The sequence below is a fragment of the Kitasatospora sp. NPDC004615 genome (assembly GCF_042873545.1).
In the GTDB taxonomy this organism is placed as follows: domain Bacteria; phylum Actinomycetota; class Actinomycetes; order Streptomycetales; family Streptomycetaceae; genus Kitasatospora.
The window spans coordinates 770,805-827,578 of sequence record NZ_JBIALQ010000002.1 but is presented as its reverse complement, the minus strand read 5'-3'; the positions used below and the strand labels follow the sequence as shown (position 1 = coordinate 827,578).

Annotated in this window: 47 protein-coding genes (2 of these 47 cut by a window edge); 27 read left to right on the top strand and 20 right to left on the bottom strand. The window is 73.1% G+C overall.

The annotated features are described in order from the left end of the window. Positions 1-720: the 5' portion of an ABC transporter substrate-binding protein gene (locus tag ACFYS8_RS10570; RefSeq protein WP_387638598.1), read on the bottom strand. The gene continues 276 nt to the left of window position 1, outside the view; the window shows 720 of its 996 coding nt (coding positions 1-720); the start codon lies at positions 718-720; its stop codon lies off the left edge, out of view. A 96-nt stretch (positions 721-816) separates the two neighbouring features. On the opposite strand from ACFYS8_RS10570, the gene ACFYS8_RS10565 reads away from it, so the two are divergent. Next, the gene (locus ACFYS8_RS10565; protein WP_387638595.1) at positions 817-1,422 is read left to right on the top strand and encodes an HAD family hydrolase; all 606 of its coding nucleotides are present in this window, start codon (positions 817-819) and stop codon (positions 1,420-1,422) included. A gap of 8 nt (positions 1,423-1,430) precedes the next feature. Here ACFYS8_RS10565 and ACFYS8_RS10560 read toward each other — a convergent pair whose 3' ends face one another. Beyond that, positions 1,431-1,685 (bottom strand): hypothetical protein, encoded by a 255-nt coding sequence (locus ACFYS8_RS10560; RefSeq protein WP_387638592.1) that lies wholly within the window; start codon positions 1,683-1,685, stop codon positions 1,431-1,433. 190 nt (positions 1,686-1,875) lie between these two features. On the opposite strand from ACFYS8_RS10560, the gene ACFYS8_RS10555 reads away from it, so the two are divergent. Then, the gene (locus tag ACFYS8_RS10555; RefSeq protein WP_387638590.1) at positions 1,876-2,988 is read left to right on the top strand and encodes an alpha/beta hydrolase; all 1,113 of its coding nucleotides are present in this window, start codon (positions 1,876-1,878) and stop codon (positions 2,986-2,988) included. A gap of 325 nt (positions 2,989-3,313) precedes the next feature. Further along, on the top strand, positions 3,314-3,697 hold the full coding sequence (locus ACFYS8_RS10550) for a cold-shock protein (protein WP_387638587.1): 384 nt from the start codon (positions 3,314-3,316) through the stop codon (positions 3,695-3,697). A 7-nt stretch (positions 3,698-3,704) separates the two neighbouring features. On the opposite strand, the gene ACFYS8_RS10545 is transcribed toward ACFYS8_RS10550, so the two are convergent. From ACFYS8_RS10545 to ACFYS8_RS10530, 4 genes are all read right to left on the bottom strand, one after another. Beyond that, positions 3,705-4,556 carry a 1,4-dihydroxy-6-naphthoate synthase gene (locus tag ACFYS8_RS10545; protein WP_387638584.1) on the bottom strand — a complete coding sequence of 284 codons (852 nt, stop codon included), beginning with the start codon at positions 4,554-4,556 and terminating at the stop codon, positions 3,705-3,707. A gap of 4 nt (positions 4,557-4,560) precedes the next feature. Next, positions 4,561-5,238: a futalosine hydrolase gene (locus ACFYS8_RS10540; protein WP_387638581.1), complete on the bottom strand. Its 678-nt coding sequence runs from the start codon at positions 5,236-5,238 to the stop codon at positions 4,561-4,563. 11 nt (positions 5,239-5,249) lie between these two features. After that, positions 5,250-5,768 carry a hypothetical protein gene (locus tag ACFYS8_RS10535; protein WP_387638578.1) on the bottom strand — a complete coding sequence of 173 codons (519 nt, stop codon included), beginning with the start codon at positions 5,766-5,768 and terminating at the stop codon, positions 5,250-5,252. A 61-nt stretch (positions 5,769-5,829) separates the two neighbouring features. Continuing rightward, positions 5,830-7,170: an MFS transporter gene (locus tag ACFYS8_RS10530; RefSeq protein ID WP_387638903.1), complete on the bottom strand. Its 1,341-nt coding sequence runs from the start codon at positions 7,168-7,170 to the stop codon at positions 5,830-5,832. A gap of 500 nt (positions 7,171-7,670) precedes the next feature. On the opposite strand from ACFYS8_RS10530, the gene ACFYS8_RS10525 reads away from it, so the two are divergent. Together ACFYS8_RS10525 and ACFYS8_RS10520 are read left to right on the top strand one after the other, a co-directional pair. After that, complete coding sequence (locus ACFYS8_RS10525; protein ID WP_387638576.1) at positions 7,671-8,552, top strand: DUF3027 domain-containing protein; 882 nt, start codon at positions 7,671-7,673, stop codon at positions 8,550-8,552. A 243-nt stretch (positions 8,553-8,795) separates the two neighbouring features. Further along, the gene (locus ACFYS8_RS10520; protein WP_387638573.1) at positions 8,796-12,083 is read left to right on the top strand and encodes a sacsin N-terminal ATP-binding-like domain-containing protein; all 3,288 of its coding nucleotides are present in this window, start codon (positions 8,796-8,798) and stop codon (positions 12,081-12,083) included. Positions 12,084-12,099: 16 nt separating this feature from the next. Here the strand turns inward: ACFYS8_RS10520 and ACFYS8_RS10515 are convergent, their stop codons facing one another. Together ACFYS8_RS10515 and ACFYS8_RS10510 are read right to left on the bottom strand one after the other, a co-directional pair. Beyond that, a complete protein-coding gene (locus ACFYS8_RS10515; protein WP_387638570.1) occupies positions 12,100-14,532 on the bottom strand; it encodes an HAD-IC family P-type ATPase in 2,433 nt (810 codons plus the stop codon). Positions 14,533-14,604: 72 nt separating this feature from the next. Then, entirely contained in the window at positions 14,605-14,880 is a 276-nt protein-coding gene (locus ACFYS8_RS10510) for a DUF2530 domain-containing protein (protein ID WP_387638567.1), read from the bottom strand. Positions 14,881-15,084: 204 nt separating this feature from the next. Between ACFYS8_RS10510 and ACFYS8_RS10505 the strand changes: the two genes are divergently transcribed. Both ACFYS8_RS10505 and ACFYS8_RS10500 read left to right on the top strand, forming a co-directional pair. Next, positions 15,085-16,545 carry an NCS2 family permease gene (locus ACFYS8_RS10505; RefSeq protein ID WP_387638565.1) on the top strand — a complete coding sequence of 487 codons (1,461 nt, stop codon included), beginning with the start codon at positions 15,085-15,087 and terminating at the stop codon, positions 16,543-16,545. Positions 16,546-16,667: 122 nt separating this feature from the next. Then, on the top strand, positions 16,668-16,967 hold the full coding sequence (locus tag ACFYS8_RS10500; protein WP_387638562.1) for a type II toxin-antitoxin system VapB family antitoxin: 300 nt from the start codon (positions 16,668-16,670) through the stop codon (positions 16,965-16,967). Here ACFYS8_RS10500 and ACFYS8_RS10495 read toward each other — a convergent pair. Together ACFYS8_RS10495 and ACFYS8_RS10490 are read right to left on the bottom strand one after the other, a co-directional pair. Next, positions 16,851-18,161, bottom strand: a complete 1,311-nt coding sequence (locus ACFYS8_RS10495; RefSeq protein ID WP_387638560.1) for a diaminopimelate decarboxylase — start codon at positions 18,159-18,161, stop codon at positions 16,851-16,853. The genes ACFYS8_RS10500 and ACFYS8_RS10495 overlap by 117 nt on opposite strands. A gap of 280 nt (positions 18,162-18,441) precedes the next feature. Next, complete coding sequence (locus tag ACFYS8_RS10490) at positions 18,442-20,073, bottom strand: helix-turn-helix domain-containing protein (protein WP_387638557.1); 1,632 nt, start codon at positions 20,071-20,073, stop codon at positions 18,442-18,444. Between the two features lie 218 nt (positions 20,074-20,291). Here ACFYS8_RS10490 and aspS point away from each other — a divergent pair, with 218 nt between their 5' ends. Further along, on the top strand, positions 20,292-21,608 hold the full coding sequence (gene aspS / locus ACFYS8_RS10485; RefSeq protein ID WP_387638556.1) for an aspartate--tRNA(Asn) ligase: 1,317 nt from the start codon (positions 20,292-20,294) through the stop codon (positions 21,606-21,608). A 6-nt stretch (positions 21,609-21,614) separates the two neighbouring features. On the opposite strand, the gene ACFYS8_RS10480 is transcribed toward aspS, so the two are convergent. Beyond that, entirely contained in the window at positions 21,615-22,100 is a 486-nt protein-coding gene (locus ACFYS8_RS10480; RefSeq protein ID WP_387638554.1) for a hypothetical protein, read from the bottom strand. A 183-nt stretch (positions 22,101-22,283) separates the two neighbouring features. On the opposite strand from ACFYS8_RS10480, the gene ACFYS8_RS10475 reads away from it, so the two are divergent. The 3 genes from ACFYS8_RS10475 to ACFYS8_RS10465 all read left to right on the top strand — a co-directional run bounded on the left by ACFYS8_RS10475 (position 22,284) and on the right by ACFYS8_RS10465 (position 25,030). Beyond that, positions 22,284-22,829, top strand: coding sequence for an FHA domain-containing protein (locus ACFYS8_RS10475; protein ID WP_387638551.1), 546 nt, complete (start codon positions 22,284-22,286; stop codon positions 22,827-22,829). Positions 22,830-22,902: 73 nt separating this feature from the next. Beyond that, positions 22,903-23,337: a MarR family winged helix-turn-helix transcriptional regulator gene (locus tag ACFYS8_RS10470; protein WP_387638549.1), complete on the top strand. Its 435-nt coding sequence runs from the start codon at positions 22,903-22,905 to the stop codon at positions 23,335-23,337. A 418-nt stretch (positions 23,338-23,755) separates the two neighbouring features. Continuing rightward, the gene (locus tag ACFYS8_RS10465) at positions 23,756-25,030 is read left to right on the top strand and encodes an MFS transporter (protein WP_387638900.1); all 1,275 of its coding nucleotides are present in this window, start codon (positions 23,756-23,758) and stop codon (positions 25,028-25,030) included. On the opposite strand, the gene ACFYS8_RS10460 is transcribed toward ACFYS8_RS10465, so the two are convergent. Then, positions 25,027-25,557: a GNAT family N-acetyltransferase gene (locus ACFYS8_RS10460; protein ID WP_387638547.1), complete on the bottom strand. Its 531-nt coding sequence runs from the start codon at positions 25,555-25,557 to the stop codon at positions 25,027-25,029. The genes ACFYS8_RS10465 and ACFYS8_RS10460 overlap by 4 nt on opposite strands. A gap of 52 nt (positions 25,558-25,609) precedes the next feature. On the opposite strand from ACFYS8_RS10460, the gene thpR reads away from it, so the two are divergent. Continuing rightward, positions 25,610-26,146, top strand: coding sequence for an RNA 2',3'-cyclic phosphodiesterase (gene thpR / locus ACFYS8_RS10455; protein ID WP_387638544.1), 537 nt, complete (start codon positions 25,610-25,612; stop codon positions 26,144-26,146). A 206-nt stretch (positions 26,147-26,352) separates the two neighbouring features. Here thpR and ACFYS8_RS10450 read toward each other — a convergent pair whose 3' ends face one another. Continuing rightward, a complete protein-coding gene (locus tag ACFYS8_RS10450; protein WP_387638541.1) occupies positions 26,353-28,119 on the bottom strand; it encodes a glycoside hydrolase family 35 protein in 1,767 nt (588 codons plus the stop codon). Positions 28,120-28,214: 95 nt separating this feature from the next. Here ACFYS8_RS10450 and ACFYS8_RS10445 point away from each other — a divergent pair, with 95 nt between their 5' ends. Then, positions 28,215-29,060 carry an AraC family transcriptional regulator gene (locus tag ACFYS8_RS10445; RefSeq protein ID WP_387638538.1) on the top strand — a complete coding sequence of 282 codons (846 nt, stop codon included), beginning with the start codon at positions 28,215-28,217 and terminating at the stop codon, positions 29,058-29,060. 278 nt (positions 29,061-29,338) lie between these two features. Next, entirely contained in the window at positions 29,339-29,689 is a 351-nt protein-coding gene (locus ACFYS8_RS10440; RefSeq protein ID WP_387638535.1) for a hypothetical protein, read from the top strand. Here the strand turns inward: ACFYS8_RS10440 and serC are convergent. Beyond that, positions 29,646-30,770, bottom strand: a complete 1,125-nt coding sequence (gene serC, locus ACFYS8_RS10435; RefSeq protein WP_387638532.1) for a phosphoserine transaminase — start codon at positions 30,768-30,770, stop codon at positions 29,646-29,648. The two genes, ACFYS8_RS10440 and serC, sit on opposite strands and share 44 nt — an antisense overlap. A 181-nt stretch (positions 30,771-30,951) precedes the next feature. Beyond that, positions 30,952-32,052: a citrate synthase 2 gene (locus ACFYS8_RS10430; RefSeq protein WP_387638529.1), complete on the bottom strand. Its 1,101-nt coding sequence runs from the start codon at positions 32,050-32,052 to the stop codon at positions 30,952-30,954. Between the two features lie 392 nt (positions 32,053-32,444). On the opposite strand from ACFYS8_RS10430, the gene pdxH reads away from it, so the two are divergent. The 10 genes from pdxH to fxsT all read left to right on the top strand — a co-directional run bounded on the left by pdxH (position 32,445) and on the right by fxsT (position 48,472). Beyond that, entirely contained in the window at positions 32,445-33,086 is a 642-nt protein-coding gene (gene pdxH, locus ACFYS8_RS10425) for a pyridoxamine 5'-phosphate oxidase (protein WP_387638898.1), read from the top strand. Positions 33,087-33,271: 185 nt separating this feature from the next. After that, positions 33,272-33,439 carry a hypothetical protein gene (locus tag ACFYS8_RS10420; protein ID WP_387638526.1) on the top strand — a complete coding sequence of 56 codons (168 nt, stop codon included), beginning with the start codon at positions 33,272-33,274 and terminating at the stop codon, positions 33,437-33,439. An 86-nt stretch (positions 33,440-33,525) separates the two neighbouring features. Beyond that, on the top strand, positions 33,526-35,886 hold the full coding sequence (locus ACFYS8_RS10415; protein WP_387638895.1) for an FxsB family cyclophane-forming radical SAM/SPASM peptide maturase: 2,361 nt from the start codon (positions 33,526-33,528) through the stop codon (positions 35,884-35,886). A 91-nt stretch (positions 35,887-35,977) separates the two neighbouring features. Beyond that, positions 35,978-36,406 (top strand): CU044_2847 family protein, encoded by a 429-nt coding sequence (locus ACFYS8_RS10410; RefSeq protein ID WP_387638522.1) that lies wholly within the window; start codon positions 35,978-35,980, stop codon positions 36,404-36,406. Between the two features lie 22 nt (positions 36,407-36,428). Next, positions 36,429-38,486 (top strand): trypsin-like peptidase domain-containing protein, encoded by a 2,058-nt coding sequence (locus ACFYS8_RS10405; RefSeq protein ID WP_387638519.1) that lies wholly within the window; start codon positions 36,429-36,431, stop codon positions 38,484-38,486. Positions 38,487-38,592: 106 nt separating this feature from the next. Beyond that, a complete protein-coding gene (locus ACFYS8_RS10400) occupies positions 38,593-39,489 on the top strand; it encodes an AAA family ATPase (protein ID WP_387638892.1) in 897 nt (298 codons plus the stop codon). Then, complete coding sequence (locus tag ACFYS8_RS10395) at positions 39,486-42,122, top strand: SAV_2336 N-terminal domain-related protein (protein WP_387638517.1); 2,637 nt, start codon at positions 39,486-39,488, stop codon at positions 42,120-42,122. The genes ACFYS8_RS10400 and ACFYS8_RS10395 overlap by 4 nt, the downstream gene beginning before the upstream one ends. Positions 42,123-42,196: 74 nt before the next feature. Next, entirely contained in the window at positions 42,197-43,012 is an 816-nt protein-coding gene (locus tag ACFYS8_RS10390; RefSeq protein ID WP_387638514.1) for an aminoglycoside N(3)-acetyltransferase, read from the top strand. A 102-nt stretch (positions 43,013-43,114) separates the two neighbouring features. Then, positions 43,115-44,365, top strand: a complete 1,251-nt coding sequence (locus ACFYS8_RS10385) for a TIR-like protein FxsC (protein WP_387638511.1) — start codon at positions 43,115-43,117, stop codon at positions 44,363-44,365. 105 nt (positions 44,366-44,470) lie between these two features. Beyond that, complete coding sequence (gene fxsT, locus ACFYS8_RS10380) at positions 44,471-48,472, top strand: FxSxx-COOH system tetratricopeptide repeat protein (RefSeq protein ID WP_387638508.1); 4,002 nt, start codon at positions 44,471-44,473, stop codon at positions 48,470-48,472. Positions 48,473-48,532: 60 nt separating this feature from the next. Here fxsT and ACFYS8_RS10375 read toward each other — a convergent pair whose 3' ends face one another. The 3 genes from ACFYS8_RS10375 to ACFYS8_RS10365 form a co-directional block, all read right to left on the bottom strand. Further along, a complete protein-coding gene (locus tag ACFYS8_RS10375) occupies positions 48,533-49,357 on the bottom strand; it encodes an alpha/beta fold hydrolase (RefSeq protein ID WP_387638889.1) in 825 nt (274 codons plus the stop codon). Between the two features lie 65 nt (positions 49,358-49,422). Next, positions 49,423-50,385, bottom strand: coding sequence for a DUF4231 domain-containing protein (locus tag ACFYS8_RS10370; RefSeq protein WP_387638505.1), 963 nt, complete (start codon positions 50,383-50,385; stop codon positions 49,423-49,425). A 151-nt stretch (positions 50,386-50,536) separates the two neighbouring features. Next, a complete protein-coding gene (locus ACFYS8_RS10365) occupies positions 50,537-51,286 on the bottom strand; it encodes a sugar isomerase domain-containing protein (protein ID WP_387638503.1) in 750 nt (249 codons plus the stop codon). A 206-nt stretch (positions 51,287-51,492) separates the two neighbouring features. Here ACFYS8_RS10365 and ACFYS8_RS10360 point away from each other — a divergent pair, with 206 nt between their 5' ends. Next, positions 51,493-52,182: a metal-dependent transcriptional regulator gene (locus tag ACFYS8_RS10360; protein ID WP_387638500.1), complete on the top strand. Its 690-nt coding sequence runs from the start codon at positions 51,493-51,495 to the stop codon at positions 52,180-52,182. Between the two features lie 428 nt (positions 52,183-52,610). Here the strand turns inward: ACFYS8_RS10360 and ACFYS8_RS10355 are convergent, their stop codons facing one another. Beyond that, entirely contained in the window at positions 52,611-53,318 is a 708-nt protein-coding gene (locus ACFYS8_RS10355; RefSeq protein ID WP_387638497.1) for a bifunctional DNA primase/polymerase, read from the bottom strand. Positions 53,319-53,573: 255 nt separating this feature from the next. On the opposite strand from ACFYS8_RS10355, the gene ACFYS8_RS10350 reads away from it, so the two are divergent. Beyond that, positions 53,574-54,950 (top strand): transcriptional regulator, encoded by a 1,377-nt coding sequence (locus ACFYS8_RS10350; protein WP_387638495.1) that lies wholly within the window; start codon positions 53,574-53,576, stop codon positions 54,948-54,950. A gap of 217 nt (positions 54,951-55,167) precedes the next feature. Further along, positions 55,168-56,343, top strand: a complete 1,176-nt coding sequence (locus ACFYS8_RS10345) for a hypothetical protein (RefSeq protein ID WP_387638492.1) — start codon at positions 55,168-55,170, stop codon at positions 56,341-56,343. A 223-nt stretch (positions 56,344-56,566) separates the two neighbouring features. Here the strand turns inward: ACFYS8_RS10345 and ACFYS8_RS10340 are convergent, their stop codons facing one another. Beyond that, positions 56,567-56,774, bottom strand: the final stretch of a protein-coding gene (locus ACFYS8_RS10340; RefSeq protein ID WP_387638490.1) for an ABC transporter substrate-binding protein. It continues 1,067 nt past the right edge of the window; 208 of the gene's 1,275 nt are visible here — the last part of the coding sequence; its start codon lies off the right edge, out of view; the stop codon is at positions 56,567-56,569.

Below are 56,774 nucleotides of genomic sequence, written 5' to 3'. Positions count from 1 at the left end.
GGGCAGTCCGAGGTCGGTGAGGACGCTGCCGGGGAAGTTCTGCCGGGCGTACAGGCGGACGGTGGGGGAGTCCTCGACGAATCGGACCAGGCTGACGCGCTGCCCGGTGAGGCCGGCGGAGGCGAGCGCCCGGGTGGCCTGGTCGAGGTGGCGGGCGTAGGCGGCGACCACGGCGGCGGCCTGTTCGTGGCGGTAGAGGGCGGCGGCGTGCAGCTGGAAGTTCTCCTTCCAGGGCGCGCCGGTGGTCTGCGTGAGCACGGTCGGGGCGAGGCCGCGCAGGGTGTCGAGGTGGGCGGCGTTGCGGGTGCGGTTGGAGAGGATCAGCTGCGGGCGCAGCTGGGCAATGGCCGCCGGGACGGGCGGGTCTCCGATGTCGCCGACCACGGCGATCCGGGCCAGCCAGGAGGGCGGCCAGTAGTCGGGCAGGCCGGGGTCGAGCGGGGCCTTGGCGGCGCCGACGGGCGGGATGCCGAGGGTGATCGCGGAGTCCAGTTCGGCGGTGTCGAGGGCGATCACCCGGGTCGCCCCGCCGGGGACGGCGACCGCCCCGTCCGCGCCGTTGACGGTGACACTGGGCGTCGGGCTGGGCGTGGGCGAGGGCGGCGCGGAGCCGGTGGCGGTCTGCGGCGGCGGCCCGGCGGGCAGGGCGTGCGGGCCGCAGCCGGTGAGCAGGGCGGCGCCGAGCCCGGCGAGGGCGGCGCGGCGGGAGAGGGGCGGCACCAGGGGCCTCCGGTGGGGAGCTCGGCAGTATGTCCGCAATGTAGCTGTACATCCGGTATTTCCGGCCGGAAACGGCGGCTGGTTACGCTGGAGCGCATGGCTCTCACCGTCGGCTTCGACCTCGACATGACACTCCTCGACACCCGCCCGGGTATCAAGGACACCTACGACGTGCTCTCTGCCGAGACCGGCACCTTCATCGACTCCCAGCTGGCGGCGAGCCGGCTGGGTCCGCCGCTGGCGCAGGAGCTGGCGCACTGGTTCCCGGCGGAGCAGCTGGACGCGATGGTCGCCCGCTACCGGGAGCTGTACGTGGAGCACGCGGTGCCCGTGGCGCTGGAGCTGCCCGGCGCGCTGGCGGCGGTCGCGGCGGTGCGGGCGGTCGGCGGCCGGGTGCTGGTGATCACCGGCAAGTGGGAGCCGAACGCGCGCCGGCACCTGGACGGCATGGGGCTGGAGGTGGACGTGCTGCTCGGCGACCTGTGGGCGGAGGGCAAGGGCGAGGCGCTGCGCGCGCACGGCGCGAACGTCTACGTCGGCGACCACCTGGGCGACATCCGGGGCGCCCGGGCCGCCGAGGCCGTCGCGGTGGGCGTGGCCACCGGCCCGTACAGCGCCGCCGAACTGGCCGCGGCGGGCGCGGACGTGGTGCTGGGCGACCTCACCGAGTTCCCCGGCTGGCTGTCCGCGCACCTGGCCTGACGGGCCGGTCAGCGCGCGGCGGCGGCCTCCCGGGCGGCGCGCCGGCGGCGGGACTCGGTGCGGGCGGTGACGAACAGCCCGACCAGCGTCACCAGCAGCCCGAACGGCATCATCATGGACAGGCCCCAGGCGATGGACGGCAGGCGCGGCAGGTCCAGGACGTACGGCACGAAGGTGGCGATGACGGCGAGCGCGCCGAGGACGAACACCACTCCGCCGACGCGGACCAGGGTGTCGCCGGCGTCGCGGGACTGACGGGTCACTTCTGCACTCCTTCGTGCGGTCTTTTGTGCCAGTTTCCCACGTACGCCCCCGCCGATCGGCGGGGGCGTGACGGTTCGCGCTCCACCTGAACGCTCAGGGTTCCCAGGAAACTCTCAGGCATTCTGATCCTCCGGGGGAAAACGGCGGGGAGCGAGGTCGCGCGCGGTTATGGGTCTTACCAGTCACAAGGTGCTTGCGCTGTCGGCACTTTTCTCCGCACTGATGATCGCGGGCACCGTCTGGTTGTGGCCCCGACTGGCCAAAAAGAGCTGGCAGGCGGTGCTGGGCCGGCTGGGCACCATCATCGGCACCCAGCTTGCCGTGATGTGCACCCTGGGTCTGGTGGCCAACAACTACTTCGCCTTCTACAGCAGCTGGGCCGACCTGCTGGGCACCAACGAAGACGGCCCGGTGACCATCCAGAACCAGATGCTGGGCCGCACCAAGGGTGTGGAGAAGATCAGCTCGGAGAACGTCCGCGACACCGGCGCGATGGGCCGCGACCCGGCGCAGGTCGGCCGGCTGGAGAAGGTCCGGCTGCCCGGCGCGGCCACCGGCCTGTCCACCGAGGGCTACGTGTACCTGCCGCCGCAGTACTTCCAGCCCGCCTTCCGGGACAAGCACTTCCCGGCGGCGATCGCCATCACCGGCTTCCCCGGCGACGCCAAGAACCTGATCACCAAGCTGAACTACCCGGCGGTGCAGCTGAAGCTCAGCACCGAGGGCAAGGCCAAGCCGACGGTCCTGGTGCTGATGCGCCCGTCCCCGGCGATGCCCCGCGACACCGAGTGCGAGGACGTGCCGGGCGGCCCGCAGTCCGACCGCTACTTCAGCGCCGACGTGCCGGCCGCGCTGCGATCGTCGTACCGGATCGCGGAGGGCCCGGGCAGCCTGGGCGTGATCGGCAACTCCACCGGCGGGTACTGCGCGCTGAAGCTGGCGATGCGTCACCCGGAGGTGTTCTCCGCGGCGGTGTCGCTGTCCGGCTACTACAAGGCCGCCGACGACCCGACCACCGGCGACCTGTTCGGCGGCGACCAGCAGCGCCGCGAGGAGGCCGACCTGAACTGGCGCCTCGCGCACCTGCCCGCGCCGGGCACCGCGCTGCTGGTCGGCGGCAGCCGCGAGGGCGACGGCGACTACTTCTCCGAGACGGAGCGGTTCCGGGCCGCCGCCAAGGGCACCGCGACCACCGTCAGCGCGATCACGCTGGACACCGGCGGGCACAATTTCAACACCTGGTCGCGGATGCTCCCGGCCTCGCTCGGCTGGCTCGGCGAGCACCTGGCCAACCCCTCCTGACCGGCCCGGCGTCACTGCGCGCAACTCGGTGCGCGCGAAGAGTTTCGACCCTCGTCGGGGCCGGGTATGCAGCCATCGCGCGGGCGGACCAGCGGCTGGTCCACGAGTAACCCGCCCGGAACCGATGGGGGGTGTGGACCGATGGAGGGCGCGACAGGCGCGAGGCACGGCCGCACCCCGGTCCGGAATCCCGTCGCCGCTGAGGCGCACGCTGAGGGATCATTGCCGCACTGAGCGGCACCGGCCGCCAGTTCCGGCAGCCGAGCCGCACATCCATCCGCGACCCGACGAGGTCGCTCGCACCCGACACCGAGGACTTTTCGAGATGCCCACCGGCCAGGTCAAGTGGTTCAACGAGACGAAGGGCTACGGCTTCCTGTCGCGCGACGACGGCGGCGAGGTCTTCGTCCACACCAAGGCGCTGCCCGCGGGCGTCACCACCCTGAGGCCGGGGCAGCGCGTCGAGTTCGGCATCGCCGCGGGGCACCGCGGCGACCAGGCGATGAGTGTGACGCTGCTGGACGCGCTGCCGTCGCTGGCCGTGGCCAACCGCAAGAGCGCCGACGACATGGCCCCGATCGTGCAGGACCTGATCACCAAGCTGGACAGCGTCCTGCCCGGCCTGCAGCGCGGCCGCTACCCCAGCAAGCCGGAGGGCCAGAAGATCGCCATGGTGCTGCGCGCGATCGCCGACCAGTTCGACGTGTGACGCAGGCTCAGGGGAACGCCAGCGCGCCCGGGTCGACGGCGGGGACGAGTCCCTGTTCGGCGGCCCGGGTGAGCAGGCCGCGCACCGCCGCGTAGCCGTCCTCGCCGAGGTCGGCGGTGAACTCGTTGACGTACAGGCCGATGTGCTGCTCGGCGACGGCCGGGTCCATCTCCTGGGCGTGCGCCAGCACGTACTCCCGGGAGGCCGCCGGGTCCGCCCATGCCTGCCGGACCGAGGAGCGCACGGTGGCGGCGAGTTCGCGCAGCCGCTCGGCGCCCAGCGAGCGCCGGGCCACGATCGCGCCCAGCGGGATCGGCAGCCCGGTCGCCGCCTCCCACGCCTCGCCCATGTCGGCCAGGCAGTGCAGGCCGTACTGCTGGTACGTGAACCGGGCCTCGTGGATCACCAGCCCGGCGTCCACCCGGCCGTCCCGGACGGCCGGCATGATCTCGTGGAACGGCAGCACCACGATCTCGCCGAACCCGCCCGGCACCGCCTCGGCCGCCCACAGCCGGAACAGCAGGTACGCGGTCGAACGCTCGCTCGGCACCGCCACCCGCCGCCCGGCCAGCCCGGCCGCGTCGATGGGCCCGGCGGTCAGCACCAGCGGCCCGCAGCCCCGGCCGAGCGCCCCGCCGCACGGCAGCAGCGCGTACTCGTCCAGCACCCACGGCAGCTGGCCGTAGGAGATCTTCAGGACGTCCAGTTCGCCGCGCTCGGCCAGCCCGTTGGTGATGTCGATGTCCGCGAACCGCACCTCGGGGGCGTCCGCGCCGGCGACCTGGCCGTGCGCCCAGGCGTGGAAGACGAAGGTGTCGTTCGGGCAGGGCGAGTAGGCGACACTCAGCGGCTCGGCCATGGGGTCAGACCTCCTGGAGCAGACGGGACACCGGCAGCGCCGCGAAGGCCCGCTCCAGGGCCGCCAGCGCCTCACCGATCCGCCACGCCGCGCGGTCGCGCGGCCCGACGGGGTTGGACACGGCCCGCAGCTCCCCCGCCGCGAGCCCGAAACGGGCGGCCGCCTCGGCCACCCCGAACCCCTCCATGGCCTCGGCCAGCGCCCGCGGATGACGCGCCCTCAGCTGCTCGGCGCGCGCCGCCGAACCCGTCACAGTGGAGACCGTCAGCACCTCGCCGACCGCACCGCCGGTGGCCGCCGCGACCAGCTCCACCACACCGCCCGGAACCGCGTGCCGCACCGTGCCGAAGCCCAGCTCGGTGACGTCGGCGAAGCCGTCCGGCGTCTCGGCACCCAGATCGGCCGCCACCAGGGCGTCCGCCACCACCAACGACCCGGTCGGCGCGGCGGGCGCGAAACCGCCCGCGATGCCCGCCGACAGCACCAGCCGGAACCGGCCGCGGGCCAGCGCCACCGCCGTACCGGCCGCCGCGGCGGCCGGGCCGACGCCCGCCGCCAGCACCTCGACCGGCGCGCCCTCGCCCAGACCCCGGCGGACCGCCTCGGCCTCCGCGGGCACGGCAACAACGACGAGCAGTCCGGCGGCGGGGCCGGACTGCTCGTCGGGACGCTCAGCGGTCATCGACCGGAGATTCAGCTCTTCTGGTTGTTCATGTTGAAGAACCACACCGCGTAGTACTCGTTGGTGTCCTTGTCGACCGCGGCGACCGTCACCATGGTCGTCTCGTCGCTGGTCATCAGACCGGAGGCCGACACCGAACCCGAGTAGGTCCGGCCGCTGGCGTCGGTGATGATCGGGGCGCGGTTCTGGCCCGAGCCGGTGAACGCGTACCAGCCCTTGTCCGCCAGGTCCTTCGGCACGCCCACGCCGACGCGGTCGCTCGCGCGCACGTCCAGGCTGGTGAGCTTCTTCTGCTCGGAGTCCTTCGAGGCCTGCTGGGCACACTTGGCGAGCTCGGCGTCGGAGATCGCCTTGCCGCCGTTGTAGCAGGTCGGCTCCGCCCGGACCGACGAGGTGCCGACGACCAGCGTGGCCTCGTTCTTGGGCGGCTTGCCGTTGTCCACGGCCTGGTAGACGCCGAAACCGACGAGGCCGGCACCGACGACGGTGGCGGCTGCGAGTCCGGCGGTGACGCTGGTGCTGAGGCTCATGCGCAAGAGGCTACTCGCCTTCCGTGATCACGTAACAGCGGGGTGGCCGAGTCGCGCGAGGTTACGCCACGCGCGGACGGGCCGCCGACCGGCGCGGCCCGATCCGCAGCAGCGACCGGAACGTCCACAGCAGCATCGCCGCCGTCACCCCCGCCGCCAGCCACAGACCCAGCTCCGCGTTCAACGGCAGCGAGATGCCCACCACGCCGCCCACCACCCAGCTCAGCTGAAGCGCCGTCTCCGAGCGGGCGAACGCCGACGTGCGCACCGCCTCCGGCACATCACGCTGGATCAGCGCGTCCAGCGCCAGCTTCGCCAGCGACGCCGCCATGCCCGCCGTCGCCGCCACCACCGTCACCGTCACGATGCCGTACCAGAGCGCCGCCGCACCCGCCGCCAGCGTCGCCAGCGCCAGCATCACCGTCACCGTCAACTCGGAACCGCGGGTGCGCAGCCACGAACCCAGCACCGAACCCAGCGCGTTGCCCAGACCCGCCGCCGCCGCGACCGCGCCCAGCGCCACCGTCTCCGGCAGCCCGCCCGGCGGGTTCTTGCGGATCAGGAACGCCAGGAACATCACCAGGAACCCGACCAGCCAGCGCAGCCCCGCCACCCCGCGCAGCGCCATGATCACCGACGGCCCGACCGCCCGCAGCACCCCCTTCGGACGCGCCTCGGACGGCTCCGCGAGCAACTCCGCCCGCTGCTCGCCCTTCGCCGAATCCACCTGGTGCGGCAGGTGAAACGCCATCAGGGTGCCGATCACGAACACCACGAACGCCCCGCGGAGCGGCCAGTCCGGCCCGATCAGGTGCAGCAGCCCGCCGACCCCGCCCGCCACCAGCGTCGCCACCAGACCCGCCAGCGTGACCCGCGAGTTCGCCTTCACCAACGACAACTGGGCCGGCAACAGCCGCGGCACCACCACGCTGCGCACCACCCCGTACGCCTTCGACGCCACCAGCACACCCAGCGCCGTCGGATACAGCGCCAGCCCGCCGCCGGGCACCAGACCCGCCATCACCCAGGCCAGCACCGCCCGGGCCAGCATCGCCATCGCCATCGCGGAACGCCGGCCGTTCGGCAACCGGTCCAGCAGCGGGCCGATCACCGGGGCCAGCACCGCGAACGGCGCCATCGTGATCACCAGGTAGAGCGCCACCCGGCCGCGGGCCTCGCCGGTCGGCACCGAGAAGAAGATGGTCGACGCCAACGCCACCGTGATCAGCATGTCGCCGAACGAATTCAGCGCGTGCAGCTCGATCAGCTTCGCCAGGCCCGACTCGCCCGCGCCCTCCGCCGACGTCGCCCGCCGGATCCGCCGCCCCGTGCCGTGCACCACCCGCCCCGTGCGCGCCCCCGCCGCCGACGCGCCCCGCGCCCACACCCCGCGCGGCTTCACCGTCGGAGGTTCCTTCGCGTCCTCCTGGCGCGCGGTCGGGCGTGGCTCGTCCGCCTCCGGCTCGCCGGGGGCTACGGGATGCTGCCGCGGCGCGTTCGACGGCTCCGGCCGGCTCTCGTCCTGCCCGGGGCGCAGTCCGTGCTGCGGCGGGTTCTCCTCCGCCACAAGCCCATCCTGCCCGACAAACGCACGCCGTACGAGTGATTGCCACGGGCGCGGCGCGCCCGTCCCCGCGGCCCCGGACTGTGCTCCACCGCCGACCGGCGGGTAGCCTGCACTACGCGCCTGCCCGGCCTGCGCAGGGGGTGGCCGACCGGGGCGGCGCGGCCCGGCCACGGAGCGGTCCCCGGTCGAGCAGAATAGATCGGTCCCGCGTCAGCGGGGGTTGCTCTGGTGACGTGGCAGCGGCAACCGGCGCGAGCCCGCCCTGTGCGGGGGCCGTCTCGGGACAGACCGCAGGATGACAGGACTGGGAGAGAACCGACGCCGTGAGTGCTGCGATGCGAAGCCGTACCCCTGACCGGCTCTGTGCCGAGGCCGTCGAGCTCGCCCGCCAGGCAGCCGTGGAGAGCGTCGGAGAGTCCGTCGTCGGCTCCCACGTGAAGGCCAACGCCGACGCCGAGCGCCTGGTCACCCACACCTTCGAGTGCCTCGACCCCGCCTACCGGGGCTGGCACTGGGCGGTGACCGTGGCCCGCGCTCCGCGCGCCAAGAACGTCACGCTCGACGAGATCGCACTGCTGCCCGGCCCCGACGCCGTCCTCGCCCCCCAGTGGGTGCCGTGGAGCGAGCGCCTGCTGCCCGGCGACCTCGGCCCCGGCGACCTGCTGCCCACCGGCGCGGACGACCTGCGCCTGGAGCCCGGCTGGACCGGCGAGGACGAGCCCGCCCCGAACTCGGTGCTGGTCGAAGCCGCCGAGGACGACCTGGTGATCACCGAGGCCGGGATCCAGCCGCCGCCGGCCCGCGCCGAGATCGGTGCCGTGGCCGACGAGCTGGGCTTCGGCCGCCCCCGCGTGCTCTCCCGGAGGGGCCTGCACCAGGCCGCCGAACGCTGGGAGACCGCGTACGGACCTCAGACGCCGATGGCGCAGTCCGCACCCGCCTCCTGCAGCACCTGCGGCTTCCTGGTGCCGATCGGCGGCTCGCTCGGGCAGGCGTTCGGCGTCTGCGGCAACGAGTTCAGTCCTGCCGACGGCCAGGTCGTCTCGCTCGCGTACGGCTGCGGCGCGCACTCCGAGGCCGCGGTGCTGCCGGCTCCGCCGGTGCCGTCCGAGCTGATCCTCGACGAGACGGTGGTCGAGCCGCTGCACATCCACGCGGACCGCGACTCGGGCTCCGTCGAGCCGGACGCTCCCGCTGAGGAGCTCGGGCACTCGTAGCGGGCGCGAGAACAGGGGCGGGGAACTGCGCGACAAGCGCTCACCACGTCCGCAAGGTCGCGATCAAGTGCAGGTCATTGTCCTGCGTCGCGATCTTGCGGTGGGGTGCCTTCCGCTTCGCGCAGTTCCCCGCGCCCCTGGTTGCGCTCCCTGGTTGCGCTCCCTGGTTGTGGCTCTTGCCGTCGTTGGCCCCTGGCAGAATGCCGAGTCGTTACGCAGACCACGCGAAGGGCGGCTCGGCACGTGGAGTCTCGGATCATCGGCAGCGCGGCGGCACCCGAGGGGCCGGATGTGTTCGACACGGCTCGGCTGCGGCACACCGTGGTGGCTGCGTGGACGGCTGCGCCGGCGAGATTCCGGGAGGATGCGAACGCCGAGGAGGAGCTGGCGCTCGGGGGGTACCGGGATCGGCTGGTCGTCGAGCTGGCGCAGAACGCCGCCGATGCGGCGGCCCGTGCGGGGGTGGCCGGGCGGCTCCGGCTGACGTTGCGGGACGGGGTGCTGGCGGCGGCCAACACGGGGGCGCCGCTGGACGCGGAGGCGGTGGAGTCGTTGTCCACGCTGCGGGCGTCCGCGAAGCGTGGGGACGAGCGGCCGGTGGTCGGGCGGTTCGGCGTGGGGTTCTCCGCGGTGCTGGCCGTCAGTGACGAGCCGGCGGTGCTGAGCCACTCCGGTGGGGTGCGCTGGTCGCTCGTCGAGGCGCGGGCGCTGGTCGCGCAACGGCCGGAGCTGGCCGAGGAGTTGACGCGGCGGGAAGGGCACGTGCCGCTGTTGCGGCTGCCGTTCCCGGCGCAGGGACAGGCCCCGGAGGGCTATGACACGGTGGTGGTGCTGCCGCTGCGCGACAGTGCCGCCGAGGACCTGACGGGCCGGCTGCTGGCGGCGATCGACGACGCGCTGCTGCTGACCCTGCCGGGCCTGGCCGAGGTGGTGGTGGAGACCGCCGAGGGCGTGCGGACGCTGACCCGCGGTGAGCGGGCGCCGCGGCCCGAGCAGCTGCCGGTCGTCACCGTCACCGACGGGGAGCGGAGCACCGGCTGGCAGATCGTCAGCGCGTCCGGGACGGCCTCGGCGGAGCTGCTGGCCGACCGCACCACCGAGGAGCGGGCCCGGCCGCAGTGGACGCTGACCTGGGCCGTCCCGGTGGACGGGCAGGGCCGGCCGCAGCGGCCCGGCACCGCGGCCGTGGTGCACGCCCCGACGCCGAGCGACGAGCCGCTCGGGGTGCCCGCGCTGCTGATCGCCTCGTTCCCGCTCGACCCGACCCGCCGGCACGTCGCGCCCGGCCCGCTGACCGACTTCCTGGTCGAGCGCGCCGCCGAGGCCTTCGTCGAGCTGCTGCGGGCCCGCGGCGCCGACGCGCACTCGCTGGACCTGGTGCCGTCCCCGCTCGGCGGGAGCGCGCTCGACAACGCGCTGCGCACCGCGATCCTGGACCGCCTGCCCGGCACGCCGTTCCTGCCGCACCCGCGCGGCACCGAGGAGGGCACCCCGGCGCTGCGTCCGCGCGACGCGCTGGTGCTGGAGGGCGCCGACCACTCGGTGGTGGAGGCGCTCGCCCCGATCTTCCCCGGCCTGCTGCCGGCCGGCCTGGAGCGCCGCACCGAGCTGCGCACGCTGGGGGTGCGCCGGGTGCCGCTGGCCGAGGTGGTCGACCAGCTGGGCGGCCTGGAGCGGGATCCGGCCTGGTGGCGGAGCCTGTACGCGGCGCTGGCCGGCGCCGACCCGGAGGCGCTCGGCGCGCTGCCCGTCCCGCTGGCCGACGGCCGTACGGTGACCGGCCCGCGCCGGGTCCTGCTGCCGTCCGACGCCGCCGACTGGGCCGGCTTCGAGGGCTACCCCGAGTCGCTGGCCGAGGCCCTGGACCTGCTCGACCTGCGCCTCGCCCACCCCGAGGCCGCGCACCCGCTGCTGGCCAAGCTCGGCGCCGCCACCGCCACCCCCGGCGGCCTGCTGGAGACCCCCGAACTGCGCGCGGCCGTTGCTCGTTCGCTGGAGCTCGGCGAGGACGACTACGACGCCGCGGTGGACCTCGCGGACGCCGTGCTGGCCGTGGTGAAGGCCGCCGCGCCGGCCCCCGGTGAGTACCCGTGGCTGGCCCGGCTGGCGCTGCCCGACGACGAGGGCGAACTCGCCCGGGCGGGCGAACTGCTGCTCCCCGAAAGCCCGTTGGCGAACCTGGCGGGCGAGGACGACGCCGCGTTCGTGGACGAGGACCTGCTGGAGCGCTGGGGCCCGGAGGTGCTGGCCGCGGCCGGTGTGCTCACCACGTTCACCCTGGTGCGCGCCGAGGACGTCGTGCTCGACCCCGACGACCTGGAGCGCCTCGACCCCACCGCCCCCGCCGACCGCGCGGCCGGCGGCGCCCCCACCGGCCTGATCGACGAGGCCCCCGACGGCCTCGCCGACTGGTGCGAGGACGCCCTGGAGGCCCTGCACGCCGACGACGCGGGCGAGTTGGGCGTCCCGCCGGTCGCCGCCGAACTGCTCGCCGTCCGCGACCTCGACCTGGTCGCCGACGACGCCTGGCCCGAGGCGCTCGCGCTGCTCGCCCGCCCCCCGTACCGGGACGCCGTCGTCACGCCGGTGCGCACCCTGCTGCCCGACGGCACCTACACCGACCTGCCGTCGTACACCGCCTGGTGGCTGCGCGACCACCCCGTGCTGGACGGCCGGGAGCCCGCCGGCCTGCGCGCGGCCGGCGCCGACCCGCTGCTGCGCGGCCTGTACGACGAGGCCCGGACGAGCCTGGACCCGCAGTTCCTGCACGCCCTCGGGGTGCGCACCACGCTGGCCGCGCTGCTCGCCGAACCGCACGGCCCCGAGGAACTGATCGACCGCCTCACCGATCCGCTGTCCGACGTCACCCACCGCCAACTGCACGGCGTCTACAGCGCGTTGGCGGCCCTCCCGGCCGAGCGGGTGGAGGGCCTGGACGTGGTGCGGGCACTGGCCCCGCTGGACGGCGGCACCGGCCGCCGGGACGACCGCACGGTAATCGTCGACGCCACCGCCGCGGTCGTCGCCGACGCCCCCGACCTGGTCGAGCTGCTGCACGACCACCCGGTGCTGCCCGTCCACCCCGCGCTCGCCCCCGCGCTCGCCGAGCGGCTGCACGTCTCGCTCGCCAGCGAGGTGGCCGGCGGCCGGGTGCTCTCCGAGGGCACCCTGCACCGCACCCCCGCCGTGGTCCGCGAACTGCTCCCCGGCTGCCCCGCCGTGTACGAGGAGCACGAGGAACTGCTGGTCGTCGGCCCCGACGGCGAGGACGCCCGGGTGGACTGGCGCTGGGACACCGCCGCCATCGCCCCCGAGCTGCCCTACGACCCCGAGGACGCGGACGAGGCCGACGAGAACGACGAATTCGAGGTGCCGCCGGTGCCCGGACTGCTGCACGCCTCGACGCCCGAGGGCCTGGCCGCGGGCCTCGCCTGGTCCGTCCAGCAGTGGCACCGCCGGTTCGAGATCCTGGCCGCGCTCACCGAGCCCGACCGGGCGTACGAGCTGCTGGCGGCCCGCGACTACGAGTGACGCCCCGGGAGGAGGCCTACGCCGCGTGGGCCTCCTCCTTCTTCTCGACGTTCTTCTCGACGAACACCCGCGAGGTGATCTCCAGCAGACACCCGGCGACCGCCGCGATCGCGACGCCGATCAGGGGGTCGCGCCAGCCGACCAGCTGGAGCTGGAAGAAGTCGGACAGCCACGGCACCACCAGCACCAGCGCGAACGCGCCGGACATGGCGCCGATCAGCAGCAGCCGCCACCAGGTGTAGGGGCGGGCGACGATCGCCAGCACCCAGATCGCGGAGATGAACAGCGTCAGGGTGGCGACCGAGGTGTCCGCCTTCAGCTCGGTGGCGTGGTCGGCGCGGGCCAGCGCGTAGGCGACGAACGTGGCGGTGCCGCAGATGATGCCGCCCGGGATCGCCAGCCGCAGCACCCGTCGCACGAACCCGGTCCGGGCCCGCTCGTTGTTCGGGGCCAGGGCCAGGAAGAACGCCGGGATGCCGATGGTCAGCGAGGACAGCACCGTCGAGTGCCGGGGCAGGAACGGGTACGGGACCTGGGTGAACACCACCAGCAGTGCCAGCAGCACCGAGTAGACGGTCTTCACCAGGAACAGCCCGGCCACCCGCTCGATGTTGCCGATCACCCGGCGGCCCTCGGCGACCACCGACGGCAGGGTGGCGAACCGGTCGTCCAGCAGCACGATCTGCGCGACCGCCCGGGTCGCGTCCGAGCCGGTGCCCATCGCCACGCCGATGTCGGCGTCCTTCAGCGCCAGCACGTCGTTCACGCCGTCGCCGGTCATCGCGACCGTGTGGCCCTTCGACTGCAACGCGCCGACCAGCGCCCGCTTCTGCTGCGGGGTGACCCGGCCGAACACCGCGGTGCGCTCGGCGACCTCGGCCAGCTGCTCGGGGTCGGTGGGCAGCTTGCGGGCGTCCGTCGCGGTCTCCGCGCCGGGCAGGCCCAGGTGGGCGGCGACCGCGCCGACCGAGACCGCGCTGTCGCCGGAGATCACCTTCGCCCGGACGTCCTGCGAGCGGAAGTAGCGCAGGGTGTCCGCGGCGTCCTCGCGCACCCGCTGCTGGAGCACCAGCAGGGCGAGCGGCTCCAGCTGGGCTGCCGGGTCGGGGTCGTCCAGCGGCAGCGGGCTGCGGCCCAGCAGCAGCACCCGCAGGCCCTTCGCGCCGAGCTCGTCGACCTCGGCCAGCGCCGGATGCCCGGTCGGCAGCAGCACGTCGGGGGCGCCCAGCAGCCAGCTGCCCTCGGTGCCGCCCGGCTCCAGCAGCTGCACGCCGCTCCACTTGCGGGCCGAGGAGAACGGGATCGCCTCCAGCAGCCGCCAGCGGCCCTCCTCCGGCGGCCCGTACGCGTCGATGACGGCCCGCATGCTCGGGTTCGGGCGGGTGTCGGCCGCGCCGATCGCGCCGAGCGCCTCGGCGATCCGGGCCTTGTCGGCGGCGCCGATCGGGCGCAGGTCGATCAGGTCCATGCCGCCCTCGGTGAGGGTGCCGGTCTTGTCCAGGCAGACCGTGTCGACCCGGGCCAGGCCCTCGATCGCGGGCAGCTCCTGCACCAGGCACTGCTTGCGGCCCAGCCGGATCACGCCGATCGCGAAGGCCACCGAGGTCAGCAGCACCAGGCCCTCCGGGACCATCGGCACGATGCCGGCCACCATCCGGCGGACGGCCTCCTGCCAGTCGTGGCGCTGCACCGCGAGCTGGCTGATGATCAGGCCCAGCGCGGTCGGGATCAGCAGGTACGTGATGATCCGCAGGATCTGGTCGATGCCGGTGCGCAGCTCCGACTTGACCAGCGTGAACTTGCTGGCTTCCTCGGCGAGCTTGGCGGCGTACGCCTCCCGGCCGACCTTGGTCGCGGTGAACGCGCCCGCGCCGGCCACCACGAACGAGCCCGACATCACGTGGTCGCCCGGGTGCTTGTGCACCGGGTCCGGCTCGCCGGTCAGCAGCGACTCGTCGATCTCCAGGCCGTCCGCCTCGGTGACCGTGCCGTCCACCACGACCTTGTCGCCGACGCCGAGCAGCACGGTGTCGTCCAGCACGATCTCGCTGGTGGCGACCTGGACGGCCGCGCCTTCGCGACGCACCTGCGGGCGGGCCTCGCCGATCAGTGCCAGGCTGTCCAGGGTCTTCTTGGCGCGCAGCTCCTGCACGATGCCGATCGCCGTGTTGGCGACGATGACCAGGCCGAACAGGCCGTCCTGGATCGGGCCGACCACCAGGATGATGCCGAACATCACGCCGATGATCGCGTTGAACCGGGTGAACACATTGGCCCGGACGATCTCCCGCACCGAGCGGCTGGAACGCGCCGGCACGTCGTTGACCTGCCCGCGGGCGACCCGCTCCGCCACCTCGGCCGCCGTCAGGCCGGGTCGGTACGACCCGCCCGCGCCGGAGGGGTGCGCGCCGGGGCTCGCAGGGGCGGTGCCTTCCGCTGGGTGCGTCATGGCACCGACTCTAGGTGGGTGATTTGGGCGGTGCGCCGTGCCTCGGCCGTTTCGTGCCGGACGAGTGGAGCGTCACACCTTCTGGTCGGAGTTCTCCGCCGCCTCGGCGGCACGGGCGCGGCGGATCGCGTCCCGGCGGGCCCGGCAGTACTTCAGGCCGATCAGGCCGAGCAGGCCGCCGGACAGGCAGATCCACGGCCAGCTGCCGTGGTCGTGGTCGGACAGCCAGCCCTGGAACGGCAGCAGCACCACGAAACCGACGAACCACAGCACCGTGCCGGCGCCGACAATGGCGACGTCGTTCGCCTCGAGCGGCGGGGGAGCGGAGCGCAGCGCGGTCTTGGGCATGCGCCTAGCCTACGGGGCGGGCCCGGGCGGGCGGCGGGGTCCGGCGGGTGCGCCGCTGTTTCGTATTCGACCGATGCTGATCGCAAGGGGGTTGCGGGGGGATCGTAAGGGCCTCGCTCTACGCGCGAAGATGGCGCGTCCACGACGGGGATCGCCATACTGAAACTCCCCCCACCCTTGCCTCACCCGATCGAGGACGCCCGAATGTCTCAGGCCCAGTCGACCACCGCGTCGCCCGAGCCCGCCCAGCCTGCGCCGCAGCCCTCGTCCGGCGCGCTGGATCGTTACTTCAGAATCTCCGAGCGCGGCTCCACGCTGCCCCGCGAGATCCGCGGTGGTGTCGCCACGTTCTTCACCATGGCGTACATCCTGGTGCTCAACCCGATCATCCTGGCCTCGGCCACGGACATGAACGGCACCCACCTCAACAGCGCCCAGCTGGTCACCGCGACCGCGCTCACCGCCGGTCTGACCACCCTGCTGATGGGCGTCATCGGCAACGTTCCGATCGGTCTCGCCGCGGGCCTGGGCGTCAACACCATCGTGGCGCTCCAGCTCGCCCCCAAGATGACCTGGCCCGACGCCATGGGCATGGTGGTGCTGGCCGGTATCGCGATCATGCTGCTGGTCGCCACCGGCCTGCGCGAGCGCGTCATGAACGCCGTCCCGCTCGGGCTGCGCAAGGCCATCGCCATCGGCATCGGCCTGTTCATCGCGCTGGTCGGCCTGGTCGACTCCGGCTTCGTCTCCCGCATCCCGGACGCCGCCCACACCACCGTCCCGCTGCAGCTCGGCGTCGGCGGCCACCTGCACGGCTGGCCGGTCCTGATCTTCATCATCGGCCTGCTGCTCACCATGGCGCTGGTCGTGCGCAAGGTTCCCGGCGCGATCCTGATCTCGATCGCCGTGATGACCGCCGCCGCGGTGATCATCCAGCAGTTCGCGAACCTCGCCCCCGAGCACTGGGGCCTCACCGTCCCGGCCTGGCCCGGCAACCCCGTCGCCACCCCCGACTTCGGTCTGGTCGGCCAGGTCAGCCTGTTCGGCGGCTTCTCCAAGGTCGGCGTGCTGACCGGCATCCTGTTCGTCTTCACCGTGCTGATGAGCTGCTTCTTCGACGCGATGGGCACCATCCTCGGCGTCGCCGACGAGGCCCACCTGCTCGACGAGAAGGGCGACCTGCCCGGCATCAACAAGGTCCTGATGATCGACGGCATCGCGACCGCCGCCGGTGGCGCGACCTCGTCCTCCGCGAACACCTGCTTCGTCGAGTCCACCGCCGGCGTCGGCGAGGGCGCCCGCACCGGCTTCGCGTCCGTCGTCACCGGCGCGCTCTTCATGATCGCGCTCTTCCTCACCCCGCTGGCGACCATGGTCCCCGCCCAGGCCGCCACGCCCGCGCTGGTCACCGTCGGTTTCCTGATCCTGGCGAACTCGATCAAGGACATCGACTGGACCGACTACACCATCGCGATGCCGGCCTTCCTCACCATCGCGATGATGCCGTTCACCTACTCGATCACCAACGGCATCGGCTTCGGCTTCATCGCCTTCTGCCTCCTCCGCGTGGTCGCCGGCCGCGCCCGCACCGTCCCGATCCCGATGTACGCGGTTGCCGCGGTCTTCGCGTTCTACTACCTGATGCCGGCCCTCGGCCTGCTCTGACCTCAGGTCGTACGACGGCCCTTCCCCGCGAATCTTGCGGGGGAGGGCCGTTGTCGTTCTCGGTGTGGGGACGAGGAGGATCTCTCTATCGTGGTGTGGACGGTCCGGCGGAGGGACGATCCATGACGCGCACGGTCATCGACCTCGACGACGCCCTTCTCGCGGAGGCGCAGCAGCTCTTCGGAACGACCACCAAGGTCGCCACGGTCAATGCGGCGCTACTGGAGGCCGTGAAGCGGGCCAGGCGGACAGAACTTGCCGACGCTATTGCCAGCGGGGAGTTCGACCTCCTGGATGCGGACCGGTCAGGCGGTGGTGCGGGTGACCAGGTCGTCGATGGTTTGGGCGGGGCGGAGGGTTTCGAAGTGGATGGTGCCCGAGGCGTCGGTGCGGGCGCCGTACACGGGGGGTTCGGGGAGTGAGTTGTAGCTGAAGTGGTGGGAGGCGTAGTAGGCGCCGGTGTCGAGGAGGCAGACCAGGTCGCCGGGTTCGAGGAGGGGGAGGGGGCGGTTGCGGGCGACCAGGTCGCCGGCGAAGCAGCAGGGGCCGGCGATGTCCTGCGGGACGGTCTCGCCGTGCTTGGCGGCGCCGGACGGGGTGTGGGCGGTGAGGCGCAGGGGCCAGCTGTCGGGCATGAAGACGGTGCGGGTGGCGACCTGGGCGCCGGCATGGCCGACGGCGATGGCGCGGCCGCCGGCCTGCTTGGTGTATTCGATGTAGGAGGCGGTGAAGCCGGCCTTGGCGAGCACGGAGCGGCCGAATTCGGTGACGAGCCGGTAGCCGCCGTCGAAGAGCGCGGGGGCGTGCCGGCGCAGTTCGTCGACGTAGGTGTCCCAGCCGGGGGTGATCCGGTCGTCGGTGAAGTTGACGGGGAGGCCGCCGCCGAGGTCGATGCCGGTGATCTGGCGGCGGCCGAGCTCGCGGTTGACGCGTTCGGCGAAGTCGACGGTCGCGCCGACGCCGGCGGCCATCAGGGAGAGGTCGATGCCCTGCGAGCCGATGTGGCAGTGCAGCCAGGTCAGCCAGGGGCGGGCGCGGAAGGCGTCGATCAGGCGTTCCGCGTTGCCGGGATCGGCGAGCGGGATGCCGAACTTGGAGGTGGCGGTCGCGGTGCTCATCGCCGCGATGCTGCCGCCGCCGACCTGCGGGTTGACCCGGACGCCGATCCGGGAGGTGGTGGGGCGGCGGGCGAGCAGGTCGTCGACGCGGGTGAGTTCCTGCCAGTTGTCGATGTTGACGGCGACGCCGAGGTCGAGCGCGAGGGTCAGCTCGCGGCGGGTCTTGGCGGGGGAGTCGAGCACGATCCGGTCCGGCGCGAAGCCGGCGGCCAGGGCCTGTGCGAATTCGCCGGGGCTGGCGACCTCGCAGCCCATGCCGAGGCCGCGGAGTCGGCGCAGTACCGGTCCGAGCGGGTTGGCCTTGGCGGCGAAGGCGTGCAGCACGTCGAGCCGGGCGGGGAACGCGGCGTGCAGAGCGGCGACGGTCTCGGTGACGGCGTCGAGGTCGAGGAAGGCGGCGAGCGGGGCGTCTTCCGGGTCGAGCAGGCCGTGCTGGACGGCCGCGCGGAGGACGAGTTCACGGCGTTCGGCGCCGATCAGGGGCTGGTGGTCGGTCATGGGGCACGCTCCGCGCGAGGTCGGCAGGAAGGGGGACCGGGCCCGGTCGTGGTTCCGGGCCGTGGCTCCAGCGTGCGGTTCGGGGTGCCTTGGTGTCTGTGCCCGCCGCGCCGGGTTTCGGCGGGTGCGGCAGGGCGCGTGCACCGCCGGAGGCGCCCGTTCGGGTGAGGCCGGTGCGGGGCGGCGGTTCGGGCGGGCCGGGGGTGCGCGGGCGGACGGGCGGCGGGCGGGCGGAGGGCGGAGTGGTGTCCGGGCACCGGTTCGCCGGCCCGATGTGGTGTCAGGGCGTGGTGGGGTCGTCCAGCAGCCGGAGTTGGAGGTGGGCGAGCAGGCGGGCGTCGGAGTTGGAGACGTCCAGGCCGGAGATCTTCAGGACCTTGTTGTGGAACCGGTTGGCGAAGGTGGTGCGGGCCACGCCCAGGGTGTCGGCGGCGCGGCCGAGTTCGCGTGAGTGGTCGAGGTAGGCGCGCAGGGCGTCCAGTGGGGTGCGGTCGCCCTTCTGCTCGGCGTGCTCGACCAGCCGGGAGACCGAGGTGCGGACGGGGAGCGGCAGGTCGCGCAGGGCTTCGACGATGTGTCGCAGGGCGACCGCGTCGGCGACCTGGTCGACGGTGGCGCTGTTGAGCTCGCCCCGGCCGAACAGCAGCCCGCTGAGGGCGAGTTCGGCGGATTCGCGGGAGCGGGAGGCGTGGTCGAGGCGGTCCTGGACCGGGCCGAGGCCGGCCAGGACGCGGGTCTTCAGGTGGGCGGACAGGTCGGCGGTCAGCCGGCGGCCGTAGTCGGCGACCTGGAGTTCGGCGGTGGGCAGGTCGGCGGCGAGGCCGGCCAGCAGGATCAGCACGCCGCGTTCGCCGGGGAGCAGCAGGGAGCTGCGGCCGGGGCCGGCGGGGTGCCAGCCGGCGTGCCGGGCGAGCCGGATCCGCAGGTCGTCGTCGAGGGGGCCGGCGACGCCGACGGCGAGGACGGCGCAGTGGGTGTCGGCGGGCAGGCCGCTGTGCCGGGCGAGCAGGGTGCCGGAGCCCCGGCCGTCCAGGACGGCGCGGGTGGCTTCGGTGAGCAGTTCGCTGCGGCCGTGGTGCCGGGAGTGGTGGTGCAACAGGTGGGCGGCGGCCAGTCGGGCGGCGACCCGCAGGGCTTCGACGGCGCTGTCCTGGAGGGTGTGTCCGTTCAGTGCGGCGACCCAGATCGAGCCGAGGCGTTCGCCGCCGGCCTGGACCGCCACCGCCATCCGTTCCGGGATGTCGCCGGCGGCGCGGCGGTGCAACACCTGTTCGGTGGACCAGAGTTCTTTGAAGAAGCCGTCCTCGGTCATCGCCCGGCGGCGTTCCTCGGGGACCTGGCCGGTGGAGATGGTGAGGATCCGGATCGGGTCGAGGGCGGCGCTCTCCGCGTAGTGCGCGAGGACCCGGGAGTCCGGGTCCTCGATGGTCACGGCGCCCTGTACCTGGACGGCGATCAGGCGGGCCAGTCCGCCGAGGTCGCCGAGCGGCACGTTGGCGCTGTCGGGGACGGGGCCGATCGCGGCGGCGGCTTCCAGGGTGCCGATCAGCCGCGGCCAGTTCATCCACGCGGCGCGGAACAGCAGTGCCGTACCGGCCTGTTCGGCGAGCGCCCGCAGTTCCTGCTTGCGGTCGAGGTGGCGGGCCTCGCGCAGCACCACGCCCGCCGCGCCGGCCGCTCCGGCCGTGCGCAGCAGGTCCTCGGCCTCGGTGCTGTGCGAGTCGAGGCCGGCGGCGACCACCAGGTCGCCCCGGCCGATCGGCCGGTCGAGCGGGTCGTGCACCACCAGCTGCCGGACGGTCGTCTGCGCCTGGGGCAGTGCCGCCACCTCGATCCGGGAGCCGACCAGGTCGATCAGCCCTTCCAGGGTCTGCGGCCGCACCATCGGCCGGTCCCACGCGTCCTCGCCCATCGGACGACCTCCCCAGCTGCGCGTATCGCCGTTCGGCCTTCAACTCCCCCTGGTTTCAGCCGAGTCGGGCCATCCTAGGTCGCTCTGGCGTCGACGGTGCGGAAAACCGGAAGCTCCGCAGGTGGGCGGGCCGCTAGTGTGGGCGCGTCCTAGGGCGGCTGTTTACCGCTCTATTCGTGGCGCGAACAACGCGCCCGCAACCCAGGGAGTTGCTGATCATGGTACGTACCCTCGTCGGCGAGCTGCCGTCCGCACTGGACGGGACAGTGACGGTCAAGGGGTGGGTGAACACGCTGCGACTGCAGAGCAGGATGCAGTTCGTGGTGGTGCGGGACCACACCGGCATGGTGCAGGTGACCCACCGGCGCGGGGGTGACGGAGACCAACTCGACGAGATCCTACGGGGGTTGACGCCGGAGTCGGCGGTGGAGATCACCGGCAAGGTGGTCGCCAACCCGGTGGTGAAGCTCGGCGGGCTGGAGATCCTGCCGGAGCGGATCGAGGTGGTATCGGCCGCCGAACCAGGCCTGCCGATCACCGCGGAGACCGGCGCGGAACAGCGTCTGAACTGGCGTTTCCTGGACTTGCGGCGCCCCGAGCGGCGGCTGGTGTTCGAGGTGCAGACCACCGTCGAGCAGGCGATGCGGGAGGTCGCCGCCGAGGAGGGCTTCACCGAGCTGCACACGCCGAAACTGATGGGCACGGCCTCCGAGTCGGGCGCCGAGGTGTTCAAGGTCGGGTACTTCGACCGGACGGCGTACCTTGCGCAGTCGCCGCAGTTCTACAAGCAGATGGCGATCGCCAGTGGCATCGACCGGGTCTTCGAGATCGGCCCGGTGTTCCGTGCGGAGCCTTCGTTCACCTCCCGGCACGCCACCGAATTCACCGGCGTGGACGTCGAGTTGGCCTGGATCGACAGCGTCGAGGACGTGATGTCCTTCCAGGAGCGGATGCTGCACCGGGTGCTGGCCCGGGTCGCCGAACGGCACGGCGAACAGATCGAGCAGCACGGGGACACCCGCGTCGTGGTGCCCGAACTCCCCTTCCCCCGGCTGACGATGGCCGAGGTCACGGCGAAGCTCCGGGCCGCCGGCTGGGACCGGGAGGGCGTGCGGGAGGACCTCGACCCGGAGGGCGAGCGGCTGCTCAGCGCGCTGGTGGCCGAGGAGAGCGGGCACGAGTTCGTGTTCGTCACCCGATTCCCGGCCTCGGTGCGGCCGTTCTACCATCACCGGCCCGCCGACGACCCGACCGTCACCGAGTCCTACGACCTGCTGTGGAAGGGCGTGGAGATCACCACCGGCGCCCAGCGCGAGCACCGGCACGGCCAACTCGTCGCGCAGGCGCGGGAGAAGGGCATGGACGCGAGCCCCGAAGGCCCGCTCGGCCGCTACCTGGACTGCTTCCGCTACGGGATGCCCCCGCACGGCGGCTTCGGCCTGGGCCTCGGCCGGGTGCTGATGCTGGCCCTCGGGCTGTCCTCGATCCGGGACGCGGTCTTCCTGTTCCGCGGGCCGAACCGGCTGGAGCCGTAAGGCAGTTCAACTTCCGGTGCGGGCCGACCCGGCCGGCCAGAGCACGTACACCGGCACCCCGGCGGCCCGGGCGGTGGCGACCATGTCGGCCGTCCCGCCCGGGCCGTTGCCCGGCCCGCCGTCCCAGACCGCGACCAACTCGTCTGTCAGCGCGAGCAGTTCGGTGTTGGCGGCGACGTAGGCGGCGTCGTCGAGCACGGCCGCGGGTAGCACCAGCACCCGGTCGGCGGCGGCGCGCAGCCGGGCGAAGTCGGCTGCGGCGGCCGCGGTTTGCGGGCCGGGGTAGGACGGGCTCGGCAGCACGGCGACCAGGCGGCCGCCGCGGGCCAGTACGGCGTCCGCGAACAGCGTGTCCGCGCCCGGGGCGAGGCACGACAGCCCCGTCAACTCCTCAGCGGGGTAAGGCGCGAGGAGCGCGTCGAGGGCGGCGCGCACCGCGCGGGTGGTGGTCGGGGTGAGGTCCATGTGCCCGGTCACGGCAATCACGGCCATGTCGGCGCTCCCTCGTGCGGCGGATCGTGCTGCACCGGATCCTGCCAGGGCTTCGTTGCCGGGCCGGCGAGTTGACGGGGATTTCGCCGAATGGCGCACGGTGGGGGCGCAGTTGAGGACTGCGCAGATCAGGGGTGCGCCGCACGCTGGACAGCCGCGCCCCACCCGGCCGACAATCGCGCCATGAGCGCTCAGGAGTTCGGCACCGAGCTGGCCCGTCCCTCGCAGGGCGAGCGGGACAGCGCGCTGGAAGTGCTGCGGGACGGCGTCGGCAGCGGTCGGCTCTCCCACGACACCTTCATCCGCCGGATGGAACTGGTCCTCACCGCCCGCAGTCGCGCCGAACTCGCCGAGGTGGTCGGCGATCTGCGCACCTACGGCCCGGTCTCCCGGCTGCTGCTGCGCACCGTCGCCAAGGTCTCCTCGCTCAACGTCCGGCTGCGGCAGACCTGGCAGGCCGAGCAGCTCACCCGGCTCCAGCTCCCCGCCCCGGCCGTCGGCCGCCTGCTGATCGGCCGGATGACCGGCTCCGGCCTGCGCCTCGGCGACGCGACGGTCTCCCGCCGGCACGCCGAGCTGCGCTTCGAGGGCGGCGACTGGGTGCTCTACGACCTCGGCTCCAGCAACGGCACCTTCGTCAACGACCGCCGCCTGGCCGGCGGCACCGTCGTCCGCCCCGGCGACCGCCTGCGCTTCGGTCGGCTGGGCTTCCAGCTCAGCGCGGACTGAGTCTGCCGGGCCTCGGGCAGGGTTGATCGAAATCCAATTTTCTTTAGCTTTGGTAATGACGTAGGCTAAGGACATGCCCGAGATGTCCGAGGACGACCTGGTGGCGATCAGCCAGCTGAGGTCGTCCGCGATGCGTTTGGCCCGACGGTTGCGACACCAACGGGTCGAGGAGTCGCTGAGCCCCACCGAAATGGGGGTGCTCGGCACGCTTGCCCGCTGTGGCAAAGCGACGCCCGGTGAGCTGGCGCGCAAGGAGCACGTCCAGCCGCCCTCCATGACCAGGATCATCGCGATGCTGGAGGAGAAGGGCCTGGTGCGGCGCGAGCCGCACCCCGAGGACCGCCGGCAGGTGGTGGTCAGCAGTACCGAACAGGCAGAGCAGATCCTCAACGAGTCCCGCAGGCGGCGCAACGCCTGGCTGGCGGAGCTCGCCCACGGCCTCGACGAGGAGGAGTGGGAGCGGCTGAGAGATGCCGCGCCCGTGCTCTACAAACTGGCCCACCTGTAAGCGTTTTCAGACCGACTCGGACCGCCTCAGGGCAAACGAAGGGGCTCACCGCATCACCGCAACAACCACCAGTGCCACACACCGCGCCGCGGCCGTCGAAACGGCCGCGGCGCGTCGAGGGGAGACAACTGTGACACCGCCGGCCGCCCGCGCCGCCGCGATCCGCACCGCGACCATCCGCACCGACCTCCGAACCGACCCCCGACGCATCAGTGCCCGCCCCGCCGGGCAGCGCACCGACGAACCGTTCGCCGACGAGACGGCCGCAAACGAACCCGCGCCCACCGGCGCCCCCGCCGCGCAGAGCCAGGCACCCGCCCCCACGGGCCTGCCGGGCAGCGGCGACGACGACCCCGAGGAACGCACCGCGGCGGAGATCCCCGCCGCTTCGCCGGGCCGGTTCACCCGCCCGGGAGGGATGTTCTCGTCCCTGCGCATCCGCAACTACCGGTACTACTTCGCCGGTCAGGTCGTCTCGAACACCGGCACCTGGATGCAGCGCATCGCCCAGGACTGGCTGGTCCTCAGCCTCACCGGCAGCCCCTTCGCGGTCGGCATCACCACCGCCATGCAGTTCCTGCCCATGCTGCTGCTCGGCCTGTGGGGCGGCGTCCTCGCCGACCGGCTGCCCAAGCGCCGCCTGCTGATCGCCACCCAGGGCGCGATGGGCCTGCTCGCCGCCGGCCTCGCCCTGCTCACCATCACCGGCACCGTCACGCCCGTCGTGGTCTACCTGTTCGCGCTGCTGCTCGGCCTGGTCACGGTGGTCGACAACCCGACCCGGCAGGCCTTCGTCAGCGAGATGGTGCCCCCGCGCGACCTCGCCAACGCCGTCAGCCTGAACGCCGCCAACTTCCAGACCGCCCGGCTGGTCGGCCCCGCCGTGGCCGGTGCGCTGATCGCCGCGGTCGGCAGCGGCTGGGCGTTCGCCGTCAACGCGCTGTCCTTCGCCGCGGTCATCGGCGGCCTGCTCGCCATGCGCAGCAGCGAACTGCGCCCCGTCGAGCGGATCGCCCGCGAACGCGGACAGCTCCGCGAAGGACTGCGCTACGTCCGGGAACGCCCCGAACTGCTGTGGCCGATGGTGCTGGCCGGCTTCATCGGCACCTTCGGGTTCAACTTCCCGACCCTGCTCTCCGGCTTCGCCCGCGACACCTTCCACGTCGGCGCGGGCGCGTACGGCCTGCTCAACACCGCGATGGCGGTCGGCTCGCTGGCCGGCGCACTGCTCGCCGCACGGCGCGGCGCGCCCCGGCTGCGCCGCCTGGTCTTCGCGGCGCTGGCGTTCGGCGCACTGGAGATCATGGCCGCGTTCGCGCCCGGCTACTGGACGTTCGCGCTGCTGCTCACCCTGATCGGCATCTTCGGCCTGACCTTCAACACCTCGGTCAACTCGGCGCTCCAGCTCGGCACCGACCCCGAGATGCGCGGCCGGGTCATGGGCCTGCTGGTCCTGGTCTTCACCGGCGGCACCCCGATCGGCGCCCCGCTGGTCGGCTGGATCACCGCCGAGTACGGCCCCCGCCTCGGCCTGCTCGCCTGCGGACTGGTCTCCGCCGCGGCCGCCGGCGTGGTCGCCCTGGTGCTCGGCCGGATCAGCGGCCTGCGGCTCCGGTTCGACCTGCACCCGGTGCGGACCCGCGGGCGGGTGTTCTCGGTGGTGCAGAAGAGCGACCTGGCGACTGCCTGCTAGTGCCGCGGGACGCGCTGTTCCAGCACCTGGCCCGGCCACGGGCCGGTCGGCTGGTCGACGGTGAACGTGGCGGTCCGGGTGAACCCGAGCCGCTCGTACTGCTCGACCAGCCGGCCGTCGCCGCCCGCGTAGCAGTCCACCCGCAGCAGGTCGATGCCGCGGCCCCGGGCCTCGCGCAGCGCGTCCGCGATCAGCGCGGAACCGATGCCGGAACCACTGTGCACGCGGTCGGTGACCAGCCAGCGCACGTACAACTCCCGCTCCGGCACCGGCGGCGCGTACGACGGCGCATCCTCCGAGAGGACGCTGATGCCCAGCGCGTCGCCCCCGCCCGCGGCCCGCTCGGCGACCCGCACCAACTGCTCGCGGCACGCCTGCTCGGCCCGCGCCACCGACTCCGGACGCTGCGACCACGGCACCGACCCCCACTGCCCGGTACGGCCCTGCGCGGTCAGCCAGGCGACCGCGCCATCGATGAGGGAGAGCAGAGCGGGAGCGGAGTCGGGACCTCCGGTGCGGATGCGCATGGCCTCCTTTCTATCCGGTGGCGGCCGTCGGGCGGTAGGGCACGATGGCGGAATGAGGCTCTTCGTCGCCGTGAACCCGCCGGCCCGCGCCATCCAGGAAGTCGCCGACGCGACATCTGCTCTTCGAGAGCTTCCCGGGGCGGACCGGCTGCGCTGGAGCGAGACGGCCGGGTGGCACCTCACCCTGGCCTTCCTGGGGGACGTTCCGGCGGACGAAGTGCCTTCGCTCTGCCAGAAGTTGGCGGTCGTCGCGGCTGAGCACCCCCGCCACCGCCTGCGGCTGGCCGGCGGTGGGACCTTCGGGGACCGGGTGCTCTGGTGCGGCGTTCAGGGCGGGACGGCTGCCCTGCGACGACTCGCGGACGCGGTCCGCGACGCGCTCGACGTCACGGACGACCATCCGTTCCACCCGCACCTCACTCTCGCCCGCAGCCGTTTCAGGGCGGGCGGGATGCGGGCGATGGCAGACGAGATCAACCACTTCCGGGGGGCGGAGTGGGAGGCCGGGCGGATCCACCTGATGCGCAGCGAGACGGGGTTCGGGCCTGCGAGGTACACCGAGGTCGAGAGCTGGCGGCTGCGGAGTTAGAGGCGTGGGGAGACTTGCGCGAGCTGGCGGGCGACCGATCAGGGGCGCTGGGGGTACCCCCAGCGAAGCGAGGGGGCGGAACTGCGCGACAAGCGCAAGGCCCGTCCGCAAGCTCGCGATCAAGTGCAGGTCATTGTCCTGCGTCGCGATCTTGCGGTTGGGGTCTTCCGCCTCGCGCAGTTCCCCGCGCCCCTGGTTTCGCGCTTCTAGCCCAGTTCCGGGGCCTCGCGAAGCTCGATGCGCTTGGGCGCCGCCTGCCCCAGTTCCAGCAGGGTGAGCGTGTTGGTGCCCTCGTGGAGCAGGGGCTGGGGGCAGTAGAGGGTGACCTGGGGGCCGCGGCGGTCGTAGCGGCCGAGGAGGAAGCCGTTGATCCACAGGTAGCCGTGGTCGCCGTCGGGGACGGCGAGGAAGGTGTCGCCGGTGGTGGCGAGGTCGAAGGTGCCGCGGGCGAGCGTCTCGGGGGCGGGCTCGCCGGGGGTGTAGCCGGCGGCGGGGAGGGGGTCGAGGGCGAGGGGCTGTGCGTGCCAGCCGTGCAGGTACTGGCGTTCGTGGCGGACGCCGGTGATGCCCTTGGTTTCGCCGACCTGGGGGCCGTAGTTGACCCGGCCGAGCGATTCGACGAGCAGGGTGAGCTGGTCGCCGCCCGTGGTGGTGACGTCCGGTGGGGTGACGCCGCGTTCGAGCGTGGCGGCGTGCTTGCCGTTGATGTGGAGGGCGGCCCGGTCACGCAGGTTCTCGACGGTGACCGGCTGGGTGGAGCTGATCGTGGGCACCGTCGTGGTGTAGCGGATCAGGCCGTGTTCCAGCCCGAGGTCTTCGAACAGCGGCGGTACGGGCGAGGCGACGGCGTCCCCGAACGGCAGTTCGGCGATCTCGTTGAGCGCGACCTCGCGAGCAGCCAACACCGGTACAGCGGGCGGAAGTTCGGCGACCCGGTCGTCCAAGTAGTGCACCAGTGACGGGTTTTCGGCGGCGAAGTCGGCGATGACCTGCTGGAAGGCGTGGAACTTGGGGCTGGGCAGGCCGCGTTCGTCGAGGGCGGCGTCGTAGTCGTAGGAGGTGGTGGTCGGCTGGTACGGGGAGTGCGTCCAGTCGGTGGAGTTGAACGGCGCGTCCTCGTGGTTGGCGCCGGCGGTGGTGCCGAAGTTGGTGCCGCCGTGGGCCATGTACAGGTTGACGGAGCCGCCGGCGGCGAGGATGCGGCGCAGCGAGTCGGCGGCGTCGGCGGCGTCGCGGGTGTGGTGGGGCTTGGCCCAGTGGTCGAACCAGCCGTTCCAGAACTCCATGCAGAACGGCGGGTCCTGGGGGCGGTGGCGGCGCAGCGTCTCGAACGCGGTCTCCGGGTCGGAGCCGAAGTTGACGGTGGCCAGGATGCCGGGGACGGTGCCGCCGCCGAGCATGTGGTCCTCGGGGCCGTCGGAGGTGAACAGCGGGACGGTGATGCCGCGTTCGCGCAGGCCGCGGGCCAGGTGGTCGAGGTACAGGTGGTCGCTGCCGAACGAGCCGTACTCGTTCTCGACCTGGACCATCAGCACGGTGCCGCCGGGCCGCCCCCACTGGCGTTCGACGACCTGCGGCAGCAGGACGTCGAAGAACGCGTCGACGGCGGCCAGGTACTCCGGGTCGCTGGTGCGGGCGCGGCGCCCGACCTTGGCGGTCAGCCAGCCGGGCAGGCCGCCGTTGTCCCACTCGGCGCAGATGTAGGGGCCGGGCCGGACGATCGTCCACAGGCCCTGGCGGTGCGCCTCGTCGAGGAACGCGCCGAGTTCGTCCAGGCGCTCGAAGCGGCCGGGGGAGGGTTCGTGCAGGTTCCACGGCACGTACGTCTCGACGGTGTTCAGCCCCATCGCGCGCAGCGCGGCGAGGCGGGCGGGCCACTGCTCGGGGCGGGTGCGGAAGTAGTGCATCGCGCCGGAGAGGATGCGCAGCGGGCGGCCGTCGAGGCGGAAGCCGGTCGAGTCGTAGGTGAGCATGCCTCCTAGCCTGCTGGAACGCGCCGGCCCGGACCATGGACAAAGCCCGGCGGCGTGTTGGACTTGTCCGGGAGGAAATCCGCGGACGGAGGACGATGGAGCGCTGGTGGCACTACCTGACGCCGGGGCCGGCGCAGTTGGGCACCGGCCTGGCGTGCCTGGGCGTGGGCCTGCAGCGCGGGCGGCTGCCGGTGGTCGGGCCGCGGGTGCTGGACCACTGGGTGGCGGTGGTGGTCGGTTCGGGGCGCGGCTGGTACGCGCTGCCGGGCGGCCGGCGGCTGCCGGTGGTGGCGCCGGCGGTGCTGTGGCTGCGGCCGGGGGTGCCGCACCACTACGGGCCGGACGCGGACGGCTGGGCGGAGTCCTTCGTGGACTTCACCGGCGCGGGCACCGCCGGGTACGCCGAGCTGGGCCTGCTGCCGGAGGCCGAGGTGGTGCCGCTGGATTCCGCGGAGACCGCGCTGCGGGTGATCGCCCGGATCGCGGCGGTCTGCCGCCGGGGCGGGCCGACGGCCGGCCCGGAGGCGTCGGCGGCGGTCCATGAGCTGCTGGTTGAGCTGCACCGGCACCGGGCCGACCTGGGCCCGGAGGGCGCCCCGGTGATGGAGGTGCTGCGCCGGGACGCCTGCCTGCCGCTGTCGGTGGCCGAGCACGCCCGGCGGGTCGGCATGGGCGTGGAGGAGCTGCGCCGCGCGGTGCGCGCGCAGGGCGCGACCAGCCCGAAGGAGTACCTGCTCACCGTCCGCCTGAACGAGGCCAAGCACCTGCTGGCGGCCAGCGAACTGCCCGTCTCCGCGGTGGCCCGCCGGGTTGGCTACCAGGACCCGGCGTACTTCACCCGCCTGTTCACCCGCCGCGTCGGCGTCGCCCCGACGGTCTTCCGCCAGCGCGAGTACCGCGGCGGTGCCCTGCCCGCGAAGCAGGGGCCGGAGCCCGGGTAGGTCGGGCGACCGACTAGTCTCGAAGCGTGGACCCGAAGACCCGTATGCGGATCGTCACCGGCGCGTTCGTCCTGCTGCTCGCCGTAGTGATCATCAGCGCCCTCGTGCAGAAGTAGCCCCCAGGCCGTTCCGGCGTTGGGGCCGGTTCGCGGGCGGTCGATCCGCAGGGTGGGGCGCGACGCGGGTCCGGCCGTGGGGCCTGCCGCGACGCAGGGGGCTTCCATGGCGTACACCCGGCGTACGCGATCGGTGACCTGGCCGACCTGCCGGAGGCCGACATGGCGGGCTTCGCCATGCAGCACGCCGAGGTGGTGGTGGAGAACATCTCCGCGCAGCTGCGCGACGAGCCGTCGACCGGGGCCTACCGCCCGCTCGGCCACCCGATGATCCTGCTGCCGCTGGGCAGCGGCGGCGGCGTGGGCCGGTTGCCCTCGCCGGACGGCCCGTTCGCCGCGCCAGCCGCGATGGTCGCCGAGTTCAAGGGCGCCGACCTGTTCGCCGGCCGCTTCCTCGGCCAGTTCGGCCCAACGCGGCATGAACGAAGGCCCTGGTCCGCGGACCAGGGCCTTCGAGGGCGACGGGGTGTCAGTCGTTCAGGTGCTCGACCACGTAGTCGATCGCGCCGGTGAGCTTCTCGACGTCCGCCGGGTCGATCGCCGGGAACATCGCGATGCGCAGCTGGTTGCGGCCGAGCTTGCGGTACGGCTCGGTGTCCACGATGCCGTTGGCACGCAGTGCCTTGGCGACCGCGGCGGCGTCCACCGACTCGTCGAAGTCGATGGTGCCGACGACCTGCGAGCGCTCCTCCGCCTTGGCGACGAAGGGCTGCGCGTAGGGGGACTTCTCGGCCCACGCGTACAGGATCGAGGACGACTCGGCGGTGCGGGACACCGCCCAGTCCAGGCCGCCCTGGCCGTTCATCCACTCCAGCTGGTCGGCCAGCAGGAAGAGGGTGGAGAGGGCCGGGGTGTTGTACGTCTGGTCCTTCGAGGAGTTGTCGATCGCGGTCGGCAGGTCGAAGAACGGCGGGATGTACCGGCCGGAGCCGGCGATCTCCGCGGCGCGCTCCAGGGCGGCCGGGGAGAAGGTGGCCAGCCACAGGCCGCCCTCGGAGGCGAAGGACTTCTGCGGGGCGAAGTAGTAGACGTCCGTCTCGCGGATGTCGACGGGCAGGCCGCCGGCGCCGGAGGTGGCGTCGACCAGCACCAGCGAGCCGGCGTCCGCGCCCTCGGGGCGGCGGATCGGCATGGCGACACCGGTGGAGGTCTCGTTGTGGGTGAGCGCGTAGACGTCCACCCCCGCCTCGGCGACCGGCAGCGGGTGGGTGCCCGGCTCGGTCTTGATGACGGTCGGTTCGGCCAGCCACGGGGCGGCCTTCACGGAGGAGGCGAACTTGGAGGAGAACTCGCCGAAGTTCAGGTGCTGCGACTTCTCGCGCACCAGGCCGAACGCGGCGATGTCCCAGAACGCGGTGGAGCCACCGTTGCCAAGCACGACCTCGTAGCCCTCGGGCAGCGAGAACAGTTCGGCGACGCCCTGGCGGACGCGCTTCACGATGTTCTTGACCGGGGCCTGACGGTGGGAGGTGCCCAGCAGGGAGGTTCCGGTGGCGGCGAGGGCACTCAAGGCCTCGGGGCGCACCTTGGAGGGGCCGCAGCCGAAGCGGCCGTCGTTGGGCAGATTGTCGGCGGGGATCTGAATCTGAGCCACACCCGCACCCTATCGCCCCGAATTGCCCGGCTGTACGGCCGTCCGGCGGCTGAGACGCGATCTTCGTGGCACCGGACAGCGCTCACCGGGGCGCGCGCCGCCCCTGGTCAGGGGTGGTGCGCGCGCCCGGGGGTGCCGTCACGGATGCTGACGGTCCGTCAGGTGTTCACCTGATCGGGTGTCAGCGGGCGATCTGGTCCCAGCCCTCGATCTCCTGCGGCGTGCGGGAGCCGGGGCCGATGTAGCGGGCGGCCGGGCGGACCAGCCGGCCGGTGCGCTTCTGCTCCAGGATGTGCGCGGACCAGCCGGCGGTGCGGGCGCAGGTGAACATCGAGGTGAACATGTGCGCCGGGACCTCGGCGAAGTCCAGCATGATGGCGGCCCAGAACTCGACGTTGGTGGCCAGCACGCGGTCGGGGCGGCGGTTGTGCAGCTCCTCCAGCGCGGCCTTCTCCAGCGCCTCGGCGATCTCGAAGCGCGGCGCGCCGAGCTCCTTGGCGGTGCGGCGCAGCACCCGGGCACGCGGGTCCTCGGCGCGGTAGACGCGGTGGCCGAAGCCCATCAGGCGCTCGCCCTTGTCGAGGGCCTTCTTCACGTAGCCGGCCGCGTCGCCGGTGCGCTCGATCTCCTCGATCATGCCGAGCACCCGGGACGGCGCGCCGCCGTGCAGCGGGCCGGACATCGCGCCGACCGCGCCGGACAGCGCCGCGGCGACGTCGGCACCGGTGGAGGCGATCACCCGGGCGGTGAAGGTGGAGGCGTTCATGCCGTGCTCGGCGGCGGACGTCCAGTAGGCGTCGACGGCCTTGACGTGCTTCGGGTCCGGCTCGCCGCGCCAGCGGATCATGAACCGCTCGACGATGGTCTCGGCCTTGTCGATCTCGCGCTGCGGCACCATCGGCAGGCCCTGGCCGCGGGCGGACTGGGCGACGTAGGACAGCGCCATCACGGCGGCCCGGGCGAGGTCGTCGCGGGCCTGCTCGGCGGAGATGTCCAGCAGCGGCTTGAGGCCCCAGACCGGGGCGAGCATGGCGAGCGCCGACTGCACGTCGACCCGGATGTCGCCGGAGTGGACCGGGATCGGGAACGGCTCGGCCGCCGGCAGCCCGGGGGCGAACCGGCCGTCCACCAGCAGGCCCCAGACGTGACCGAAGGAGACCTGGCCGACCAGGTCCTCGATGTCCACCCCGCGGTAGCGGAGCGCGCCGCCCTCGCGGTCGGGTTCGGCGATCTCGCTCTCGAAGGCGACGACACCCTCAAGGCCGGGTACGAAGTCCGACATGTAGAACGGCTCCTTCAGTGATCCGACACGACGTGCGGCCGTGGTGGGGCGGCACGCCGGTGACCGATGGTGGTTGGCACTCGGTGTCAGAGTGGCAGGCACGGAGTGCATTGCGCCATACACCACGACGGTGATGTTTCCCCCACGCGCCGCTCGAACCCCTGCCGCCCCGCGCGTTGTCGGCGGATTTTCCGGGACACTCCGGCCGAAATCCGGACGATTCACCGGGCGGTGGCGGCCGCGCATCCCGACTCCGGGTGTTTGCGCGGACGTAGCGGCGCTCGGCGCTTGTCGTACGGGATGATGTTGGCGTGCCTACCGCGGAACGCCACAGTCACCCGAACGCCCTGTCCACGCCGGCCGGGGAGCGGCCCGTGCCGGACCTGACCGTGATGCGCAAGCATTACCAGCACGAGGGCCTGGCCGAGGACCAGTTGGCCGAGGACCCGTTCCGGCAGTTCGCCCGCTGGTTCCACGAGGCCGTCGAGGCGGGCGTGGTCGAACCCAACGCGATGGTGGTCTCCACCGCCGACGCCGACGGCCTGCCGTCCTCGCGCACCGTGCTGCTCAAGGGCTACGACCCGCGCGGCTTCGTGTTCTTCACCAACTACGGCTCCCGCAAGGGCACCGACCTGGCCGCCAACCCGAACGCCTCGCTGCTCTTCCCCTGGATCGGACTGGCGCGCCAGGTGGTGATCGGCGGCCGGGTGGAGAAGGTCGGCCGGGACGAGACCGCCGCCTACTTCCGGACCCGCCCGCACGGCTCCCAGCTCGGCGCCTGGGCCAGCGAGCAGTCCAGCCCGGTGGCCGGCCGCGAGGTGCTGGAGCGGCGCTACGCCGACCTCGCGGCCCGCTACCCCGAGGGCGAGGGCGTCCCCGTCCCGCCGTTCTGGGGCGGCTACCGGGTCGTCCCGCGCACCGTCGAGTTCTGGCAGGGCCGCGAGAACCGCCTCCACGACCGCCTCCGCTTCGTCGCCGAGGGCCCCGGGGGCGCGGGTGGCGGCGGGTGGCGGGTGGAGCGGCTCTGCCCCTGACGGAGTGTCAAGTTTGCTGCCCCGCAAGTCAACCAGGTGGAGTAACCTGCCCCTCTGACGGGCTAAAAAACTAGTGGTTTGGACCACTGAAAGCTGGGTAGCGGCGTTAGAGTCGCTCCGGGTGAAATTCTCGGCACAGGACGCCGAGGCCTGTCTCGCGCCGACAGGCGCAGAAACGAGTCATCATGGTCGCCGCCACCAAGCCCGCCGACAGCGCGCGCGTCGAGGAGTCTCCCTCGCTGGCAGCTCTGGCCTCCATCGGTGCCGAAGAGCTCACCGCCGAGCTCTATCGTGCCCTCCCGGGCGGTGAGTCCGGCCAGGTGGCCGTCGCCGCCTTCAACTCATCCATCTGACCGGCCGACCGAGCGCAATCCGACGCGACGTCACCCCGATACCCGTGCCGCGCCCGCTGGTGCCGTTCTCGCAGTTCGTGATCAAGATGCACGCCCGTTGCGATCTTGCCTGCGACCACTGCTACGTGTACGAACACGCCGACACCAGCTGGCGCGGCAAGGCCCGCGCCAGTCATGAGGCGGTGCTCGCCCGTACCGCCGAACGGATCGCCGAACACGCCCGCACCCACCGGCTCGCCGCCGTCCACGTGGTGCTGCACGGCGGCGAACCGCTGCTCGCCGGACCCGCCCTGCTCGGCCGCGCCGCCGAACTGCTGCGCGCCGCCCTGCCCGCCGACTGCGCCCTCGACCTGCGCATCCACACCAACGGCGTGCTGCTCTCCCCCCGCTTCCTCGACCTGTTCGCCACCCATGGCATCAAGGTCGGCATCTCGCTGGACGGCGACAAGGCCGCCAACGACCGGCACCGCCGGTTCGCCGACGGCCGCAGCAGCCACGCCAAGGTGCTCGCCGCCGTCGAGCTGCTGCGCCGCCCCGCCTACCGGCACCTGTACGCGGGCCTGCTGTGCACCATCGACGTGGAGAACGACCCCGTCGCGGTGCTGGACGCACTGGTCGCCCTGGAGCCGCCCCGGGTGGACTTCCTCCTGCCGCACGCCACCTGGGACCAGCCGCCGAAACGGCCCGAAGGCCTCGGCGAAACCCCTTACGCCGACTGGTTGTTGGCGGTCTACCGGCGCTGGGAGGAACTCGGCCGGCCCGTCCCGGTGCGCACCTTCGACTCGGTGCACCGCACACTGCGCGGCCGCTCCAGCCTCACCGAGTCGCTCGGCCTCGACCCCGCCGACCTGGTGGTGGTGGAGACCGACGGCAGTTTCGAGCAGGCCGACAGCCTGAAGACCGCCTACGACGGGGCGCCGGAGACCGGGTTCACGGTGTTCGACAACACCCTGGATCAGGTCGCCGAACACCCCGGCATGGTCGAACGACAGTCCGGGCTGGCCGGGCTCGCCGAGGAGTGCCGCGGCTGCCCCGTGGTCCGCTCCTGCGGCGGCGGCCTGTACGCCCACCGCTACCGGGGCGACGGCTCCGGCTTCCGCAACCCCTCCGTCTACTGCGGTGACCTGATGCGACTGATCACCACCATCCGCGACCGGATGGCCCCCGCCGTTGTCGTCCCCGCCCAGGACGCGCCCGGTGCGACGCTGACCGACGGCCAGCTCGACGAACTCGCCGCCGGGTACGGCGGCGCCGACACCGTCCGCGCCCTGGCCCGCGCCCAACTCGGCCTCACCCGGCGACTGGTGGCCGCCGTCGGGACCGGCTCCCCGGCCTGGGCGCTGGTCACCTCACTGGACGGCGGCGACACCCCGGCACTGGACGCCGTGCTCGCCCACCCGTACACCCGGGCCTGGGCGGTGCGCTGCCTGCAGGGCGACACCGCGCGCGCCGACCTCGGCGGGATGGCCGAGGTGGCCGCCGCTGCCTCGGTGCGCGCCGGGCGCGCCTTCGAACTGGCGCTGCCGGTACGCGGCGGCGCCGTCCACCTGCCCACCCTCGGGCGGGTGCTGGTCGGCGGCGCGGGCGAGCGCGTGGTGACCGGCGACGCGGAGGGCTTCACCGTCGGCGGCCGGCGGATCGGCCCCGACACCCCCGCCGACGCGCACTGGCAGCCGGTGCGGCGGATCGCGCTCGCCGACGGCTGGGCGCCGGCCCTGGAGGACACCGACCCGCAGCGCGACAGCCACCAGTGGCCGGTCGAGGACCGGCTGGCGGACGCCGAGTACCTGGCCTGGGGCGGGGCGCTGCGCGAGGCCTGGGAGCTGATCGGCCGCGACCTGCCCGGCCACGCGCCCGGCATCCGGGCCGGCCTGTCCACCCTCACCCCGCTGCGGCCCGGCCCGGCCGGCCGCGACGTGTCCGCCGCCGCCCGGCAGGCGTTCGGGGCGGTCGGCATCGCCCGGCCCGCCACCGCACCCACCCTCGCGCTGCTGATCGCGCACGAGTTCCAGCACGTCAAACTGGGCGCGGTACTGGACTTCCACGACCTGTACGACCGGACCGACGAGCGGCTGTTCCACGCCCCGTGGCGGCCCGACCCGCGCCCGCTGGAGGGCCTGTTCCAGGGCACCTACGCGCACCTCGCGGTGACCGAGTTCTGGGCCACCCGGGTGCGGGCCTACGACGGGCTGCGCAACGGCCCCGCCCAGCACGCCCGGGTCCAGCTCGCCACCTGGCGGGCACACACCGCCGCCTCCATCGACACCCTCGCCGACTCCGGCGCCCTCACCCCCCTCGGCGCCCGCTTCACCGAACGCATGCGCACCGCCGTCGAACCCTGGCTCACCGTCCCGGTCGGCGCCGCCGCCGAGACCGCGGCCCGGGAGGCCGCCGCCGAGAACCTGGCCCAGTGGCAGGCCCGCACGGCCGCGGCGGGGCCGCGCTGAACCTGCGCCGATTCGAGAATGGCCGAAATGCTTTGCCCCAGTGGCCGGTTGGGGCGCGTGTGGCGCCCCTCCCGGTGCGAGAGTGGGGGGCATGAGCGACTACACCGAAGTGACGCTGCCCGACGGTACGGCCGTGCTGCTGCAGGTGTTCGATCTGCGGCGGGCCGACCAGGAGTCCGGCGATCCCGACCTTCCCGACGGCAGCGGCGACGTGGTGCCGGTCGGCCGGGTGCGTGACGCGGCCCGGACCACGGGCGAGGCGCTGCGTGAAGCGTTGCAGCCGCTCGGCGGTGTGCTCGACCTGGTGCACGGCGCGGTGCGGTCCGCGATCAAGCCGCCGGACGAGGTCGAGGTCGAGTTCGGCGTGAAGCTCTCCAAGGACCTGCGGCTGGGGATCGTCTCGGCGGGTGGCGAGGCCGCGCTGAAGGTCCGGGCCAAGTGGCAGACCGGTCGGGCGGCGGAGATCCCGGCGCAGCCGGACGGGGCGACCGAGCAGGAAGCGGCTGCGGCCGCACGCTGAAGCAGGAGCTGCGGGGGCGGTTTTGGGACGACAGACAGTTCGCCGGTGGTCGTCGGCCGGGGCCGACCCCGATGCGGCGGCCAAGGCCGCACACGTCGCCGTGTACCGGGAGGGCGACCCGCGCGCCTACGGCGGTGGCCTGCTGCTTCCCGACGGCCGGGTGCTGACCTGTGCCCATGTGGTCAACCAGGCGCTCGGGCGCGGTGGGCACGAGCAGGGGCGGCCCGCCGAACGCGAAGGCGCCGTGGACGGTCTGCTGCTCGCGCTGCCCGGCCTGGCCCCCGGTCGCAGGTTCCGGGCGGTGCTGGAGCACTGGCTGCCGGCAGGCCACGGATCCGGTGGGCCCGCCCGGGCCGGTGACCGCGAGTGGGTCGCGGACCTGGCGGTCCTGGTGCTGGTCGAACCGCCCCCGGCCGGCCCGGCCGTCGCGCCGCTGGGCCATCACCGCACCGGGCCGTCCGCGTTCGCCTGGTTCGGCAGCGGCAACGCCAGTACCGTCGCCGCCGTCACCGTCCAGGGCACCACCGAGCACTGGCTGGTGCTGGACACGCCCGACTCCGCGCAGCCCCTGGTCGAGGGGTACAGCGGCTCGCCGCTGTGGGACCGCGAACAGGGTCGGGTGGTCGGCCTGGTCGTCAGCCGCCGGGACAGCCGCGCGTTCGCCATCCCCACCCGGGCGATCGTCGAGCACCTGCCCTGGCTGTCCGTGCCCGATCCCTTCGTGCCCTCCGCCGAACAGGCCTGGCTGTGGGCGCGGTTGGTCGATGCGGTCGGCCGCGCCCTTCCCGACCCGGTTCTTCGGGGCGGCCCCGCGCGGCGGCTGGCCGGGGAGCTCGGCACCGTTTTGCCCGCCGGCGCCCCGCCGGTGCCCGAGTGGTTCGTGCGCACTGCGCTGGCCGCCGATCACGGCGTGGTCACCCTGATGGCGTTGCTCGCCGATCTCGCGCCCACCCCGGAGCAGCGCCGTGACCTGCAGACCGAGGCACTGTTCGCCGTCCCCGAGGAGTTGCTCACCGCCGTCGAGCACCGGGAACTGCTCGAACTGCTGGCGCACCACCCGGCCGGACCGGGGGGCGTGGTCGCGCGCGCACTGCCGCTGATCAGCGTGCCGGAGGACGCCGACTGGCCGACGCTGGTGCGCTTCCTCGAAGGGCACCGGCCGCGGCAGGGCAAGGTGCCCGGGCTGCTGCGCACCGTCGAGTTCGCCGCCCACGAGACGGTGGACGCCCACGCGGCCGCGGCGCTGCGGGCCTGGTCGGACGGGGTGGCGGAGCGGCTCGGGGTGGCCGCCGGTCTGGCCGAACACCGCGCCCAGGCCCGGGAGTCGGGGGCCGTGGACGGCGACGGGCCGCCGCTGGTGCAGGTCCAGCTGTGGCGGTCCGGCGGGGCCGATCGGTTCGGCTGGAGCTTCGAGGGCCGCTTTGCCGACGGCACCGTGTTCCACCGCAGCACCCAGGACGTCCCGGCCGGCCGGGAGGAACTGCTCGCCCGACTCGCCGAACTGCTGTCCCGGGCCGCCAGTCAGAGCCCGTCCGGGGTGCTGCCCCGAGTCGAATTCTTCGTCCCGCGCGACGAGTTGAACCTCGACATCGACCAGTGGGTGTACCGGCAGGACGAGCTGTTCCCGGCCGTTCTCGGCCAGGACTTCCTGGTCGTGCTGCGCTGCCCGGAACTGCGGCGGCCCGAGTACCTGCCGGAGCTGCGCTACCGGTGGCAGGCCAGGCGCAGTGCCGAGGTGCTCGTCCAGGAGCGCCGCGAGCCGGCCGTCCAGGAACGCGGCCGGCCCCGGCCGGTCGGCGGGGTGGCACTGTGCTGTCCGCCGGCCGAGACCGCGATGCTGCGGGCGATCGCGGCGGCCGTGGGAGTGCCCGGGATCGTCTGGCCGAGACCGACCGCCTCCCATCGTGATGTCGCACAACTGCGGGACCTGGCAGCCGGGTTGACGTCCGCACAACTGCCCAGGGCGGTGTACCGGGCGCGCGTCCGGTCCGGCGAGGACGGCATCGGCCGGCACCTGGCGCTGGTGTACGACGGCCCGGACGACATACCGGCCACGCTGACCCTCGCAGACCCCTCATGACCGAACGACCGAACGACCGAACGCCTGGAAGGACACCCCGGTGACCGACGGAACGAGCAACTGGCAGCTGTACCGCGGGGACGGGGAACCGCACCCGGTGGAGCGGATGCCCGAGCCGCCGCCCTGGCGCAGGTTTCCCGCCCAGGGGGCCGAACGGCGGGCCCGCACCTACCGGATCACGCCCGACGAGGTGCGGATCGTCAACGCCGCGCTGCACCTGCGCAGGCCGCTGCTGGTCACCGGGCCGCCGGGCACCGGGAAGTCCTCGCTCGCCTACTCCATCGCCCACGAACTCGGCCTCGGCGAGCCGCTGCGCTGGGACATCAACAGCCGCACCGTGCTGGCCGACGGCCTGTACCGCTACGACGCGGTCGGCCGGCTGCGGGACGCCCGACTCGGCGGTGACCGCCCGCAGGAGGACGAGTCCGACATCGGCGGCTACCTGCAACTCGGCGCGCTGGGCACCGCGCTGGCCACCAGCAGGCCCGACCGGCCGCGGGTGCTGCTGGTCGACGAACTCGACAAGGGCGACATCGACCTGCCCAACGACCTGCTGGTGGTCTTCGAGGAGGGCGAGTTCCGGATCCCGGAGCTGGCCCGGCTCGGTGAGCGCCACCCGGAGGTCGCCGTCATGGTCGAAGGCGGCCGGGAACGGCACACCGTCCGACACGGCCTGGTCGCCTGCCCCGAGTTCCCGATCGTCGTGCTCACCAGCAACGGCGAACGCGACTTCCCACCCGCCTTCCTGCGCCGCTGCCTGCGCCTGGACCTCAAGCCGCCGACCGGCGAGCAACTGCGGGACATCGTCCGGGCCCACCTCGGCGACGGCGGGGCCGACGTCGACACCCTGATCGACCGCTTCCTGACCCGCCGCGACACCGGGCAGGCCGTCCTCGCCACCGATCAGCTGCTGAACGCCGTCCACCTGCTGTCGGGAGTGGACCTGGACGACGCACTGCTCGACGAAGTCCTGCGGTCGATCGACGGCGGGCAGTTGTCGTGACCGGAGCGCGGCCGCTGGAGCTGCTGCAGCAGGCGCTGGCCGCCGCCGGGGCGGACCTGACGGCCCGTGAACTCGCCGAGGCCGTCTGGCTCGCCGGCCGGCTGCCGCCACGCCCCGCACCCACCGACGATCCGGATCCGGGCGGGCGGCCGGGCCCGCGCACCGACGGCCGCCCGCCCGCCACCCACCCCGGCGGCCACGCGCCGCCACCGCCGTCCTCCCAGGGCTCGGACGTGTACGCGGCGGCAGGTGACGTCGCCGACGGCGCCGCCGCCCTGCCGGTGCTGGTGCCCGACGGCAGGGCGTTGCCCGCGGGGCCGGCGCTGGCCCGTTCGCTGCGGCCGCTGCGGCAGCGGGTGCCGTCCCGCCGCGGGTTCGAGCTGGACGAGCGGGCCACCGCGGACCTGGCGGCCGACACCGGCATCCTCGACCCGGTGCTGCGGCCGCGCCCGGAACGCCGCTTCGAACTCGCCCTCGTCGTCGACGACGGCCTGTCGATGCACCTGTGGCAGGAACTCTCGTCCGAGCTGCGGACGCTCCTCGGGCGCTCCGGGGCGTTCCGGCGGATGCGCAGCTACGGCCTGGACAGTCGCCACCCCGACGGCCCGCGGCTGCGGGCCCGGCCGTTCGCGCCGGCCGCGCCCGTGGTGCCGTCCGGCGCGCTCTGCCCGGCGGACGGCCGCGGGCTGGTCCTGGTGCTCTCGGACACCGTGGGCGCGCACTGGCGCGGCGGCGGCGTGGGCGGCCTGCTGGGCGGCTGGGCCCGGCGCTGCCCCACCGCCGTACTGCAGCCGCTGCCGCAGCGGCTGTGGCCGGGCACCGGGCTGCGCACCGAACCGAAGACGCTGCGGGCGGGCGGCCGGCCCGGTGTCCCCAACTCGGCGTGGCAGGTGGCGGATCCGATCCTGCCGCCCGGCCTGGTGTCGTTCACCGGACTCCCGGTCCCGGTGCTGGAGCTGAGCGCCACCGCCCTCGCCGAGTGGACCGGATTCCTGGTCGGCGGCGGCGAACTCACCGTGCGAGTGGCCGGAACCGCCGCCGAACGGCCCGGTGCCTTCACTCCGGCTCCCGCTGCCGCCGCAGTGGACATGCGGGCGCGGCTGGCGGCGTTCCGGGCGGCCGCCTCGCCGGAGGCCTTCGTGCTGGCCGGGCATCTGGCGGCGGTCCGGCCGCTGACGCTGCCGGTGATGCGGCTGGTCCAGCAGGCGGTGCTGCGCGGGCGGGGCAGCCCCGCGCACCTGGCCGAGGTGCTGCTCGGCGGCCTGGTGCGACGGGCACCGGCCGTCGGCCCCGAGACCGCGCTCCCGTCCCGGTACGACTTCCGGCCCGGGCTGCGCGAACTCCTGCTGGAGACCGTTCCGGCCCGGGCCGCGCTCGACACCGCCGCCATGGTCACGGGCCTGGTCCGCGGCGGTGACAGCGCCGGACGGTACGTGCCGGCCCTGCGCGCCGTGACAGCCGGAACGGCGGCACTGCCCCCGGGGGCGACGGCCTTCGCCGAGGCCGACACCCCGCTGTTCCGGCACTTCGCACCCGCCACCACCACCGGCGGACCGGTCCGGGACGTGCACCTTGGCGCGCTGGCGGCCCGCGACCCCGAGCTGGCCGCGCTGCTCGACGCGCAGCGGTGGCAGCAGGCGGTGGAACGCGGTGAGCAGGTGCTGGAGGAGCTGCTGGGCGCGCTGGGGCCGGACCATCCGGAGGTCCTCGGCGGGCGCTTCGACCTCGCCGGATGGATCGGCGAGGCGGGATCCCCGCAGACCGCGCTGCGGCTGTGCCGGGAACTGCTCGCCGAGTTCGGCACCCGGCTGGGCGACACCCACCCGCAGACCCTCACCCTGCGCGCCAGGATCGCGCACTGGAGCGGCCGGGCGGGCGACCCGGCCGCCGCGCTGGCCGGCTACCGGGCGCTGCTTCCCGACCAGGAGCGGGTCCTCGGCGAGGACCACCCCGAATGCCTGTACAGCCGCCACCAGAGCGGCTTCTGGCTGGGCATCGGCGGTGATCGGCCGGCCGCCCTGGAGGCCCATCTCGACCTGTTGCCCCGGCAGCGGCGGGTCTACGGGGAGGAACACCGGGAGACCTTGCGGACCCGGGCCAACATCGCGTCCCTCACCGGCCTGACCGGGCACACGGACGAGTCCCTGGCGCTGTGGCAGGCGCTGCTGCCGGATCTGCGCCGGGTGCTCGGCCCGGACGACCCGCTGATCCTGACCACCGAGGCGGAGATCGCGTACTGGGGTTCGGTCAACGGAGACCCGGCCGACGTGCTGCGCCTGGTTTCGCCGCTGATCCCGCGGCTGGCCGCGGCGTTCGGGCCGCACCACCCCACCCCGTACGGATTCCGCCTCCGGGTCGCCCAGGCCACCGGTGAACTCGGCGATCCGGCCGGTGCGGTCGCCCTGTTGCGGGAGCTGTTGGCCGATCTCGGGCGCTGGCTGACGCCGGAGGACCCGGTGTTTCTCGGCGCCCGGGCCGATCACGCCTATTGGACGGCCCTGGCCGGTGACGTCGCCACGGGGCTGAGACAACTGCGCGACCTGCTGCCCGAACTGGAGGGGATCCTCGGAACCGACCATCCGGACACTCGCCGGGTCGGTGAATCGATCGCCTATTTGCAGAACGGGAACTGACGTGCGATCACCAGTCGGACGGCGGAATTCCGGATACGTACCATGCCTTGTCGGCGACTATTGTGGGGCCGTCGATGAACGTCGCTCCGCTGGAGGACCTGTTGCACTCCGTGGCGGAGCTGACCGGCGACCTCCGCGCACTCGGCGTCGATGAGGGCGAGACGCTCCTGGTGCAGGCCGCCACCCGGTCCATCGGCCCGGTCGACGGCCGGTCCGCCGGAGTCGTGGCGGCGCTGCGCGAGGTGCTCGGCCCCGCCGGCACCCTGGTGGCGTACACGGCGACGCCGGAGAACTCCGAGACCTCCCAGCTGTACCGGGACGCCATCGCCCCGCTCGATCCGGCGGGAGTCCGGGCCCACCGGGCGACCATGCCGCCGTTCGACCGGAGCGCCACTCCGGCCTCGCCCACCATGGGGCGGCTGTCCGAGGAGATCCGCACCACCGAGGGAGCGCTGCGCAGCGCGCACCCGCAGACCTCGTTCGCCGCCCTGGGGCCGCTCGCCGGGTGGCTGACCGAACGGCACGACCTGAACTCCCACCTCGGCGAGGGGTCGCCGGTGCAGCGGCTGCTGGAGGCCGACGGCCGGGTGCTGCTGGTCAATGTGCCGTGGACCTGCTGCACGGTGTTCCACCTGGCGGAGTACCGCCAGGACGCGCCGCCCCTGCAGCAGTACGGCTGCGTGATGGCCGGCGCAGGGGGCGCACGACAGTGGGTACGGTTCACCGCGCCCGCCGTTACCACCGCGCATTTCCTGGACGTCGCCGAAACTGTCCTGCGTGACAGCGGGAAGGTGGCCCGGGGACGCCTCGGCCATGCGCCGTGCTTCCTGCTCCCGATCCGGGAAGCGGTTGATTTCGCCGATAAATGGCTGAGAAACAAGCAGGACTGACGAGCCGTCGGCCCGAGGCCCTATTCCATTTCGGTGGCGGCTCTTCCTACACTTGAGTCCCTTTCGGGGAACAGGTGACAGGCGGGCTCGGGGGAGGCGCGTGTGAACAGCCCAGCGGGCCGGGGGAAGGAAGCACCGAGGCCGTACTTCTTCCTCAGCTACGCGCACACCCCGCGGGTGAACTCCAGAGGTGCCGCGGATCCGAACCTCTGGGTGGCGAAGCTCTACCAGGACCTGTGCGAGGCGATACTGCAGATCACCGACCTGCCGGCCGGGCATCCGATCGGGTTCATGGACCGGTCCATGCACCAGGGGCAGAAGTGGGCCGAGCGGCTGTCGCGGGAGCTCTCCAGCTGCCGGGTGTTCGTGCCGCTGTACTCGCCGCGCTACTTCAAGTCCGAGGCGTGCGGCCGGGAATGGCACCTGTTCACCCGTCGGTCGGTGTACCAGCGCCGCCCGACGGCCGAGCGGATGACCGGGATAGTGCCGGCGCTGTGGGTGCCGATGGACCACTACCCGCTGCCCCGGGTGGCCGGCGAACTGCAGTTCAACCACGACAGTTTCGGCGACGACTACGCCGCCGAGGGCCTGTACGCGCTGATGAAGATCGCCGCGTTCAGCTCGCAGTACCACCAGGCGGTGTGGCGGCTCGCCCAGCGGATCGTCGACGTCGCCGAGCAGACCGTCATCCCGGCCGGCCAGGTCTTCGACTTCGAGTCCCAGCCGTCCGCGTTCGACCAGCCGGACGTCGCCGACAAGGTGCGGATCTCGGTGTTCTCCTACAACCAACCGGAGTTGCCGCCGCAGCGCAGCGGCGCCTGGTACGGCGAGCTGCGCACCGACTGGCAGCCGTTCCGGCCGGACTCCAGCCGGCCGCTCGCGCAGGACGCCGCGGACGTCGCCCGGAACATGGGATTCCAGCCCACCGTACGGGAGTTCGAGGAGGAGTCGGAGCAACTGCTGACCGGCGAACGCCCGTCCGCGCCGTGCGTGCTGCTGGTCGACCGGTGGGCGTTCCTGGACGTGCAGCGGGTCGAGGCGGTGCGCCGGCTGGACCGGCGCAACCTCGGCTCGGTGGCCATCATCGAACCCTGGAACCGCGAGGACCAGCAGAGTCGCGACCACGAACGGATGCTCAACGACATCGGCGACAGCGTGCTGGCCGTCAGCCGTGGGGCCCTGCAGAAGCCCAGCCTGCGCGACGACGCCGCGGCCGGCGCCCCCGGCAGCCTCGAGGAGTTCCGCGGCGAGATGGAACGCGCCGTCATGCGCGCCTGCACCGCCCATGAACAGCACCACCGCGACCGGCCGGACGACGGCCCCACGGACCGCAGACCCAGCATCGGACCCTAGGAGCTGGGAGCGGGTGACAGCAGGACGCCGGACGGTCGGAACTCCGTTCGGCGGTACGGCGTGCGGGAACACGACGGGCACCAAGGGCCCGGGGGAGGGAACGTCATGACCGAGAGGCCGGCGAAGGGCCCGCAGATCCAGGCGCGCCGTCGCGACGCCACCGTGGAGAACCGTCACGGACGGATCGTCACCTTCTACTCGTACAAGGGCGGCACCGGCCGCACCATGGCGCTGGCCAACACCGCCTGGATCATGGCCGCCAACGGCTACCGGGTGCTGGTCGTCGACTGGGACCTGGAAGCCCCCGGGCTGAGCCAGTTCTTCCGGCCGTTCCTCAACCCCGAGATCGTCGCCGCCACCACCGGCATCATGGACCTGTTCGCCGACTACATCGAAGAGGCCCGGCGCCCGGTCGACCGCGACCCCGACTGGATCGAGGACTTCGCCCGGATCCACCCGCACGCGCTCTCCCTCGCCTGGCCGCACTTCCCCGGCGGCGGCCGGATCGACCTCGTCCCGGCCGGCCAGCAGAACCGCGACTACTCCGTCACCCGCCTCGACTGGGACCTGCTCTACGAGCGCTACCAGGGCCGGCGGTTCATCCAGTCGCTGCGCGCCGACATGAAGCGCCGCTACGACTACGTGCTGATCGACAGCCGCACAGGCCTCACCGACACCGCCGACATCTGCACCGTCGAGATGCCCGACGACCTGGTGGTCTGCTTCACCCTCAGCGACCAGTCCATCGACGGAGCCTCCCGGATCGCCCGGGTCATCGAGGACCGCTACGGCGACCGCGACATCCGCATCCTGCCCGTCCCGATGCGCATCGACGAGGGCGAGAAGGAGAAGGCCGACGCCGGCCGGGCGCTCGCCCGGATCAAGTTCGGCGGACTGCCCGCCGGCTTCGGCGAACCCGACCTGGCCCGCTACTGGGCCGGCGTCGAGATCCCCTACCGGCCGTTCTACGCGTACGAGGAGATCCTCGCCCCGTTCGGCGACCAGCCCGGCCTGCCCGGATCCATGCTCGCCGCCAACGAACGACTCACCCGGGAGATCACCCAGGGCCGGGTCGCCGGACTCCCGCCGATGCCCGAGGACCTGCGGCTGCGCCACCTCGACGGCTTCGCCCGCCGCCGCCCCACCGCCCCCGCCGACCTGTACCTCAGCTACGTGCCCGAGGACCGCGCCTGGGCGGACTGGATCTCCGCGCTGCTCACCGACGCCGGCTACCGCGTCGTGCCCCGCGACCTCGGCGCCGGCGCCAACCCGCGCGAGGCCACCGGCCGCGGCATCGACTCCGCGTACCGCACCGTCGCCCTGCTGTCCGCCGCCTACCTGCAGTCCCCGCAGGCCCAGGCGCTGTGGGACCGGACCGTGCTCGCCGACCCGGCCGGCGCCCGCCGCCAGCTCATCCCCGTCCGGGTCTCCGACGTGCGCCTCAACGCGCCCTACAACAGCCGCAACCCGGTCGATCTGATCGGCCGCGACGAACAGGCCGCCGCCACCGTCCTGCTGCGCGCCCTCGGCCGCACCGAGACCGACCTGCCCGACCGCACCCCCGGGGCGCCCCGCTTCCCCGGCACCAAGCCCACCTACTGGGAAGTCCCGCAGCGCAACCACTCGTTCACCGGCCGGGTCAAGGTCCTCGACGACCTGCGGGCCCAACTCGCCGGCGGCACCACCGCCGTGCTGCCGCCGCCGCAGACCCTGTACGGCCTCGGCGGCGTCGGCAAGACCCAGGTCGCGCTGGAGTACGCGCACCGGTACATGTCGCACTACGACCTGGTGTGGTGGATCGACGCCGAGCAGAGCGAGAACGTGGTCGTCGACCTGGCGGAGCTGGCCGGCCGGCTCGGGCTGCGGGTCGGCGACAACGTGAACGAGGCCGCCCAGGCCGCCCGCGACGCGTTGCGGCAGGGGCTGCCCACGCCCAACTGGCTGCTGATCTTCGACAACGCCGACGAGCCGGGCGAGATCCGCCGGTTCTTCCCCGACGGCCCCGGCCACATCCTGGTCACCTCCCGCAACCAGGGCTGGTCCGGGCAGGCCGGCGTGCTCAACGTCGACGTGTTCGACCGGACCGAGTCCGTCGACCACCTCACCCGCCGGGTTCGCGGCCTGACCCGCGCCGACGCCGACCGGGTCGCCGAGGCCGTCGGCGACCTGCCGCTCGCCGTCGAGGTCGCCGCCGCCTGGCTGGAGACCACCCGCACCCCCGTCGAGACCTACGTCAACCAGCTCAAGGCCGAGGCCACCAAGGTGCTCGCGGCCGGCGAGACCCCCGTCGACTACCCCACCCCGGTCGGCCTGACCTGGAACGTCTCCATCACCCGGCTGCGCGAACAGTCGCCCGCCGCCGTCCGGCTGCTGGAACTGTGCGCCTTCTTCGCGCCCGAGCCGATCTCGCTCAAGCAGTTCTTCTTCTCCGAGCAGATGCGCGTCGCGCTCTACCCCTACGACGAGGAACTCACCGACACCTTCCTGCTCGGCAAGGTGCTGCGCGCCGTCAGCCGGTACGCCCTCGCCAAGACCGACGCCGGCTCCGACTCCTTCCAGGTCCACCGGCTGGTCCAGGCCGTCGTCCGCAGCGGCATGGACGAGAACGACCGCAACATCGCCATGCACCAGGTGCATCGCATCCTGGTCAACGCCCGCCCGCCCCGCGGTGACACCGACGACCCCGCCAACTGGCCTACCCTGGAAGCCATTTGGCCGCACCTTGCGCCGTCCAGGGCGCAGGACTGCGACGAACGCGAAGTCCGCGAACTGCTCATCGACCGCGTCCGCTACCTGTGGAAGCGCGTCGACCTCGACCAGGCGCTGCAGCTCGGCCGACAGCTCGACGAGGCGTGGACCGCGCGCGCCCTGTCCGAACCCGACCCGATGGAACAGCGGCTGTGGCGCCGCCAGATCTACAGCCTCCGGCTGCAGGTCGCCAACGTGCTGCGCTCCCAGGGCTCGTACAACGAATCGCTCGCCCTGAACCAGGAGACCCTGAACGGTCAGCGCGAACTCCTCGGCGAACACCACCCGTATGCGCTGATGACCGCCAACTCGATGGCCGCCGACCTGCGCTACCTCAACCGCTTCCAGGAAGCGCTGGTCCTCGACCAGGACACCTACAACCAGTTCGTCGAACTCTTCGGGGAGGACGACCCGCGCACCCTGTCGGTCGCCAACAACCTCGCCATCGACCACCGCCTGGTCGGCAACAGCGTCGCCGCCCGCGACCTCGACCAGGACACCGTCGAACGCCGCTCCGCCGTCCTCGGCCCGCTTCACCCCTACACCCTCGGCTCCAAGTCGAACCTGGCCCGCGACCTGCGGGAAATGGGCGACTACAAGGGATCCGTCGAGCTGCTGCGCGAGGTCACCGAGGCCTTCACCGACGTCGAAGCCCCGGGCCTGCCCGAGGAACTGCGCAACGCCAAGTCGCTCGCCGTCTCCCTGCGCCGGGCCGGCAGCTACGGGGAGGCCCGCGAACTCACCGAACGCACCTACGAGCGCTACGTCGCCCTCTACGGCCCGGACTTCGCCGACTCGCTGGCCTGCCGGCTCAACCTCGCCGCCGACTTCAGCGCCGCCGGCGACAAGGAGACCGCCCGGGATATCGCCAACGACGCCTACGAGGGACACCGGCGCCTGCTCGGCGACGACCACCCGTTCACGTTCGCCTGCGAGAACAACCTGGCCATCTACCTGCGCGGGTCCGGTGACCTGGTCGGGTCGGTCAGGCACGGCCGCGCCGCCGTCGAAGGACTCACCCGGGTGCTCGACGAAGGCCACCCGTTCGTCCTCAACGCCGTGATCAACCTCGCGAACTCCCTCGCGGAGAAGAACGAGTTGGCGGAGGCGGAGGAACTCGCCAGGGCCGCGTACGACGGCCTTGCCGTCCGGTACGGGGCCAGCCACCCGGATGCCCTGGTCTGCCAGGTCAACCTCGCCATCACGCTCCGCTCGGCGGGGCGGCGCAGCGAGGCCGAGAGCCTGCGCATGCAGGCCATCGCCACGCTGGTCGAACTCTTCGGCGAGGAGCACCCGTCGGTGGTGTCCGCCCGCGCCTGGCAGCGCATCAACCGGGACCTGGAGCCGCAGCCGCTGTAGGCGGGGCCGGCGGCGGGAGGCCGGGGGCGGGCGGGTTCGCCGCCCCCGGCCACCCGCCGGTCAGCGCGGCCCGTGGGCCGCCCAGCGGATGGCGTCCGTCATCTCCTTCAGGGAGCCGAAGTGTGCCGCGCCGGGTTCCAGGTAGAGCTGGGCGGTGGGGATGTGGTCGGCGAGCCAGGAGGAGTGGCCGACCGGCGAGAACTTGTCGTCCGCGCCGTGCCAGATGCGGACCGGGACGCGGATGGTGTCGACGGCGAAGCCCCAGTTGGCGATGAAGGCGAGTACGTCGTCGATCCAGCCGTCGGCGCCGTAGCGGAAGGCCTGGCGGTAGGTGGACTGGAGCATGCGGCGGATGCCGATGTCGGCGACCACGGTGCGGTCGGGCGGGGTGAGTTCGGGGACCAGGTTGCGGATGAGCTGGGCGGGGTCGCGGCGGATCACCTGGGAGCGGACCTGGAACGGGCCGGCGATCCGGGGCTGGCCCAACTCGGCCTGGCGGTAGGCGCGTTCGTTGGACGGGGTCATGCCGTCGAACCAGTCGAGGCCGTCCGCGTCGCGGGGGGCGAGGGAGACCTGGGTGGCGGCCCGGACCACCCGGTCGGGGAGCAGGGCGGCGCAGGCGAGCGCGTGCGGGCCGCCGCCGGAGCGGCCGACGACGGCGAAGCGGTCGAGGCCGAGGGCGTCGGCGATGGTGGTGACGTCCTCGGCGGCGGCGCGGACCCGGCGGCCGGGCAGCCGGGTGGACTCGCCGTAGCCGGGGCGGTCGAAGGAGATCAGCCGGACCCGCATCCGGGCCAGGACGGCGCTGCGCGGGGCGGGGCCGACCCGGCTGCCGGGGGTGCCGTGGAGCAGGAACACCGGCCTGCCGGTGGGGTCTCCGGACATCTCGACCGCGAGGATGCCCCCGTCCGGTGTGTCGATCCTGCGGGTGGCCACGCGGCGCCTCCAGGTCAGCTGGGGATGTCCAGGCTGCGCACCTCGCGGCGCGCCTGCCAGGTGGTGTGTTCCCGGGAGATGGCGTCCTCGGCGTCCCGGGCGAGTCGCGCCCAGTTCTCCTCGGCGTCCGGGGCGGACAGGTCGACGGCCGCCAACTGGGCTTCGACCTTGGAGAGTTCGGCGGCGGCGAGGGTGTAGGCGGCAGCCTGCGGACGGTACTGGCGCAGCTGGGCCCAGGCCGAGATGGAGGCGGCGACGGCGGAGATCGCGCCGAGCGCGTCGAAGGTGAATTCGCCGAGGGCGCGCAGGACGGCGAGGACCAGGCCGGCGGCGGGCAGGACGATGGCGAGCCGGTCGACCCGGCGGGTGGCGTTGCGGCACTGGATGGCCTTGGCCTGGTACCACTCGCGCTGGCTGTGCACCCGTTCACGCAGGTAGATCTCGCGGCGGACCGGCAGCGGCTGGTCGCGCAGCCGTTCCATGGTCTCGGTGATCTGCGGGTGCCGGGCCGGGGCGCGCCAGCTGCGCAGTTCCTCGGCGAGCCCCGGGGTGAGCCGTTCGGTGTCGAACTCGCCGAGGATGTCGGTGAGTTGCATGCCGTACAGGCGTTCGGCGTCGGGGAGCTTGCGGGGCGGCGGCCGGTAGGAGTCGGCGCGCACCGCGTACTTCCACACCAGGGTCTTGACCGATTCGGCGATCGCCCGGCCGTCGTACCAGAGCCGCTGCGGGTTCTGCCAGGCGACGGTGACGGCGATGAACAGCGCGCCGAGGTAGGCGACGGCGGCCAGCCAGGCGTACAGCGGGCCGTCGGCGGAGCCGGCGAAGGCCGCTCCGACCAGCAGCAGCAACTCCCAGCGGGACAGCGCCACCGCCCGGGCCTGACCTTGCAGGGACGCGCCGTCGGCGGCCCAGAACAGCCGCGGCAGCAGGTCCTGCTCCCGTACGAAGCCGATCGAACGCCCCGCTCCAGTTGCCATTTTTGCCCCCGCAGCGCCGTCTCACCGGTCTCGGGAGTCCTTCCCAGCGCCGGTCGAACTTACGCGACCGGCACCGGAGTTGGCCGAATGCGCGGGGTTGCGCCGGGGGCGCGGGGCGGTCAGCGGGAGGTCAGCGGAGGGCGCCCGGCGGTCACCAGGCGTAGAAGATGCGGTCCGCGTTGTCGGCGATCACCTTGTTGTTCCACTCGGTGCCGCCGTCCACGTTGCCGGAGCGGAACAGCGGCGGGGTGATGCCGCGGTCGGCGAGCTTGGCGGTGGCGGAGGCCATCACGGACTGCATCAGCGCGCTGGTGACGATGGTGGAGACCGAACCGAACGGGGCGCCCGCGCCGGGGTGGTCGAGTTCGCCGTCGCCGGGGGCGATCTTGCTGTCCAGCACCAGGTCGCAGTTGTCCTTGAGGTACGTGCCGGACGGGTGGTTGGAGCTCACCGCGGCCGGATACGCCAGCGAGGTCACGCCGATCACCCTCATGCCGCGGTCGCGGGCGTGCCGGGCGAGTTCGACCGGCATCACCTGGCGGCCGGACAGCGAGATCAGGAACAGCAGGTCGCCGCTGCGGGCGGGCGTGAGGTCGAGGGTGGTGGTGGCCAGCCCGGAGACCCGCTCCAGCGCGCTGCCGAGGTGTGCGGGCATCACGTTCACGCCGGTCATGCCGGGCACGTTGAGCAGGTTCATCACCACCAGGCCGCCGGCCCGGTAGACCACGTCCTGGGCGGCCAGCGAGGAGTGCCCGGCACCGAAGGCGAAGATCCGGCGCCCGTGCTCGACGGCCTCGGCCAGCAGCTCGGCGGCGGCGTCGATGTTCTCGCCCTCCTCGGTGCGGATCCGCTCCAGGTGGGCCACGGCGGCATCCAGGTAACGGCCGACCAGTTCGGTCATCTCGTGCTCCGTCCGAGCGCGCGGGCGGTCCGGGGGCCCGGGCCGCATGGGGACAGCTACGGCGTGCACGGTGGCCCCTGCCGCGCCCGGCTGTCAACCGTCGCGCAGGGCGTCCGGCAGCCGGGCACAACGGCGGAGCGCACCGGGTTGTCACCTTCGTACGTCAGAATTGGCGGTGAGGACACCGAAGAACGGAGCCAGGGGCGATGTCAGGGCTGATCGACACCACTGAGATGTACCTCCGCACCATCCTGGAGCTGGAGGAGGAAGGCATCACCCCGATGCGCGCCCGGATCGCCGAGCGGCTGGAGCAGTCCGGCCCGACGGTGAGCCAGACGGTGGGCCGGATGGAACGCGACGGCCTGCTCCAGGTCGCCGAGGACCGGCACCTCGAACTCACCGTGGAGGGCCGCCGGCTGGCGGTGCGGGTGATGCGCAAGCACCGCATCGCCGAGTGCCTGCTGGTGGACGTGATCGGCCTGGAGTGGGAGCAGGTCCACGAGGAGGCCTGCCGCTGGGAGCACGTGATGAGCGAGACGGTCGAGCGCAAGGTGCTCGCCATGCTCGGCCACCCCACCCAGTCCCCGTACGGCAACCCGATCCCGGGCCTGGACGAGCTCGGCGACACCAAGGCCGAGGGCGAGGGCTTCGACGCCGGGCTGGTGACGCTGGAGTCGGTGGCCGGCAAGGACGGCGCGGACGTGGTGGTGCGGCGGATCGGCGAGCCGATCCAGACCGACGGCGAACTGATGCGCACCCTGCGCCGCGCGGGCGTCCGCCCCGGCGCGACAGTGCGGGTCGCCCCGGCGGCCGGCGGCGTGCTGGTCGGCACCGGTGACGGCGCGGCCGAACTGGGCAAGGAGATCGCGGCGCACGTGTTCGTCGCGCAGCCGTAGCGGGAGACGCTGCTGGGCCGGGCAGGCCCCGGGGCCTCGGAACACGCGGGGCCCGCGCTTCGGGGCACACGCTTCGGGGCACACGCTTCGGGGCCCGGTGTCCCCGCACCGGGCCCCGCCGCGCCTCCCTCCCCCGACTCCCTCCCTGATCCCCTCCGGTCCCTCCCTGATCCCCTCCAGCCCCTCCTGCTGCCGCACTCGGCTTCCCCGACCGAACGCCCTCCCGGCAGTCCCCCACGCTCTCGGCCCGCCCGCTCCTTCCGTTTTTTCGACCCCGTGCCGACGCTGAGAATGATCCCCTCGGTCGACGCCGCCAATCCTTGAGCGCTGTCACCCGATCGGTTGGCTTGTCCCGCTGACCTGCGGGTATGACGACTTATTTCCGGAAGATCGCGTTCCGAGCGGTCGGAGGCGTGGCGCGCGGTCGCTCAGTGCACCGCGGCGGCCTCCCGCTGCGCGGGGCGCGGGGCCGAGGGGTCGCGCCGGCAGGCGTACGCCAGCGGGCTGACCAGATCCACCACGTCCGGCAGCCACCGGTTCTGGGCCGTCGGCGGCCGGGCCCAGATCGCCGTCCCGCCGCGGCCGGAGAACCGGGACGGCGGGGCCACCATCCAATCGCCCTCGCCGCGCGCCACCAGGTCCAGCCCGCCCGAGGTGCAGCCGATCTGCCGCAGCAGCTCCGGCAGTTTGGCGACCGCGCCGGGCATCACCAGGAAGTGCAGCCGCCGTCCGCGCCGCCCCGCCGCGGCCGGCACCGAGACCACCGGGCCGAGCGGCAGCCCCATCCGCTCCATCCGGGCCAGGGCGAGGCAGCCCGCCACCTCCGGCACGTCCAGCACGTCGAACGCCCTCCCGGTGGGCAGCAGAATCGATGCTTCAGGGTGCTCCGCCCACCACCCGCGGACCACCGCGGACCCGACGCTGGCCAGCAGCCCCCAGTCGGCGCCGACGGGGTGTGCGCCGGGGAGCGCACAGCGCGGATCGCCGCAGGAGCAGCGGGTGAAACCGTCGTCATCGACCAGCCACGCCCCGGGGACCACCTCCCAGTGGCGGACCTCGGCACAGCGGACGGCTTCGGCCAGTAGCGACGGCGAGTCGGGTTCGGGGGATTGGGAGGCGTTGTCCACGTGGAGCACAACTACCGTCCGTGAGTGGGGGTTACGGGCCGCCGCCGAACGATTCGAACGGGGCGCACGTTGTCACCCGGGACGGTGATCCTGGTCGGAACCCCCCGGCGCGACAGGGGCGGTAACGGGCGCAGTGGGGGCGCACAGGGGCATTCAGCAGGGCGCGTGGGGAGTGGGTACGTCACCGTGGGTATTCCGCATGGTGTTGCACAGTCGTCGCCCTCCGGTCGGGTCCGGACGGCGTTGGGGAGGCGGAAAAATCCCATGGCCGCGAGACCGCTCGTCGCACGAGAGCCGAACGAACGTCTGCAGCAGCTGATCCAGGAGGCAGGCTGCTCCAACGCGGGCCTGGCCCGCCGGGTCAACCTCTGCGGAGCCGAGCACGGGCTCGACCTGCGATACGACAAAACGTCCGTCGCCCGCTGGCTGCGCGGGCAACAACCACGCGGGCAGGCGCCCGCCGTCATCGCCGAGGCCCTCGGCCGCAAACTCGGCCGCGGTGTCACCGTGGACGAGATCGGCATGGCCGACGGCAAGAGCCTCAGCTCCGCCGTCGGACTCCAGTTCGCGCCCAGCCTGGCCACCGCGCTGGAGCAGATCTGCGAACTGTGGCGCAGCGACGTCGGCAAGCGCGACTTCCTGGCCGGCACCACCGTCGCCGCGTCCGCCCTGGTCGAACCCAGCCGGGACTGGCTGATCACCCCGCCCGACCCGGTGGTCGCGCGGACCGGCGGCACCCGGGTCGGCCTCGCCGACGTGGCGGCGATCCGCGCCACCACCCAGATGCTGGTCGACCTCGACCACCGCTTCGGCAGCGGCCACGTCCGCCCCGTCGTGGTGCACTACCTCAACAGCGTGGTCTCCGGCTTCCTCGGCGGCTCCTACCGGGACGAGACGGGCCGTCAACTCTTCGGCGCCGTCGCCCGGCTGACGGAGCTGGCCGGTTACATGGCGGTCGACACCGGCCAGTCCGGCCTCGCCCAGCGCTACTACATCCAGGCGCTGCGCCTCGCCCAGGCCGCCGACGACCGCGGCTACGGCGGCTACGTGCTGGCGGCCTCGATGAGCCACCTCGCTGCGACCCTCGGCAACCCCCGGGAGATCGCCCAACTCGCCCGCGCCGCCCAGGAAGGCGCCCGCACGGTGGCCACCCCCACCGCGATGGCGATGTTCTATGCCGCCGAGGCCCGCGGCCACGCCCTGCTCGGCGACGCGTACGCCTGCGAGGCGGTCGCCGCGAAGGCGCTCGCCTCGATGGAACGCCGCAACCCCGCCGACGACCCGGACTGGATCGTGCACTTCGACGAGGCCTACCTGGCCGACGAGTTGGCGCACTGTCACCGGGACCTCCAGCAGGGCGAGCGGGCCGAGCACTACGCCCGCACCGCGCTCGAACTGCATCCCGCGCACCGGGTCCGCCGGCGCGCCGTCGACCTGGTGCTGCTCGCCACGGCCCAACTCCAGCAGCGCGACCTCGAACGCGCCTGCGAGACCGGCACCGAGGCGGTCCGGCTGCTCAGCGGGCTGCGCTCGAACCGGGGCGTGGAGTACCTGGACGACTTCCGCAGCCGGCTGGAGCCGTACCGGAGCCACCGGGCGGTACGCGAGTTCCACGCCCGGATGGACGGGGAGGCCGCGTAGTAGGTGGGGTGGCCGCGTAGCAGGTGGGGCAGGGTCGGCCGGTACAGGTGGGGACGATCGGGCTTCGTGAAGCAATAGCACAGAACAACAGCCCACGTAGTCACCTGTGCCGGTGAACCGGTAGCGTGGCCTCGCAGTTGTGGTCCGTCGTCAGCAACCCGGCGGGGCAACCGAAAGGCCCGGGATCCCGGTGCCGTGCACAGGTGAGGTAATCGCGTTGAGCCAGCGCCGCTCGTATCCGAACTCCGGCGACTTCAATCTGGACGACCTGTTCCGGCCGGAACCCGCCACGGACGGTCAGGGCACCGGTACCCCGGTGCAGGCCGCCTCGCAGCCCCCGTACGCCCAGCCGCAGAACCCCGTTCCGCAGCAGCAGTCCGCCCCGCCGCTGGGGCAGAGCGGCAGCCCCGAGTACTGGGGCGCGCCGCAGCAGGCCGCGCCGGTCGCCCCGCAGGGGGACGTCGGGGCCACCCAGTACCTGCCGCCCTACCCGGCGGGCGACCCGTCCGTGGCGGCCGCGTCGAACGCGCCGACGCAGATCGGATTCCCGCAACAGGGCTACGCCGGCGGGACGTTCGGCGGGCAGCAGCAGTACGCGGCGCCCGCGCCCGCTCCCGCGCAGCCGAGCTACGGGGGTGCGTACGGGGCGGTCCCGCCGCAGCAGCAGGCGTACCAGGCCGCGCCGGAGGCCGGGTTTGGTGGATCGGCGAACGGTGGGTCGGGGAACGGCGGGTCGGCGAACGGCGGTGGCCGCAAGCCCAACACCAAGGTGCTGATCGGTGCGGGCGTGGCCGGTGTCGCGGTGATCGCGGTGCTGATCGGTGTGTTCGCCAGTGGTGGTGGCGACGACACCAAGAAGAGCCAGGCCAAGACCAAGAGTTCGAGCAGCCAGTCACCGTCCGCGCAGGCCGGTGGCGGCGGCGCGGACGGCGCCGTCGGCCCCGAAACCAAGGCGCAGGCGCAGGCGATGTCCGACCTGCTCGGCACCGCGAGCGCGAGCCGCACCTCGGTGGTCAACGCGGTTTCCGCCGTTGGCAAGTGCCAGGGTCTGCCGGACGCGCAGGCCGCGCTGACCGCGGCCGCCGCGCAGCGGCAGGACCTGCTGAAGAAGCTCGGCGACCTGAAGGTGGACCAGCTCACCGACGGCGGCAAGCTGGTCGAGCAGCTGCAGAAGGCCTGGCAGGCGTCCTCCACCGCCGACTCCGAATACGCCCTGTGGGCCGGGGACATGGTCGCGGGCTGCGACGGGGGCAAGGCGAAGGACAACGACCACTACCGCAACGGCAACACCGCGAGTGGCTCCGCCACGACGGCGAAGGAGCAGGCCTCGAAGCTGTGGGGCGCGATCGCGTCGAAGACGGGGCTGGCGGAGAAGGGCGCGACGGAGCTGTAGCAGGGGACTCGAAGGCAGGCGGGCGCGAAATCAGGGGCGCGTGGGGGCACCTCCCAGCCCCCTAGGGCTGGGGGAGAACTGCACGACAAGCGCACATCACGTCCGCAAGGTCGCGATCAAGTGCAAGTCATTGTCCTGCGTCGCGATCTTGCGGACGTGGTGCGTTCCCCTTCGCGCAATTCCCCACGCCCCTGGTTGTGCTCTCCCTGGTTTCGCCCGCTATTCACCCCGCGAGGATGGTGCGGACGTTGGTGAAGCCCTGGTGCTGTTCGACCAGGCGGCCGTTCTGGACCTGCTGGAAGGTGACGGAGGTGTTCACCAGGCGGGGGGAGTCGGCGGTGGGGAGCATGTTGGTGACGCCCCAGCCGAGGGGTGGGGTGGTGCCGGCGGTGTCGATGGGGTCGCCGCTGTCGAGGACGGTCTGCAGGGCC

What these genes read in the sequence shown, in the direction of transcription:
- ACFYS8_RS10565 (WP_387638595.1), top strand. Translation starts at nt 817, where the DNA reads ATGGCTCTCACCGTCGGCTTCGACCTCGACATGACACTCCTCGACACC.
- ACFYS8_RS10550 (WP_387638587.1), top strand. Translation starts at nt 3,314, where the DNA reads ATGCCCACCGGCCAGGTCAAGTGGTTCAACGAGACGAAGGGCTACGGC.
- ACFYS8_RS10545 (WP_387638584.1), bottom strand. Translation starts at nt 4,556, where the DNA reads ATGGCCGAGCCGCTGAGTGTCGCCTACTCGCCCTGCCCGAACGACACC.
- ACFYS8_RS10540 (WP_387638581.1), bottom strand. Translation starts at nt 5,238, where the DNA reads ATGACCGCTGAGCGTCCCGACGAGCAGTCCGGCCCCGCCGCCGGACTG.
- ACFYS8_RS10535 (WP_387638578.1), bottom strand. Translation starts at nt 5,768, where the DNA reads ATGAGCCTCAGCACCAGCGTCACCGCCGGACTCGCAGCCGCCACCGTC.
- ACFYS8_RS10525 (WP_387638576.1), top strand. Translation starts at nt 7,671, where the DNA reads ATGCGAAGCCGTACCCCTGACCGGCTCTGTGCCGAGGCCGTCGAGCTC.
- ACFYS8_RS10515 (WP_387638570.1), bottom strand. Translation starts at nt 14,532, where the DNA reads ATGACGCACCCAGCGGAAGGCACCGCCCCTGCGAGCCCCGGCGCGCAC.
- ACFYS8_RS10510 (WP_387638567.1), bottom strand. Translation starts at nt 14,880, where the DNA reads ATGCCCAAGACCGCGCTGCGCTCCGCTCCCCCGCCGCTCGAGGCGAAC.
- ACFYS8_RS10505 (WP_387638565.1), top strand. Translation starts at nt 15,085, where the DNA reads ATGTCTCAGGCCCAGTCGACCACCGCGTCGCCCGAGCCCGCCCAGCCT.
- ACFYS8_RS10500 (WP_387638562.1), top strand. Translation starts at nt 16,668, where the DNA reads ATGACGCGCACGGTCATCGACCTCGACGACGCCCTTCTCGCGGAGGCG.
- ACFYS8_RS10495 (WP_387638560.1), bottom strand. Translation starts at nt 18,161, where the DNA reads ATGACCGACCACCAGCCCCTGATCGGCGCCGAACGCCGTGAACTCGTC.
- ACFYS8_RS10490 (WP_387638557.1), bottom strand. Translation starts at nt 20,073, where the DNA reads ATGGGCGAGGACGCGTGGGACCGGCCGATGGTGCGGCCGCAGACCCTG.
- aspS (WP_387638556.1), top strand. Translation starts at nt 20,292, where the DNA reads ATGGTACGTACCCTCGTCGGCGAGCTGCCGTCCGCACTGGACGGGACA.
- ACFYS8_RS10480 (WP_387638554.1), bottom strand. Translation starts at nt 22,100, where the DNA reads ATGGCCGTGATTGCCGTGACCGGGCACATGGACCTCACCCCGACCACC.
- ACFYS8_RS10475 (WP_387638551.1), top strand. Translation starts at nt 22,284, where the DNA reads ATGAGCGCTCAGGAGTTCGGCACCGAGCTGGCCCGTCCCTCGCAGGGC.
- ACFYS8_RS10470 (WP_387638549.1), top strand. Translation starts at nt 22,903, where the DNA reads ATGCCCGAGATGTCCGAGGACGACCTGGTGGCGATCAGCCAGCTGAGG.
- ACFYS8_RS10465 (WP_387638900.1), top strand. Translation starts at nt 23,756, where the DNA reads ATGTTCTCGTCCCTGCGCATCCGCAACTACCGGTACTACTTCGCCGGT.
- ACFYS8_RS10460 (WP_387638547.1), bottom strand. Translation starts at nt 25,557, where the DNA reads ATGCGCATCCGCACCGGAGGTCCCGACTCCGCTCCCGCTCTGCTCTCC.
- thpR (WP_387638544.1), top strand. Translation starts at nt 25,610, where the DNA reads ATGAGGCTCTTCGTCGCCGTGAACCCGCCGGCCCGCGCCATCCAGGAA.
- ACFYS8_RS10450 (WP_387638541.1), bottom strand. Translation starts at nt 28,119, where the DNA reads ATGCTCACCTACGACTCGACCGGCTTCCGCCTCGACGGCCGCCCGCTG.
- ACFYS8_RS10445 (WP_387638538.1), top strand. Translation starts at nt 28,215, where the DNA reads ATGGAGCGCTGGTGGCACTACCTGACGCCGGGGCCGGCGCAGTTGGGC.
- ACFYS8_RS10440 (WP_387638535.1), top strand. Translation starts at nt 29,339, where the DNA reads ATGGCGGGCTTCGCCATGCAGCACGCCGAGGTGGTGGTGGAGAACATC.
- ACFYS8_RS10430 (WP_387638529.1), bottom strand. Translation starts at nt 32,052, where the DNA reads ATGTCGGACTTCGTACCCGGCCTTGAGGGTGTCGTCGCCTTCGAGAGC.
- pdxH (WP_387638898.1), top strand. Translation starts at nt 32,445, where the DNA reads ATGCGCAAGCATTACCAGCACGAGGGCCTGGCCGAGGACCAGTTGGCC.
- ACFYS8_RS10420 (WP_387638526.1), top strand. Translation starts at nt 33,272, where the DNA reads ATGGTCGCCGCCACCAAGCCCGCCGACAGCGCGCGCGTCGAGGAGTCT.
- ACFYS8_RS10415 (WP_387638895.1), top strand. Translation starts at nt 33,526, where the DNA reads ATGCACGCCCGTTGCGATCTTGCCTGCGACCACTGCTACGTGTACGAA.
- ACFYS8_RS10410 (WP_387638522.1), top strand. Translation starts at nt 35,978, where the DNA reads ATGAGCGACTACACCGAAGTGACGCTGCCCGACGGTACGGCCGTGCTG.
- ACFYS8_RS10400 (WP_387638892.1), top strand. Translation starts at nt 38,593, where the DNA reads ATGCCCGAGCCGCCGCCCTGGCGCAGGTTTCCCGCCCAGGGGGCCGAA.
- ACFYS8_RS10390 (WP_387638514.1), top strand. Translation starts at nt 42,197, where the DNA reads ATGAACGTCGCTCCGCTGGAGGACCTGTTGCACTCCGTGGCGGAGCTG.
- fxsT (WP_387638508.1), top strand. Translation starts at nt 44,471, where the DNA reads ATGACCGAGAGGCCGGCGAAGGGCCCGCAGATCCAGGCGCGCCGTCGC.
- ACFYS8_RS10375 (WP_387638889.1), bottom strand. Translation starts at nt 49,357, where the DNA reads ATGTCCGGAGACCCCACCGGCAGGCCGGTGTTCCTGCTCCACGGCACC.
- ACFYS8_RS10370 (WP_387638505.1), bottom strand. Translation starts at nt 50,385, where the DNA reads ATGGCAACTGGAGCGGGGCGTTCGATCGGCTTCGTACGGGAGCAGGAC.
- ACFYS8_RS10365 (WP_387638503.1), bottom strand. Translation starts at nt 51,286, where the DNA reads ATGACCGAACTGGTCGGCCGTTACCTGGATGCCGCCGTGGCCCACCTG.
- ACFYS8_RS10360 (WP_387638500.1), top strand. Translation starts at nt 51,493, where the DNA reads ATGTCAGGGCTGATCGACACCACTGAGATGTACCTCCGCACCATCCTG.
- ACFYS8_RS10350 (WP_387638495.1), top strand. Translation starts at nt 53,574, where the DNA reads ATGGCCGCGAGACCGCTCGTCGCACGAGAGCCGAACGAACGTCTGCAG.